This is a genomic window from Neobacillus sp. NPDC097160 (genome assembly GCF_044762155.1).
Lineage (GTDB): Bacteria > Bacillota > Bacilli > Bacillales > Cytobacillaceae > Neobacillus.
Genome location: NZ_JBIWDU010000012.1, coordinates 1 through 57671, shown reverse-complemented (window position 1 = coordinate 57671; position 57671 = coordinate 1). Strand labels below are relative to the sequence as shown.

General features: G+C 38.3%; 50 protein-coding genes, 17 tRNA genes and 1 rRNA gene. 10 read left to right on the top strand and 58 right to left on the bottom strand.

Annotated elements, in window-relative coordinates; translation table 11 throughout:
• Positions 1-118: 118 nt before the first annotated feature.
• From ACIQXV_RS17645 to ACIQXV_RS17635, 3 genes are all read right to left on the bottom strand, one after another.
• On the bottom strand, positions 119-517 hold the full coding sequence (locus tag ACIQXV_RS17645) for a cytidine deaminase (protein ID WP_402960561.1): 399 nt from the start codon (positions 515-517) through the stop codon (positions 119-121).
• An 81-nt stretch (positions 518-598) separates the two neighbouring features.
• Positions 599-1273 (bottom strand): deoxyribose-phosphate aldolase, encoded by a 675-nt coding sequence (gene deoC, locus ACIQXV_RS17640; RefSeq protein ID WP_402960559.1) that lies wholly within the window; start codon positions 1271-1273, stop codon positions 599-601.
• A 162-nt stretch (positions 1274-1435) separates the two neighbouring features.
• A complete protein-coding gene (locus ACIQXV_RS17635) occupies positions 1436-2398 on the bottom strand; it encodes a DNA-binding transcriptional repressor DeoR (RefSeq protein ID WP_402960557.1) in 963 nt (320 codons plus the stop codon).
• Positions 2399-2580: 182 nt separating this feature from the next.
• Between ACIQXV_RS17635 and ACIQXV_RS17630 the strand changes: the two genes are divergently transcribed.
• Positions 2581-4755, top strand: coding sequence for an MMPL family transporter (locus ACIQXV_RS17630; RefSeq protein ID WP_402960555.1), 2175 nt, complete (start codon positions 2581-2583; stop codon positions 4753-4755).
• A 206-nt stretch (positions 4756-4961) separates the two neighbouring features.
• Here the strand turns inward: ACIQXV_RS17630 and ACIQXV_RS17625 are convergent, their stop codons facing one another.
• The 5 genes from ACIQXV_RS17625 to ACIQXV_RS17605 are packed head-to-tail and all read right to left on the bottom strand — an operon-like array spanning position 4962 to position 8304.
• Complete coding sequence (locus tag ACIQXV_RS17625; protein WP_402960553.1) at positions 4962-5510, bottom strand: 2-oxoacid:ferredoxin oxidoreductase subunit gamma family protein; 549 nt, start codon at positions 5508-5510, stop codon at positions 4962-4964.
• Between the two features lie 3 nt (positions 5511-5513).
• A complete protein-coding gene (locus ACIQXV_RS17620; RefSeq protein ID WP_402960551.1) occupies positions 5514-6266 on the bottom strand; it encodes a thiamine pyrophosphate-dependent enzyme in 753 nt (250 codons plus the stop codon).
• Positions 6263-7327, bottom strand: a complete 1065-nt coding sequence (locus ACIQXV_RS17615; protein ID WP_402960549.1) for a 3-methyl-2-oxobutanoate dehydrogenase subunit VorB — start codon at positions 7325-7327, stop codon at positions 6263-6265. The genes ACIQXV_RS17620 and ACIQXV_RS17615 overlap by 4 nt, the downstream gene beginning before the upstream one ends.
• Positions 7328-7346: 19 nt before the next feature.
• The gene (locus tag ACIQXV_RS17610) at positions 7347-7577 is read right to left on the bottom strand and encodes a 4Fe-4S dicluster domain-containing protein (protein ID WP_402960547.1); all 231 of its coding nucleotides are present in this window, start codon (positions 7575-7577) and stop codon (positions 7347-7349) included.
• Positions 7555-8304 (bottom strand): hypothetical protein, encoded by a 750-nt coding sequence (locus tag ACIQXV_RS17605; RefSeq protein ID WP_402960545.1) that lies wholly within the window; start codon positions 8302-8304, stop codon positions 7555-7557. The genes ACIQXV_RS17610 and ACIQXV_RS17605 overlap by 23 nt, the downstream gene beginning before the upstream one ends.
• A gap of 166 nt (positions 8305-8470) precedes the next feature.
• On the opposite strand from ACIQXV_RS17605, the gene ACIQXV_RS17600 reads away from it, so the two are divergent.
• From ACIQXV_RS17600 to ACIQXV_RS17590, 3 genes are all read left to right on the top strand, one after another.
• Positions 8471-9589 (top strand): metallophosphoesterase, encoded by a 1119-nt coding sequence (locus ACIQXV_RS17600; RefSeq protein WP_402960543.1) that lies wholly within the window; start codon positions 8471-8473, stop codon positions 9587-9589.
• 168 nt (positions 9590-9757) lie between these two features.
• The gene (locus tag ACIQXV_RS17595) at positions 9758-11038 is read left to right on the top strand and encodes an ArsB/NhaD family transporter (protein ID WP_402960541.1); all 1281 of its coding nucleotides are present in this window, start codon (positions 9758-9760) and stop codon (positions 11036-11038) included.
• Positions 11039-11048: 10 nt separating this feature from the next.
• The gene (locus ACIQXV_RS17590; RefSeq protein ID WP_402960539.1) at positions 11049-11327 is read left to right on the top strand and encodes a hypothetical protein; all 279 of its coding nucleotides are present in this window, start codon (positions 11049-11051) and stop codon (positions 11325-11327) included.
• Positions 11328-11377: 50 nt separating this feature from the next.
• Here ACIQXV_RS17590 and larC2 read toward each other — a convergent pair whose 3' ends face one another.
• The 7 genes from larC2 to ACIQXV_RS17555 form a co-directional block, all read right to left on the bottom strand.
• A complete protein-coding gene (gene larC2, locus ACIQXV_RS17585; RefSeq protein WP_402960537.1) occupies positions 11378-11845 on the bottom strand; it encodes a nickel pincer cofactor biosynthesis protein LarC2 in 468 nt (155 codons plus the stop codon).
• Positions 11846-11904: 59 nt separating this feature from the next.
• The gene (gene larC / locus ACIQXV_RS17580; protein WP_402960535.1) at positions 11905-12795 is read right to left on the bottom strand and encodes a nickel pincer cofactor biosynthesis protein LarC; all 891 of its coding nucleotides are present in this window, start codon (positions 12793-12795) and stop codon (positions 11905-11907) included.
• A complete protein-coding gene (larB, locus tag ACIQXV_RS17575) occupies positions 12776-13549 on the bottom strand; it encodes a nickel pincer cofactor biosynthesis protein LarB (RefSeq protein ID WP_402960533.1) in 774 nt (257 codons plus the stop codon). The genes larC and larB overlap by 20 nt, the downstream gene beginning before the upstream one ends.
• Before the next feature lie 20 nt (positions 13550-13569).
• Entirely contained in the window at positions 13570-15045 is a 1476-nt protein-coding gene (locus ACIQXV_RS17570) for a gluconokinase (protein ID WP_402960531.1), read from the bottom strand.
• Positions 15046-15189: 144 nt separating this feature from the next.
• A complete protein-coding gene (gene larE / locus ACIQXV_RS17565; protein WP_402960529.1) occupies positions 15190-15993 on the bottom strand; it encodes an ATP-dependent sacrificial sulfur transferase LarE in 804 nt (267 codons plus the stop codon).
• Positions 15994-16121: 128 nt separating this feature from the next.
• A complete protein-coding gene (locus tag ACIQXV_RS17560) occupies positions 16122-16892 on the bottom strand; it encodes an SDR family oxidoreductase (protein ID WP_402960527.1) in 771 nt (256 codons plus the stop codon).
• An 18-nt stretch (positions 16893-16910) separates the two neighbouring features.
• On the bottom strand, positions 16911-18179 hold the full coding sequence (locus ACIQXV_RS17555) for a nickel pincer cofactor-dependent isomerase, group 22 (protein ID WP_402960525.1): 1269 nt from the start codon (positions 18177-18179) through the stop codon (positions 16911-16913).
• Between the two features lie 248 nt (positions 18180-18427).
• On the opposite strand from ACIQXV_RS17555, the gene ACIQXV_RS17550 reads away from it, so the two are divergent.
• Positions 18428-19603 (top strand): ROK family transcriptional regulator, encoded by a 1176-nt coding sequence (locus ACIQXV_RS17550; protein ID WP_402960523.1) that lies wholly within the window; start codon positions 18428-18430, stop codon positions 19601-19603.
• Positions 19604-19676: 73 nt separating this feature from the next.
• Here ACIQXV_RS17550 and ACIQXV_RS17545 read toward each other — a convergent pair whose 3' ends face one another.
• From ACIQXV_RS17545 to uxaC, 13 genes are all read right to left on the bottom strand, one after another.
• Positions 19677-20906, bottom strand: a complete 1230-nt coding sequence (locus tag ACIQXV_RS17545; RefSeq protein WP_402960521.1) for a response regulator transcription factor — start codon at positions 20904-20906, stop codon at positions 19677-19679.
• Complete coding sequence (locus ACIQXV_RS17540; RefSeq protein ID WP_402960519.1) at positions 20899-22713, bottom strand: sensor histidine kinase; 1815 nt, start codon at positions 22711-22713, stop codon at positions 20899-20901. Before ACIQXV_RS17540 ends, ACIQXV_RS17545 begins: the two co-directional genes overlap by 8 nt.
• A 113-nt stretch (positions 22714-22826) precedes the next feature.
• Positions 22827-24188, bottom strand: coding sequence for an ABC transporter substrate-binding protein (locus ACIQXV_RS17535; protein ID WP_402960517.1), 1362 nt, complete (start codon positions 24186-24188; stop codon positions 22827-22829).
• Between the two features lie 51 nt (positions 24189-24239).
• Positions 24240-25073, bottom strand: coding sequence for a carbohydrate ABC transporter permease (locus tag ACIQXV_RS17530; RefSeq protein WP_402960515.1), 834 nt, complete (start codon positions 25071-25073; stop codon positions 24240-24242).
• A gap of 27 nt (positions 25074-25100) precedes the next feature.
• Entirely contained in the window at positions 25101-26048 is a 948-nt protein-coding gene (locus ACIQXV_RS17525; protein WP_402960513.1) for a carbohydrate ABC transporter permease, read from the bottom strand.
• Between the two features lie 37 nt (positions 26049-26085).
• Complete coding sequence (locus tag ACIQXV_RS17520; RefSeq protein WP_402960511.1) at positions 26086-26745, bottom strand: YesL family protein; 660 nt, start codon at positions 26743-26745, stop codon at positions 26086-26088.
• A 265-nt stretch (positions 26746-27010) separates the two neighbouring features.
• On the bottom strand, positions 27011-27871 hold the full coding sequence (locus tag ACIQXV_RS17515) for a sugar phosphate isomerase/epimerase family protein (protein WP_402960509.1): 861 nt from the start codon (positions 27869-27871) through the stop codon (positions 27011-27013).
• 3 nt (positions 27872-27874) lie between these two features.
• Complete coding sequence (locus tag ACIQXV_RS17510) at positions 27875-28879, bottom strand: Gfo/Idh/MocA family protein (RefSeq protein ID WP_402960508.1); 1005 nt, start codon at positions 28877-28879, stop codon at positions 27875-27877.
• A gap of 70 nt (positions 28880-28949) precedes the next feature.
• Positions 28950-30110, bottom strand: coding sequence for a Gfo/Idh/MocA family protein (locus ACIQXV_RS17505; RefSeq protein WP_402960506.1), 1161 nt, complete (start codon positions 30108-30110; stop codon positions 28950-28952).
• Positions 30111-30112: 2 nt separating this feature from the next.
• Positions 30113-31000 (bottom strand): sugar phosphate isomerase/epimerase family protein, encoded by an 888-nt coding sequence (locus ACIQXV_RS17500; protein WP_402960505.1) that lies wholly within the window; start codon positions 30998-31000, stop codon positions 30113-30115.
• A complete protein-coding gene (locus ACIQXV_RS17495) occupies positions 31001-31933 on the bottom strand; it encodes an AraC family transcriptional regulator (RefSeq protein WP_402960503.1) in 933 nt (310 codons plus the stop codon). It abuts the gene before it with no gap.
• 215 nt (positions 31934-32148) lie between these two features.
• Complete coding sequence (gndA, locus tag ACIQXV_RS17490) at positions 32149-33564, bottom strand: NADP-dependent phosphogluconate dehydrogenase (protein WP_402960501.1); 1416 nt, start codon at positions 33562-33564, stop codon at positions 32149-32151.
• A gap of 144 nt (positions 33565-33708) precedes the next feature.
• Positions 33709-35112: a glucuronate isomerase gene (uxaC, locus tag ACIQXV_RS17485; RefSeq protein ID WP_402960796.1), complete on the bottom strand. Its 1404-nt coding sequence runs from the start codon at positions 35110-35112 to the stop codon at positions 33709-33711.
• Positions 35113-35427: 315 nt separating this feature from the next.
• On the opposite strand from uxaC, the gene ACIQXV_RS17480 reads away from it, so the two are divergent.
• Positions 35428-36621 carry an ROK family protein gene (locus ACIQXV_RS17480; protein ID WP_402960499.1) on the top strand — a complete coding sequence of 398 codons (1194 nt, stop codon included), beginning with the start codon at positions 35428-35430 and terminating at the stop codon, positions 36619-36621.
• Positions 36622-36682: 61 nt separating this feature from the next.
• On the opposite strand, the gene ACIQXV_RS17475 is transcribed toward ACIQXV_RS17480, so the two are convergent.
• From ACIQXV_RS17475 to ACIQXV_RS17465, 3 genes are all read right to left on the bottom strand, one after another.
• Positions 36683-38056, bottom strand: coding sequence for a glycoside-pentoside-hexuronide (GPH):cation symporter (locus ACIQXV_RS17475; RefSeq protein WP_402960497.1), 1374 nt, complete (start codon positions 38054-38056; stop codon positions 36683-36685).
• A gap of 321 nt (positions 38057-38377) precedes the next feature.
• Complete coding sequence (locus ACIQXV_RS17470) at positions 38378-39787, bottom strand: MFS transporter (protein WP_402960495.1); 1410 nt, start codon at positions 39785-39787, stop codon at positions 38378-38380.
• Between the two features lie 375 nt (positions 39788-40162).
• Positions 40163-40291 carry a hypothetical protein gene (locus ACIQXV_RS17465; RefSeq protein ID WP_402960493.1) on the bottom strand — a complete coding sequence of 43 codons (129 nt, stop codon included), beginning with the start codon at positions 40289-40291 and terminating at the stop codon, positions 40163-40165.
• A gap of 181 nt (positions 40292-40472) precedes the next feature.
• On the opposite strand from ACIQXV_RS17465, the gene ACIQXV_RS17460 reads away from it, so the two are divergent.
• The 3 genes from ACIQXV_RS17460 (at position 40473) to ACIQXV_RS17450 (ending at position 44331) form a co-directional block, all read left to right on the top strand.
• Positions 40473-41135 carry an FMN-dependent NADH-azoreductase gene (locus ACIQXV_RS17460; protein WP_402960491.1) on the top strand — a complete coding sequence of 221 codons (663 nt, stop codon included), beginning with the start codon at positions 40473-40475 and terminating at the stop codon, positions 41133-41135.
• Between the two features lie 180 nt (positions 41136-41315).
• Entirely contained in the window at positions 41316-42824 is a 1509-nt protein-coding gene (locus ACIQXV_RS17455; RefSeq protein ID WP_402960489.1) for a diguanylate cyclase domain-containing protein, read from the top strand.
• 514 nt (positions 42825-43338) lie between these two features.
• Positions 43339-44331 (top strand): ATP-binding protein, encoded by a 993-nt coding sequence (locus ACIQXV_RS17450; RefSeq protein WP_402960487.1) that lies wholly within the window; start codon positions 43339-43341, stop codon positions 44329-44331.
• A gap of 61 nt (positions 44332-44392) precedes the next feature.
• On the opposite strand, the gene ACIQXV_RS17445 is transcribed toward ACIQXV_RS17450, so the two are convergent.
• The 9 genes from ACIQXV_RS17445 to queG all read right to left on the bottom strand — a co-directional run bounded on the left by ACIQXV_RS17445 (position 44393) and on the right by queG (position 54747).
• A complete protein-coding gene (locus ACIQXV_RS17445) occupies positions 44393-45415 on the bottom strand; it encodes a CAP domain-containing protein (protein ID WP_402960485.1) in 1023 nt (340 codons plus the stop codon).
• A gap of 151 nt (positions 45416-45566) precedes the next feature.
• Complete coding sequence (locus ACIQXV_RS17440; protein WP_402960483.1) at positions 45567-46289, bottom strand: GntR family transcriptional regulator; 723 nt, start codon at positions 46287-46289, stop codon at positions 45567-45569.
• A gap of 71 nt (positions 46290-46360) precedes the next feature.
• Complete coding sequence (gene nagB / locus ACIQXV_RS17435) at positions 46361-47101, bottom strand: glucosamine-6-phosphate deaminase (RefSeq protein ID WP_402960481.1); 741 nt, start codon at positions 47099-47101, stop codon at positions 46361-46363.
• A gap of 2 nt (positions 47102-47103) precedes the next feature.
• Complete coding sequence (nagA, locus tag ACIQXV_RS17430; RefSeq protein WP_402960479.1) at positions 47104-48297, bottom strand: N-acetylglucosamine-6-phosphate deacetylase; 1194 nt, start codon at positions 48295-48297, stop codon at positions 47104-47106.
• A 156-nt stretch (positions 48298-48453) separates the two neighbouring features.
• Entirely contained in the window at positions 48454-49620 is a 1167-nt protein-coding gene (gene yhbH, locus ACIQXV_RS17425) for a sporulation protein YhbH (RefSeq protein WP_402960477.1), read from the bottom strand.
• A gap of 255 nt (positions 49621-49875) precedes the next feature.
• Positions 49876-51771: a PrkA family serine protein kinase gene (locus tag ACIQXV_RS17420; protein ID WP_402960475.1), complete on the bottom strand. Its 1896-nt coding sequence runs from the start codon at positions 51769-51771 to the stop codon at positions 49876-49878.
• A gap of 337 nt (positions 51772-52108) precedes the next feature.
• Positions 52109-52582, bottom strand: coding sequence for a tRNA (uridine(34)/cytosine(34)/5-carboxymethylaminomethyluridine(34)-2'-O)-methyltransferase TrmL (gene trmL, locus ACIQXV_RS17415; RefSeq protein ID WP_402960473.1), 474 nt, complete (start codon positions 52580-52582; stop codon positions 52109-52111).
• Between the two features lie 69 nt (positions 52583-52651).
• Positions 52652-53530 carry an amidase domain-containing protein gene (locus ACIQXV_RS17410; protein ID WP_402960471.1) on the bottom strand — a complete coding sequence of 293 codons (879 nt, stop codon included), beginning with the start codon at positions 53528-53530 and terminating at the stop codon, positions 52652-52654.
• 86 nt (positions 53531-53616) lie between these two features.
• Positions 53617-54747 carry a tRNA epoxyqueuosine(34) reductase QueG gene (queG, locus tag ACIQXV_RS17405; RefSeq protein WP_402960470.1) on the bottom strand — a complete coding sequence of 377 codons (1131 nt, stop codon included), beginning with the start codon at positions 54745-54747 and terminating at the stop codon, positions 53617-53619.
• 106 nt (positions 54748-54853) lie between these two features.
• Here queG and ACIQXV_RS17400 point away from each other — a divergent pair, with 106 nt between their 5' ends.
• Positions 54854-55525 (top strand): B3/B4 domain-containing protein, encoded by a 672-nt coding sequence (locus ACIQXV_RS17400; RefSeq protein ID WP_402960468.1) that lies wholly within the window; start codon positions 54854-54856, stop codon positions 55523-55525.
• 77 nt (positions 55526-55602) lie between these two features.
• Here the strand turns inward: ACIQXV_RS17400 and ACIQXV_RS17395 are convergent.
• The 18 genes from ACIQXV_RS17395 to rrf all read right to left on the bottom strand — a co-directional run bounded on the left by ACIQXV_RS17395 (position 55603) and on the right by rrf (position 57658).
• Positions 55603-55676: transfer RNA gene (locus tag ACIQXV_RS17395), tRNA-Gly, on the bottom strand.
• 231 nt (positions 55677-55907) lie between these two features.
• A tRNA-Leu gene (locus tag ACIQXV_RS17390) sits at positions 55908-55989 on the bottom strand.
• A 23-nt stretch (positions 55990-56012) separates the two neighbouring features.
• Positions 56013-56098, bottom strand: a tRNA-Leu gene (locus ACIQXV_RS17385).
• Between the two features lie 44 nt (positions 56099-56142).
• Positions 56143-56216: transfer RNA gene (locus ACIQXV_RS17380), tRNA-Cys, on the bottom strand.
• Positions 56217-56224: 8 nt separating this feature from the next.
• A tRNA-Gly gene (locus ACIQXV_RS17375) sits at positions 56225-56299 on the bottom strand.
• 4 nt (positions 56300-56303) lie between these two features.
• Positions 56304-56378: transfer RNA gene (locus ACIQXV_RS17370), tRNA-Gln, on the bottom strand.
• Positions 56379-56417: 39 nt separating this feature from the next.
• Positions 56418-56493 (bottom strand) — tRNA-His (locus ACIQXV_RS17365).
• A gap of 11 nt (positions 56494-56504) precedes the next feature.
• Positions 56505-56578: transfer RNA gene (locus ACIQXV_RS17360), tRNA-Trp, on the bottom strand.
• 5 nt (positions 56579-56583) lie between these two features.
• Positions 56584-56668 (bottom strand) — tRNA-Tyr (locus tag ACIQXV_RS17355).
• 29 nt (positions 56669-56697) lie between these two features.
• Positions 56698-56770: transfer RNA gene (locus tag ACIQXV_RS17350), tRNA-Thr, on the bottom strand.
• A gap of 14 nt (positions 56771-56784) precedes the next feature.
• Positions 56785-56860 (bottom strand) — tRNA-Phe (locus ACIQXV_RS17345).
• Between the two features lie 7 nt (positions 56861-56867).
• Positions 56868-56944: transfer RNA gene (locus ACIQXV_RS17340), tRNA-Asp, on the bottom strand.
• Positions 56945-56947: 3 nt separating this feature from the next.
• Positions 56948-57021 (bottom strand) — tRNA-Met (locus tag ACIQXV_RS17335).
• A gap of 160 nt (positions 57022-57181) precedes the next feature.
• Positions 57182-57257 (bottom strand) — tRNA-Val (locus tag ACIQXV_RS17330).
• A gap of 3 nt (positions 57258-57260) precedes the next feature.
• Positions 57261-57335, bottom strand: a tRNA-Glu gene (locus ACIQXV_RS17325).
• Between the two features lie 18 nt (positions 57336-57353).
• Positions 57354-57445, bottom strand: a tRNA-Ser gene (locus ACIQXV_RS17320).
• A 7-nt stretch (positions 57446-57452) separates the two neighbouring features.
• Positions 57453-57527, bottom strand: a tRNA-Asn gene (locus ACIQXV_RS17315).
• 14 nt (positions 57528-57541) lie between these two features.
• Positions 57542-57658: ribosomal RNA gene (gene rrf, locus ACIQXV_RS17310) — 5S ribosomal RNA — on the bottom strand.
• Between the last annotated feature and the right edge of the window lie 13 nt (positions 57659-57671).

Genomic DNA, 57671 nt, shown 5'->3' with positions numbered 1-57671 from the left:
AATGATCTAAGTATATTATGTTCTTATATACTTTCTTCAATTCTAGAGTTGATACCAAATCGGTAAAAACAATAAAAGAGAAGCTAACCATTAGGAGGGCTTCTCTTTTGCATACCTTTTATTTATTTAAATCTTTAGGTGAAAAGGCACCCGGAAGAAGATCTTTTACTTGAATTCGTTGAATATCGCCTTTTAAATTTGTCAATACGACTTCCATTTCAGCATCACAAAGCTCAGAAATCACCTGACGGCAAGCCCCGCAAGGAGAAACGGGTCCATCCGTATCCGCTGTAATTACAAGTGAATCAAATTGAGTTGCACCCTCTGAATAAGCTTTAAACAAAGCCGTCCGTTCGGCACAGTTTGTCATACCATATGAAGCATTCTCAATATTACAGCCATGAAAGACCTGACCGTCTTTTGATAAGAGTGCTGCACCCACCTTAAATTTAGAATAGGGAACATAGGCAAACTCTCTAGCTTTATTCGCTTCTTGGATAAGGATCTTTTCTTCCATTTTATTCACGCTCCGTCAGGGATTATTAATGCTGGATTATTTTCATAACCCAATCAAGGACAACGCTGCACATTTATATTTTTAATAGGTGCTACTAGAAAGTTCACCTTTAGCAATAGAAACGCCAGAACTTGCACCAATACGGGTAGCACCTGCTTCAACCATTGCCAATGCATCTTCACGGCTGCGAACGCCACCGGAAGCCTTCACACCAATATCAGGGCCAACTGTTTGACGCATTAAACGAATATCCTCGACTGTTGCTCCTCCTGTTGAAAAGCCAGTTGATGTTTTAACAAAATCTGCTCCAGCTTTTACGGAAAACTCACATGCTCTTACTTTTTCTTCGTTCGTTAACAAGCAAGTTTCGATGATGACCTTTACTAATGCTTTTCCCTTTGCAGCTTCCACAACAGCACGGATATCTCTCTCCACCAAATCATCCTGCTTATCTTTTAGGGCTGCAATGTTGATCACCATGTCAATCTCATTTGCACCGTTTTCAATCGCATTTTTTGTTTCGAATGCTTTCGTTTCAGGTGTTGATGCACCTAGAGGGAAACCGATAACCGTACAAACTTTCACTTCTTTTGTATCAGCCAGCATTTCAGCTGCCGTTTTAACCCAAGTAGGGTTAATACATACAGATGCAAACAAATATTCTTTCGCTTCCTCAACAATTTTAACGATTTCACCGCGAGTAGCATCTGCTTTTAATAATGTATGATCAATCATTCTTACAACATTTTGAGTCATATTTATATCCTCCCAAATAAATTAAAATTTATATATATTATGATTCGTACTTATTTATCACAATGTAACTATAACAAAGAATATGAACATTTGTAAATACACATTTGAACAAATGTAAAAATATTTAATAAAAAAAACAGCAATTCCTGCTGTTTCAGTGTTTTATTCCCGTTTATCAAGTAAAAATTTGGCTGTAAATTGATCTGTGACAAGCACATTCGCGTATTTACCTTTTAATGCCCCATAGATTCCTTCAATTTTATTTGGACCGCCTGCCACAACAATGGAATATTCCTTCTTTCTCAATTCATCCAGATTAACGCCAAGAGTCCTTTCATTCAAGCTTTCATTACATATTTCACCATTCTTATCAAAGAATCGCGAGCAAATGTCACCAACTGCTTTTCCATAAAGGGATTCCAAGTCACTTTCTGTAAAATAACCTAACTGAAATAATAAAGAGTCTGTTTTAATCGACCCAATCGTAAACAAGGCAATATTTGCCTGACTGCCCAGCTCTAATATTTTTCGAATATGACGATCTGCCTCCATCGCCTGCTTTACGACAACATGGTCAACAATAGCAGGTAATGGGAGATGGTGTGGGGTAGTATTATAGGTCTTTCCAAAAAGGTACAATATTTCAGAAGCATATGTGTTTGTTTCTGCGTGGCTTACGCCGCCTTTTAATTGAACGACTTTCACATTTTTCACAAACTTCTGTTTTAGCTCGATAGCAATATGATAAAGAGTAGTTCCCCATGTTACTCCAATAATATCATCATCCTTAACAATCTCATCAAGATAATTGGCAGCCTTTTCTCCCAGGTAATTTTTAATGATATGGTTTTCATATTGCGGAATGGAAGCGATTATTGCCTTTTTTAGGTTGAACTTTTTTTCTAATTGAACGGCTAAATTTTCAACATCCTCAGTCGGATCCATTATATTAATCTGGACAATGCCATCGCTCTTCGCCTGCTGTAATAATCTCGACACGGTAGGACGGGAAACACCCAGCATCTTGGCAATCTCGTTTTGGTTATAATCCAATAAATAATATAATTTGGCCGCTTCAATGACCTTGCTTAATTTTTCACGATCCACATGTATCACCCATATCATTTGATATTTTCAACTATATTGTAACAAAAATAGTGAGTAGGTTCATAATATCTTTACATTTGTAAAATTTAATTTGAACATTATTCTATTTTAGATATTTAATCTGACACGAAAAAGTCATCGGATTACCTTCATATTCTTATGTATACTATAATAAAGAACTCGTAAACGGAGGAGATCAAATGCAGAAATTAGGGGGATACATATACCGGTATCGGAAATGGGTACTGATGTTTTGGATTTTAGTCATTATCTTGTTTGGTTTTTTCGCATTGAAATTACCCACTGTTTTAAGTGGTAATGGCTTTGAATATAAAGGGGAATACAATGAGACAAGAAATACCCTGGAAGAAAACTTTGGACATGCCAAATCATCAATTATCCTAGTTTTTGAAAGAGATAAAGCAGTCAATGATGATCAGTTTAGGAATTTTATACAAAACACATTTGAAAAATTAGCTGGCTTTGATAGTGCTGAAACCATTACCTCACCCTTTGAAAGAGAAGGAATGATCAAGGATCAATATGCATATGGACTTCTCTCTTTTGACAAAAAAGCAGAAAGCCTGGGGAAGGAAATTGAGCAATTAAAGAAAATTCTTAAAAACAAACCCGGCTTAAAGGTTATGATGACCGGGGAACCCATCATTGTCCAAGACTTGAATGTTGCGAGCCAAGAAGATTTAGCCAAGGCGGAAATGATTGGTCTGCCGATCGCCTTAGTTGTTCTTATCCTAGCATTTGGCGGACTTATCGCCGCATCGCTGCCACTTGTCATCGGAGTGGTTTCCATCTTAACAACCTTGGGTACCGTTTATTTCTTTAGTTATAGTGCCGATTTAACCATCTTTATTTTAAATATCATACCAATGATTGGTCTTGCTTTAAGTATTGATTTTGCTTTGTTATTTATTAATCGGTACAAAGAGGAATTACAAATAAACTCCATTGAAGAAGCCCTTAAAATTACAATTGCCACCGCTGGCCGATCAATTATCTTTTCAGGACTTTGTGTTTTTATCGGGCTATCAGGGCTTTGGTTTATCAAAATTGATATTTTTCAAAATGTTGCCCTTGGCGGAATGACAGTCGTATTGATTTCGGCCATTTGTGCCTTAACGTTCTTACCAGCTTTACTGGCCATTTTAGGGAAAAACATTAACAAACTGAGTATCCTTAAGATATCAGACAAGCAAACAAGCATTTGGCATAAATTTGCTAAGCTCGTCATGAAACGTCCGATTATTATGGCTATAGCTGCACTTGCCATTCTGTTAGTTGGACTCATCCCAGTAAAACAAATGGTCTTAGCGATTCCTGGGGCAGATTCTCTTCCTGCTAAATATCCTTCAAGATTGGCTTTAGAAACATTTCAAGACCAGTTTATTGCTCCAGAAAGGCGCGATGAGAAAAAGGTAACGGTTGTTCTCGAATCAAATGGTACTATAATTGATAAAAACAATTTAGAAAAGGTTAGTAAGGTGATTGATAAACTTGAGCATGACCACCTTGTGTATACGGTTGATTCACCTTTTTCAACGACAGGTATAAAGGATTATGAGCAGCTATATCAATTGCTCAACAATGGCGACAAAACCATGACAGCTCCTATTACCGACTACTTTATCAGAGACAATCAAATGTTGTTGGAAGTTTATTTGAAAACAGGTGAACATTCCGCTAAAGCTAGACAATGGGTTAGTGATTGGTCTAAAAATGATTTAGGTCTAAAAGCTTCATTCGGCGGTCCAATTAAATTCGAGCAAGAAATTTTTGCGGAGATTTTTCAAAAGGCTCCTTATGGATTATTATTAATTGTCCTTTCCACTTTTATTATTTTAATGGCGGCATTTCGTTCCATTCTTATCCCTATAAAAGCCATTTTAATGAATGTGCTAAGCCTTGCCTGTACATTTGGAATTGTCGTTTGGATTTTCCAGGAGGGACACTTAGGAATAACACCTGTTGATATTGCCTTAATTTTACCGGTATTCGTGTTCACCCTTGTTTTTGGACTATCAATGGATTATGAGGTCTTCCTGATTTCAAGGATTCAGGAGTTTTATTTGCAAACTGGTGATAATAGCGAGGCGACTATATCTGGCTTAACTTACACCAGTAAAATTATTACCTCCGCAGCTGCCATTATGATTGTCGTTACAGGTGCATTTGCCTTCACAGGTGTAATGCCGGTTAAGCAGTTGGGCGTGGGAATCGCCATTGCCATTTTCATTGATGCAACAATTGTCAGGATGGTGTTGGTCCCTGCTTTAATGAAGCTGTTAGGGGATTGGAATTGGTGGTTTTTCGGCTATAAAAATAAACCTAAACGGGAGGTAAGTAAGAAGCCAGCCTAAATTTTTAGGTTGGCTTTTTTTCAGTTAAGTATAAATTTCGACTTTGAGAATTGTCCAGCTCCAGCGCTATTTAAATATTTTCGCATCTTGTTCACTTGGGATTTTACTTAATACTACATATAAGCTTAGCGGTTCACTTTAACTATTATGTCACAGTTATTACATATTTATAGTTAAAGCCAGCCGATTAAACGGCTGGCTCTACTTTAGGTTATTGGAACGGCAATTAATGATGCACCCTTCTGCAATGCCTCTTTGTTGATCGCAATTAAATGATGCTTATCAACTGAAAGTACTTTCTTTAATGATTCTATAACAGAATCGATCGAAACCATTTTTGTCTGCTCCAAAAAAGCACCTAATAAAATCATATTTGCCACACGGGAATTTCCTAGGTCATTGGCCATGTCGGTTGCGCTTATTTCTATGATCTTAATGTCCTTGCGCTCAGATGTCCTGACAACCAGTGAAGAATTTAGCATTAAGATTCCGCCAGGACGAACACGAGGCTCAAACTTATCGAATGAGGGATTATTTAATACAATCGCTGTCGATGGTCTTGTGACAAGCGGCGAGCCAACCGGCTCATCACTGACCACAACCGCACAATTGGCCGTACCACCTCGTTGTTCAGGTCCGTAGGAAGGAAGCCATGAAACACCCTTCCCTTCTAGCATACCTGCATAGGCAATCAGCTGCCCCATTGACATGACTCCCTGTCCGCCAAAGCCGGCAATAATAATTTCTTCAAGCATCGGCTATATCACTCCCTCTTTGTTCTTATAAACATCTAGGGGATAGACAGGAACCATGTTGTCCTTTACCCAGTCAAGCGATTCCTTCGCATCAAGTCCCCAGTTTGTCGGACATGTCGATAGAACCTCAATCATGGAGAAACCTAAACCTTTTTTCTGTGTTTCAAATGCCTTCTTAATCGCTTTCTTCGCCTTTTGGATGTGTTGTATATCATGGGTAGAAACTCGTTCAATATAGGCAGCACCATCAAGTGTAGCAATCATTTCACAGACCTTAATCGGTGACCCTTGAATGCTGGCATCGCGCCCGAATGGGGTGGTTGCTGTTACTTGACCAATCAATGTCGTTGGCGCCATTTGTCCCCCTGTCATTCCATAAATGGCATTATTGACGAAAATAACCGTGATGTTCTCTCCTCGTGCTGCTGCGTGAATGACTTCACTAATGCCGATAGAAGCAAGATCCCCGTCACCTTGGTACGTAAAGACAAAGCGATCAGGTAAGACCCGCTTTACTCCTGTTGCGACTGCAGGCGCACGCCCATGTGCAGCTTGTGTCATATCACAATTAAAATACTCATACGATAACACCGAACATCCCACTGATGCAACGCCAATTGTCTCTTCTAAAATATCCATTTCCGCTAATACTTCACCAACAAGGCGATGAATCACACCGTGCATGCAGCCGGGACAATAGTGTGTAGGCTTATCCGTCAGGCCGTTCGTTTTTTCAAAAACGGTTTTCATTGTCATACCGGTACACCTCCAGCAACCGCCAAAATCTTATCGTATATCTCTTCTTGTGTTGGGACAACTCCACCGGTTCGGCCAAAGAAGTCAACTGGAGCATGACCATTTACAGCCAATCTAACATCCTCAATCATTTGCCCTGCACTCATTTCAACAGAAATATAACTCTTTACCTGATCCCGTGTTTCAATAAACGGCTTTTCAGGAAATGGCCAAAGGGAAATCGGTCTAATTAAACCAACCTTAATTCCATTTTCCCTTGCCCTCGTAATGGCATTCATGGTGATTCGGGCGACTGTTCCGAAAGCAACCATAATAAAATCTGCATCAATGATTTGGTATGTTTCATAACGAACTTCTTTTTCTCTTATCATGGCAAATTTCCGCTGCAGATTCCGGTTTCGCATTTCTAAACTTTCCGCATCAAGCTCAAGCGAAGTGATAATTTTTGGACCTCCATCACCGCGGGTGCCTGTTGTCGCCCAGTCCTTCTTAAACTGTTCCGTTTCCGGGTGTTCTCCAAATTCAACCGGTTCCATCATTTGCCCAAGCATGCCATCACCCATTAAAATCACCGGTGTCCGGTAACGGTCAGCAATATTGAAGGCATCCTGTGTCAATGTAACGATTTCCTGTATGCTTGCCGGCGCTAAAACTGTAATGTTGTAATCCCCGTGTCCGCCACCTTTTGTTACCTGGAAATAATCTGATTGGGCAGGCTGAATATTCCCTAACCCTGGTCCTCCGCGAACGATATTACAGATAACAGCCGGAAGCTCTGATCCGACTAAATAAGAAATCCCCTCTTGCTTCAAACTGAATCCTGGGCTTGACGACGAAGTCATCACCCTAACACCAGTCCCCGCAGCCCCGTACACCATATTAATTGCCGCTATTTCACTTTCAGCTTGTAAAAATAATCCGCCAACTTCAGGCAGCCTTCTTGCCATATAGGCAACGAGCTCACTTTGCGGCGTGATTGGGTAGCCAAAAAAGTACTTACAACCGGCATGTACAGCCGCTTCGGCAATAACCTCATTGCCTTTCATTAACACTTTCCCCATGTCTGTATCTCCCTTCCAATCACACTGTTTGCAAAATTTTTGCTGGCCTGTATACAGAAATGACAGCATCCGGACATATTTGGGCACACTTAGCACAGCTAATACAATGCTCTTGGTCTACCACTGCTGCTGGCCGATACCCTTTTCCGTTTAAATAGTCCGCTAGAAAAATAACATTTGTTGGGCAGACTTGAACACAAAGGCCGCAAGACTTACAACGATCTTCATTAAATACGACTCTTTTCTCCATGTGAATTCTCCCTTTCCCAAGGCAATTTCATAAACCGTTCAATAAAAACAACATTATGATTGCTCATAAAGTCTTCTGCTTCCTTTTTCAAATGGACTGAAATGGTGGAATATAAAAAGGGAATTTCAAGCTTTTCAGCTAAACTGCTGCATAGCTCATACCCTTTCTCAATATCATGTATCGTTGTTTCGGAGCCAATATTTGAGTTGTTAATAATGCCGCTTACTTTTAATCGAGAAGCTTTTTCAATCTGTTCAACTGTATAAAGTGCTCCATCTTCTGTACTGACATATGGACGGTTCCCATTTAAAACAAAGAGTAATTCTGGACGTAACTCCTTCCATTCGTGATAGTATTGTCCTAGTGCCATTGCTCCATCTTTATCTCCTCCGGCATCGACAATTAACCGATACCTATGGTCATGTATGACTCGATACATTTCACCGGACACGATGGGGAGATCAGCAGCTGCCAGACGATTCTTCGGGGCAAGTAATTCAATATCATGTTGTTGAAAGATGCCTGCAGCATCCCGGGAGCGAAAGTACGGGTTAACAATGTCTAAATCATTAATGGCGACTTTTTCATGTTTACGTCTTTCGGCTACCACTAAATTTATCGCAATTTCCGTTTTCCCACTGCCAAAGTGACCAGATAAAATGGTAATCTTTTTAATTTCATTCAACGATAATGTCACTTCCTCTTCTAAAAACGTAAGCGTTTTCAAAAAATACTTTTAAAAATTACTCCATGACTATTTCACCCTCTATTATAAAACACCAGATGTCTAAACTGCCTCGAATAAAGTCACACTTCACTGAATTGTAATATATTATCAAGAAAGACCAATACTAAGATTACCTTAATTCAAGAATATGATGGAGGTAATCTTAGTGGGCAAAAAATGGGTTCCTTTATTACTTATCCTACTCACACTATTTTGGGTTTCTAATTCTTCGCTTGCGTCTGCTGCTGAGTCAAACCTGGAAAATCAAAAAATTGTCGATTTACGAATCCTCGAAACAACTGATTTACACGCTTCCTTACTCAATTATGACTATTATCAAACTAAAAAGGACAATCGCGTTGGTCTAGTCAAAGCCGCGACACTAATCCGCGAGGCAAGGAATGAAGTAAAGAATTCTTTATTGTTTGATGATGGTGATCATTTAAAAGGGAATCCTCTCGGCGAATATCTGGCCAGGATTAGAGGCATGCATAAAGGAAAAACTCATCCGGTATACCGGGCATTTAATTATTTGAAATATGACGCAATTGCCATTGGAAATCATGAATTTAACTACGGTGTAGGATTTTTAAAGACAGCCTTGAAAGGTTTAAATATGCCGGTTTTAAATGCCAATGTTTATTCTGTGAAAAAAAACAAACCTTACTTTACTCCCTACGTGATTTTAAAAAGGAATGTGGTTGACCGAAGTGGTGTACAGCACGAGCTGAAAATTGGAGTTATTGGCTTTATGCCGACACAAATCATGAAATGGGACAAGGCGAATCTTGAAGGTAAGGTCATTGCCAAGCCGATAGTTGAAACCGCAAAGGATTTTGTCCCTCTCATGAAAGCCGAAGGAGCAGATCTCATTATCGCCCTTGCCCACACTGGCATTAGCAGTGAACCGTATAACCCCGATACTGAAAATGCGATTTATTATTTGACGAAAATCCCTGAAATTGATGCGATTTTGGCCGGGCATTCTCATAGCGTCTTTCCTGGCCCTGTTTATACTACCTTACCTAATACAAATATGGAAACAGGACAAATCAATGGTAAGCCCGTTGTAATGGCAGGTGCATTTGGCAACCATCTCGGAATAATTGATCTGCAGCTTGCAAAAGCAGAAGGCAAGTGGAAAGTTTTAAGCAGCACATCATTAACAAGGCCAATTGCAGATGAAAACGGCAAATCACTTATAAAAACAGATAAAGGATTATATAAATTGGTTAAACCAGAGCATGAGGAAACAGTAGATTTTATTAAAAAGTTAGGATTATAATTTCGTCGACGAAATTTTCAGATTTATTCTCACTTTACATCCCATGTATAGTTTTATAAAATAAAGTATAAAGTACATATGTTGAATTTAGGTGGAGTCTGTCAAATCGGGCTCCTTTTTGCATTTTTTCAATGGTATGTTTAAAACTTAGGGAGAAGAGGTCGATATATGTCAACACAAGCAATCATTGCAATTGGTGTATTCCTCATTACGTATGCTTTTATCGTCACAGAAAAAATACACCGCACCATTATCGCAATGGCCGGCGGTATCATGATGGTTTTACTGGGAATCATCGGCCAAGAAAAGGCTCTGCACCATATCGATTTTAATACACTTGGATTGCTGACAGGTATGATGATTATAGTCGCAATCACAGCTGAGACGGGTTTGTTTAAATACATAGCTATTTGGGCTGCCAAAAAAGTGAAAGGTGATCCGTTAAAAATTTTGCTTGTCCTTGGTGTGATTACTGCATTAGGTTCGGCATTTTTGGATAACGTTACAACCGTTTTATTAATGGTTCCGGTAACTTTTAGTATTACAAGGCAATTGCGTGTAAACCCGATTCCATTTTTAATTACAGAAATTATCGCATCCAATATCGGCGGAACGTCCACACTAATCGGCGACCCGCCAAATATTATGCTTGGAAGCGCCGTTAAAGAACTTACTTTTATGGCATTTATTAATAATCTTACGGCCATTTCATTTTTTATTCTTTTTGTTAATATTGGAATTTTAGCTTTTATATATCGGAAACAGCTGAAGACATCAGCCGAATTAAAAGCCACCTTAATGGACTTGGATGAAAAGGAAGAAATCACAGATAAAACACTTTTAATCAAGTCGTTAGTTGCACTTACCGTTACAATATTGGGCTTCTTCCTGCACCAGCTGTTACATATTGAATCTGCTACCGTTGCCTTAACTGGGGCATTTCTATTGCTCCTATTGACTGGCGAAGGATATTTGGATAAAGCCTTTTCTAAAGTGGAATGGACAACCATTTTCTTCTTTATTGGTCTATTTGTTCTTGTATCAGGATTGATTGAAACGGGAGTCATTTCGTTACTAGCAGATTACTCCGTACACTTAACCGGGGGTGACGTGGCCTCAACATCAATCTTAATTTTATGGGTCAGTGCGATTGCTTCTGCTTTTATTGACAATATCCCGTTTGTTGCAACAATGATTCCAATGATCAAGGACATGGGGGAACTAGGAGTCAATAATCTGGAACCACTTTGGTGGAGCCTTTCACTAGGGGCATGTTTAGGTGGAAACGGAACATTAATTGGTGCAAGCGCCAATGTCATTGTTGCCGGGCTTGCAGCAAAGGAAGGCCATTCAATTACGTTTGGGAAATTCTTGTTAATTGCCTTTCCATTAATGATTCTCTCAATCATAATTTGTACGGTATATATTTATTTACGATATTTAATCTAGGGGGCAGACGATGAAGGTAGCTTATAAATTCGACGAAAAGCTTCTCGACCTGAACGAAACAGCTAATGGGGAAGATATTGAATTCTCAATTATCTTATTTAATAGTGAATTAAAGAAAAGCTTGAAAAAGGTTCGAGAATATTTTGAGGAAAATAAGGTTTTAACCGATATTCATTATTACATTCACCCTAATAACAACTATCAAGTGATTGTCAGAAAAGATTTTTACAATGAATTTTTAATTCAATTATTTAGACAGCAACTATTAAAAGAAATAGTGTGGATTTAAAGCATTCGAAAAAATGTGCTGCTTAGTGGAATTCTAAGCAGCTCATTTTTTTATTGCCCCATTGCTTTCCAAACTTGAGCATAGACTTGCTTTAAAGGGATATTATACTGTTGGGCAATTTTTTTACATTCATCATACTCGGGAGCGCTTTGCACGATTTCCCCCTCATATATCCCCTCTTTTACAGTAACCGTTCCCCATTCAGTCGTTACCTTATTAAACATTCTTTCTAATCGGTGCACGGTTAAAGGATAATAGCGGACACCCAGTGTCGTGGTTTCCTTAAAAAGAATTTCCTTCATTTTACTACTATTTTTTTGTGAGCAAAGCAATTGGAGTAATACAGCCGGTCTATTTTTTTTCATATAAATAGGGGTATAAAACACATCATTTGCTCCGGCCTCGAATAGTAAATCCATAACATACCCCAGCCATTCACCTGGAGTATCATCAAGATTCACTTCCATTTTGATCATTTGATCATCGAAATGTTCATGGTCAGGAGGATGTAAGACCAATTATCATTCTCCTTTCAATTAATAGAATAAAACGTGCTTCCTTTAAATAGAAAGAATAACTATTCACCAATAATAACTCGGAGTACATTGGGATGATTCTTAAATGTTTTTGTTCCCGCCCCATAACCAATTGATTTAATTCTCATCGAAGGAATCGGACAAAATTCTTCGGCCAGTACTGCAACGATGGCTGCTCCAGTTGGTGTTGTTAGCTCCGCTTTAATATCCGATTGGTCAATCGGCACACCTTTTAATATTTCAAGTGTCGCCGGTGCAGGAACAGGATAAATCCCATGGTCAATGTGAATTCTTCCTGTGCCAACCGGAATGGGTGATGACTTGATGACGTCTATATCTAATTGGTGAATTAAGATGGCTGCGCCAATAATATCAATAATCGAATCAACGGCTCCTACTTCATGAAAATGAACCTTTTCCAATGGAATCCCATGGATAAGCCCTTCTGCCTCACCAATTCGTTTAAAGATTTTTAAGGCTGTTTCCTTTACCGAATCGTCCAAGCCTGCCCCCTCAATTAATTTTACGATATCTTTATAGGCACGATGGTCATGATGGTGATGATGTTCATGGTCGTGGCTATGGCTATTCTCATGGCCATGGCTATGCTCATGATCGTGGCTATGGCTATGCTCATGATCGTGGCTATGCTCATGATGATGGTCATGCCCATGAACGTGATCGTGGCTATGATCATCTTGGTCAGAATGACTATGTACATGTATCGGATTGTTCAGCAGCACAACATCAAACTTTGTACTCGTAATGCCATTCTTGACAATCTTTTTCCAATTTAATTCATATTCATCTTCGATTTGAAGTTTTTTTAATTCTTCTATTAATCGATTTGGATCTGCTCCGGCATCGATAAGTGCCCCGATTACCATATCCCCGCTTATTCCTGAAAAACAATCAAAGTAAAGTGTCTTCATTTTTTCCTGCCCCTTTTTGTGCCAGTTGATGAATTAATACCGCGTTATATCCCCCGCCAAAGCCATTGTCGATATTGACCACACTAATTCCTGATGCACATGAATTTAGCATCGTCAGAAGGGCGGATAGGCCATTAAAGTTGGCTCCATATCCAATGCTTGTTGGGACTGCGATTACGGGATGGGAAACAAGCCCGCCTACCACACTGGGGAGCGCCCCCTCCATTCCCGCAACAACAACCGAAACAGTCGCATTTTGGATTTCTTCGGCATGATTCAACAGGCGGTGAATCCCAGCAACACCCACATCATAAATTCGATGTACCTTGCTCCCCAATACTTCAGCGGTAACAGCTGCTTCTTCCGCCACTGGTAAATCAGACGTTCCTGCGGCAACCACTGCAATGTATCCATGCCGGTTTGTCCTAACTTCCGGTTCATTTTTCCAAAAAAGAATTCTTGCGATTTCGTTATAAATAAATTCAGGATGTTCGTTCCGGATTAATTCAGCCTTCTCCTTTGCAACTCTTGTTACAAGAACTTCGTTATTACGCGCCCTTAAAGCTTGGATTATCGAGATAATTTGTTCCGCTGTTTTCCCTTCCCCATAAACAACCTCTGCAAAGCCCTGTCGTTTTTTTCGATGGTGGTCGACTTTCGCAAAACCTAAATTTTCAAAGGTAGCTAATTGTTCTTTGGCAGCTGAAATACTAAGGGTTCCATTTTGAACCTGCTTCAAAATATCCTCAAGCATTCGATTTCCCCCCCTTATTTTCACTTAAAATACTTTACCATATCCGTCGCTAACATTTCATAGTTTTCATAAATCTTCTTATAAAGCTCACTGTTTTCTTTATTCGGAATAGTGGGTTCCCCCATAGGAATATTCTGTTTAATCTCTTCGAAAGAATCTACTTTTTTAATGGCGATTAATGAAGTCCATGCTGCCCCCCAGGCCGCACTATGATGGCTTTCCGAAACATAAATTTCTGCATCAAAAATATCTGCCATCATTTGCAGCCAAAGCGGCGATCTCGCTAATCCACCGTTTACATAAACTTTTTGCGGCTGACCTGCTAACCGTTCCAAGGCTTTTCCAATTTGAAAGAGGTTAAACGTGACTCCCTCTAGGACGGAACGAATAAAATGCTCCTTTTTATGTGTAATAGTCACCCCATAAAAATTTCCTTTTGCCTGCTGATTCCAAATTGGAGCTCTTTCACCATTTAAATAAGGGAGGAAGAGTAAACCATCTGCACCTGGTGCCACTTGACCGGCATCGGAAAGAAATTCGGTAAAACTTCTTTCATCGTTCAAAAGATCCTTTAACCATTGTAGGGCAATTCCTCCATTATTCGTCGGCCCGCCAATGATAGATGAATCCTCCGTAAAGGAATAACAAAACGTTTCCCGATTTTCACTAACCTTAACACCTTTTGTGACCTGTCTGATGGCACCGCTAGTCCCAACAGATACAGCGACCTCGCCTGGTAGAATCGCACCATTTCCTAAGTTTGCTAATTGGCCGTCTGCCGCACCAATCACTATTGGCATTTCCGGATGAATCCCCATTGCTTCTGCTTTTTCTTGTCTGAATCCTGTTAATACTTTTGTGGGAGGAACAATTTCAGAAAGCTGCTCTTCGGTAATTCCTGTTAGTTCTAATAGATCAAGCTCCCATTTGTGCGTTTCAGGATTGAATAGCCCTGTTGCGGATGCCATTGAATAATCGATTACCCGTTGGCCAAACCAGCATTGGATTAAATACTCCTTAATGGACATGAAATATTTTGCCTTTTTATACGGTTCATACTCGTTTTCCTTCATCCACAATAATTTAATAAACGGTGTCATTGGATGAATCGGTGTTCCCGTTTTGGCGTAAACCTTGTTTCCAATTGTATTTATTATACCCTCAGCTTGCTTATAGCTTCTACCGTCAGCCCAAATAAGTGCAGGTGAGATTGGTGTACCCTCTTCATTGACGCAAAGAAGCGAATGCATCGCAGCGGAAAAGCCAAGTGAAACAATTTCATCCTTTTCAATAGAAGCTTTTTCTATGGCTTCTCGAATTGCTAGGATAGCAGATTGTTCAATTTCATCTGGGTTTTGCTCCACCCAACCCTGCTGCGGGTAATTCGAAATAATTACTTTCTCAACGTCAGCTATTAATTTCCCATGTAAATTAAACACACATGCTTTAACGCTTGTTGTTCCAACATCAAGCCCGATTACAAACTCTCTTGACATATTTCATCTTCCTTTTCAGCTTACAATATGTAATAGTTTTATAATTATCTTTTTCGGCTATTTCTACTCTTAAAACAAAAGGCTTTGGATTATTCCAAAGCCTTTTGTTTTATCAACTACTCCTCTTACTCTTGAAACCGGTAGCTATTTAGATAGAACCTTGTTCATACTGCCGCTCTGATATCCTATTAAATCTAATGTAATATATTTGTATCCGTACTCTTGCAGCTCTTTTACGATCGAATCATGATGTTCCAAAATGGTACTCATATCAGCCGGTTCTACCTCAATCCTAGCAATATCCTGATGTGTCCTAACCCGAACCTGGCGAATATGAAGCGATTTTAAATAATCTTCTGCTCGTTCCACTTTTGTCAGCTTTGCTTTTGTAATAAACTCACCATAGGCAATCCTTGATGAAAGACAGGCTAATGATGGTTTATCCCAAGTTGGCAAATCTAAGTTCCGTGAAAGTTCTCTAATTTCTTGTTTAAACAATTCTGCTTCCTGAAGCGGTCCGCGGATCCCCTTTTCCTTAGCGGCTTGCATACCGGGACGAAATTCATTCATATCATCAGCAATGACGCCATATATGACATTTTGAAAGCCCTTTTCTTCCATGACGGGGATTAAATGTTCAAATAAACTGCTTTTACAAAAATAGCATCGATTTTTATTATTTTCTGCATAGCCGGGAATGGCCAATTCAGATGTTTCAATTACTTGGTGCCTGACACCAATTTTTTCAGCAATCACCTTTGCTTCTTTAAGCTCACTTGAGGGATAGCTTTCAGAGTCTGCTGTTACGGCCAGAACGTGATCTGCACCTAATGTGTCAAGCGCAGCCTTTAGCAAAAACGTACTATCTACTCCTCCTGAGAATGCTACAACAACCGATTCCATTTCACGGAGAATAGACTGTAATTTTTGATATTTCTCAGTTAGCATTGTCCTTTTCTCCCCTCCCCTTACATAAATCAATGCCGCCATTGTTACCATATTTCTTAGGGAGCAGAATTATGTGATTCCTTTTAGAAATAGCTAGCTCCAGCGCCTAGGCGCTTCCGCTTTTCTTTTTAAATTGTCATACTGCCGAATCCGCCATCGACCCGAATCATTGCACCAGTTACAAAGCTTGATGCCTTTTCTGAAGCAAGCCAAACAGTAGCACCTTGTAATTCTTCAGCTTCACCAAAACGTTTCATCGGGGTATGGCTCATGATGGATTCGATTCGTTCTTTGTCTAAAATTTTCCGATTTTGTTCAGCAGGGAAGAATCCAGGAATAATGGCATTCACACGAATTCCATTAGGTGCAAATTCACGTGCTAAAAACTGTGTTACGCTGTTAAGCCCTGCTTTTGAAACGGAATAAGTAAATACTCTTGATAGTGGTGTTGTCGAAGAAACAGACGATATGTTAATGATACTACCTTTTCGATCCTGCTCAATCATTCTTTTCGCAAAAATTTGGCAGGTAAGGACAATACCTTTTAAGTTAATATCCATAATTTTATCATATTCATCCATATCAAGCTCAAAGAAAGGTGTTGCACTATTTGTACCCGGTGCATTCAACAGAATATCCCAGCCACCAGACCATTGTTCAATTTCATTCGCTACTTGAACCAAGGAGTCTTTTGAGCTAACATCTGCGGAAAACGCCTTTGCTTCACCGCCGTTATTTACTATTTCCTTAACAACCTCTTCTGCTTTTTCCAAATTACGGCCAACAATCGCCACTTTGGCACCATGTTCTGCCAATCCTTTTGCCATCGCAGATCCTAATACCCCATTTCCCCCGATTGCAACTGCTGTTTTTCCTGTTAAATCAAATAAATTTGCCATGTCTCTCTCTCCTCGTTGTTAAAATAAATTTCCGTCTTCATCAAATGGGAACTCATAAAGTTCTGAACCCAGCTCCATATTTGGATGATTTGTTATATAGTCAAGCAACGGTTCGGATACTTCAATTTCACTTAACTTTAAAGTATTTTTAATGCGAACCAGTTTGACATTTCTAAAATCTAAGATATTACATGTTTTGACTGCCGCCTGAATCGCCTGTTTATCGTTTGGCAATGTCGTAGCTATTTTTGTTGGAGCTACGACGGTTGAAGTTAAACCGTTAGCATAGGTTCCTTCTAAATCCATTTTGTCTAGAAGCCGCTTAGTTGTAAAATCTGCAGTGCCAACCCCATTGGCATTGCCCTCTGATTGATGTGTTACATCGAGCACCACCATTTTGTTCACATCAGGGCCACCGGATGCATATGGAGTGGGATAACGGCCTGTAATATTTGGATCCATGCCATCACCGCTAATATTTTTGCCAATTTCGTCAATCACCAAGACATCTAATTGATCAAAAAATAGCTTTGGCAATAGTGCTTTCGCTTGTGTCTGTAATCCAGGTTCTTTTTCAACAATCTCTTCTTGCGTTAATGCTTCAACAATTGCCACTTTGTCAAAAGCATTTTCAACAGTAGCCACTCCAAAAAGAAATGGTGTTTTCTCCATAATGATTTTCGCCATGGCTGGCACATTTTCAGCCATATACTTAAAGCCCATTTGATGGCATGCTTCGGCCCCTTTTTGTTTCCCTAGGCCGATACTAATCATCTTCATAATTCCGCTTTCAACAGGACCCCGAAATGCCGTATGTGGTTTCACTCGATTGATTACCACAATGCCATCAGCTTCTGAGGCATATTTATCGACATATACAGGCAAACCGTTTGGCAATTCACTAATCTTAACTACTTCCATGGATGAGCGAATCTCACAACCGGCGCTTTCCTCTGTAACCCCAAGGTGTGCCAACACTTCTCTCTGACCTTCCGCAGTTGCACCCCCATGGCTTCCCATGCTTGGAACGATGAATGGCTTTGCCCCTAAATCTTTTAAGAACTGAACCGTTACGGCAGTCAATTCCACGAGGCGGTCAAGCCCCCTGCTGCCGACAGCAATGGCAATTTCCATTCCAGGCTGTACGGTCTTAGTAATCTGTTCCTGCTGCAATTTTTCCTTTAAAGCAGCAGATAGATCATCAATCATCTTGTCATCAAACTTCACATTGACTTTTGCCATTTTCGGTACAGGAATATCCTTTAATAATTCTTGAAGTATACCCACGGAATAACACACTCCTTTTCATTATGTAAGTGTTCCTCACTGGATTAATTTCCATGTAAAAAGTAAGAAAAGTACCCTTAAATTTTCACATCTGTAATCCCTTTCAAAAAATTAATTGAAATATTTATTATTATTTTCATTTAATTTGTTTACCAAACAAACTAATTACCTGTATAATATCATTATGCATACTTTACGTCAATAAATATGTAGCATTTTTACCGAATTTACGATCAAGGAGGAATTAGATGATAACTGGAGATGCTGCATTCATCAAAAAAATCAACCGATCATTAATCATCAGCAAAATTTTTGAAAATGGGATGATTTCTAGAGCAGATCTAGCAAAAATTACAGGTTTAAATAAAGCAACTATCTCTGTTCAAGCAGCTGATTTGTTAGCGGAGGATTTAATTATCGAAACACAGCAAGATCATAAGAATCTCGGAAGAAGACCGATCATGCTTTCAATAAACCAACAGGCAGGTTTTGTTCTTGGAATTGACCTTGATAAATATTCGATTACCTTTGCAATAGCTAATATTAGCGGCCTTCCTGTTCAGACAGATACAATTCAACTCGATACCTCTGATTATGCTGTCATTCTTGGATTTATAGCCAAGAAAATCAAGGAATACAAACAACAATGTTCGCATGCTCGTTATGGCCTTGCTGGTGTGGTAATTGGAATCCATGGGATTGTAAATAATGATGAGATGATTTATTTTGTTCCGCAGCACGGCTGGCACAACAAAAATTTAAAAGATGATTTACAAACCGAAACCGGTGTGAATATTTATATCGAAAACAATGCTAATTTGTGTTCATTTTCCGAAAGAGTGTACCACCATCATCAAAGTGAGAACTTGTTATCAATAAGTCTGTATTCCGGGATTGGTCTTGGAATAATGGTGAATGGCGATGCACTTAAAGGCTATCATGGCTATGCAGGTGAGATTGGCCATATGATTGTCGTCCCTGATGGAATACCGTGCAGCTGTGGGAATTTTGGTTGCTGGGAACAATATGCATCAGAGTCAAGCTTTATGAAACAATTATCTGAAAAGCTGAATACGCCTGATTTAAAGTATGACGATATTCGAAAATTAATCATGGAGCAAGAAACGATTACGTGTAAACAAATAAAACAATATATTAAGTACCTATCAATAGGACTAAATAATATTATCAATCTTTACAATCCCGAGATTTTAGTACTTAATAGTGAATTGCTTCGAATCTATCCGAATGCTGTAACAGAGATAAAAAATAATCTCACTTCAACCGTTAGCCATTATTGTGAGCTGCTGGTATCCGAACTAGGAAACCGAGCATGCGTAATGGGTGCATGTGCTTTAGCGATTAAACACTTTTTGGAAGTTTCTAATATTTATTTATCTCTTAATGAAGGAAAGGTATCCTAACACGAATAAGAACGAGGACGACCAATTCACAAAAATGAAATGTGAATTGGTTTTTACCTTTTAACTCCATACGTTATAACCATCCCAATTTCCCATTTCTATATTCAATCGGGGCCAAACCCTCTAATGATTTAAAGGTTTTATTAAAATAACTCTGATTCTCATATCCTAACATATCGCTAATTTCAAGAATGGTATAGTTTGTTTGCTCCAATAAATCCTTGGCCCGATTCATTTTCAGCTTCACAACAAATTTAACAAAATTCTCACCGATTTCCTTTTTAAATAATCGGCTAAAATAACTGGAATTAAGGTGCAGGTAATTTGCCACTTCATCTAAAGTTATTTTTCGGTGCAGATTATCTAAAATATACTTACAAGCATTTTCAATTTCTGCGTTAGAACAGCTTTTGGAAACATTACATTCAATCAGTTTCATCATTTGCAGTTTTAAATCCCCTGGATTTTCAGCAGGATTGCCCTTTCTAAATGAAAGTGAAATTCCAAATGTGTCATGAAAAATACTTTGTATCTTTTTAATCAAGCTGTTTATTTTTAGAATTTCCTCGTTTTCCTCCGTGCTTAATGAAACAAATAAAAAGGATTTCTCTTTTTCAAATTGACCATGAACTGCATTTACTGCCTCATTTTCAACTACTTCTCCGATGACATGGTGAACAAAATAATTAACCAAATCGGTTGATTGAAAATAATGTAGTACTGATTGAAATTGATTAATTAAACAAAGGATAACCATATAACGTTGATTTGGCTGCAAGCCTAGTAAATAAGCTTCATCCTGCCAAACATTCTGATTATGGATTGGATGATGAATGGTTTTATTAATAAACCTTTCTAACATTAGACCCTTGTTTTGTTCAATGGTCTGAGCCATTTGCAATTGATTCATTTTATTCTTCTTTTCATTGTTAAGTGTCTCTACAAACTGGCGTAGTAAATGGATTATATCATTTACATCCAACATATCTTTGAGAATATATTCTTGAACATTTAATTTAAGCGCCTGTTGTGCAAATCCGAATTCATTATGGCACGATAGGATTGTAACTAATAACGCGGGGTGTTTTTCCTTTAATTTTTTTGTTAGTTCAATTCCGTTTAATTTTGGCATGCCTATATCCGTTATAAGGATATCAGGCATATTTTCTTCCGCTTCTTTTAATGCACTCATTCCATTTTCATGTGTACTTTGCAAAATCAGTCCAAGCCCATCCCAGTCGATCATTTCTGAAAGGAATTCCAACACTGGATAATCATCATCTACTAACATCACTTTATACATGCCTTTCCTCCTCTGGAATTGGGATTAACATGGATACTTTGGTACCTTTGCCCGGTTCACTTTGGACCTGCATCAAAAAGCTATCACCAAAGGTTAATGTCATTCTTTCATAAACATTTGATAAGCCAATACTTGAAAAACCTCCGCTTCGTTTATCTTTACCGGAGGACTCTGCCATCGAATTACTGAATCCTTCCTGAATTCTTTTAAGTTGCTCCTTCCGCATTCCTGTTCCATTATCTTCAATTTCAATGGTGAAAATAGGATGGGAAAACTTTGCTTTAATCAAAATGTAACCTTCTTGCTCATTTAACCCATGGATGATAGCGTTTTCGATAATTGGTTGTAATATTAATCGTGGTAATTTAATGTTGGATGTTTCGATGGAAACTTCCATTTTCAATTCAATTTCATGTTTTTTCCGCATATTCATTAAACGAATATAATCTTTATTGATTGCTAATTCTTCATGAAAAGGGATCATCCCTTTTTGTTTATCGATAGTAATTCGTAAAAGTTTTGATAAGGAACTGATCATACCGGCACTGTCGTAATCACCTTTCATCATCACTTTCATACGAATCGAATTTAAGACATTAAACAAAAAATGCGGGTTTATTTGCGCTTGTAACATCGCCAACTCTGCTTGGCGTTTTCTCGTCTGGGTGAGAGTATTCTCCTCAATTACTTCATTAACCTTATCTAACATAAGATTAAAAGATGTGGATAGTGTGGCAATTTCATCGTTTCCTTGTGCTTCTGATCGGACTGATAAATCGCCATTTTGAACTTTCTTTGCTAAATTTTTCAAATCCACCAGACGATTTAATACTTTCCGTAAGAGATAGACAAGTAAAATTAAAAACAATACATATGCGATTGCTTGAATGAGGAATACCCGTTTGAAAATTGCGTTAATTTTCGATATCGCATGATCATAAGGATTAAGAGAAATTAATTTCCATCCTGTAATAGAAAGTTCACGAGTGTTAACCAAATACTTTTCACCTTTTATGGTCATCACATCTAATGTATTGCGCCCTAATCTTTCCGTCAATTCTTCAGTAAGTTCCCGATCAAAATAATGATTCTTTGCAATTAATTTATTTCTTTCATTAAGCAGGACCATGCTATGATCGGTATTTTCACTATTCAATATATCTATGATTCTATTTTCCATAACGGTAACTACAGCATAACCGTAGACACCAAGATGACTGTCACGTAAAGGTCTTGCTACCGATAATTGAAATTGATTGTTTCTTCTTTCAGATGCAATCATAGTCGGCTGGGGTGCAATCCAAATGGAGCGGTATCCTTTTAACCTGCTTAATATTTTAAACCATGGTTCCTTTTTTAGGTTAAGTGGATTAAATTCATGAAATGAATAGTTCGTGTAAAATTTCCCGTTTTTAAGCAGGATTGTAACATATGATTTCTGATCTAATAATGTAATTGTATCTAATTTCTGTTGTACCTTTTGATCATTTATGAATTCTTCATATTCTGTTCCACCCTCTATTGACGCTGAATGCCTGCTTGGATATTTAAAGATTGTGTTTAGCTCTGTGTCAAGCTGAATAAAATTCAGCGTGTATAACATATTTTCAAATTCCTTTTTCAAGTATTCATTTGTTAGTTTCAATTCATTTTGTGCACTACTAATAGCCTGTTCTTTCACAGCATCTTTTGTTAAATAATTGTAGATGGTAAATGTACTTATGGCTGGAAGGATTAAACATGTTATCGCAATTAAAAGCACTTTATCACGAAAAGACAGGGACGATACCATTTGTATCACTCGCATTTTCAACCTCCAACCTCCTTGCAATCAAAAAGATCGGGGCTGGAAAAGCGGGTATCGCCCCTGTCCCTATTATATACTCAACTTTATTAGTGAGATAGTTGAGAATTATCTATTTACTTGTTTTTATCGATTATTTCTTGTACAACCTTCTTAGAGTTCGCTACTGTTTCATCAAGGCTTTGCTTACCAAGGATTAACTTTTCAAACTCTGTGGAAAGTGCTAGGTCAATTTCCGATTGATATGGTACAGGTTTTCCAGATTTTGCTGAAATGATTGTTTGAACAGAGTGTATTAAAGACTCCTTATCAACCTTCTCAGGGCTCTGTGCCTCAGCAATTGTATCATTGATTAGTTTAACAACTTGGTCGTCTGTCGTTTTTTTCCAAGACGAAATATTTATGCCTTGAGCAATCTGACCTTCCGTTGTATACCATCTAACAAATTTATATGCTGCCTCTTTATGTTTGGAATTTGCAGAAATACCAACTATATCTCCATCAGCTATTGAATATGCGCCTTTTTCATTTGCTGTATTTTGCGGGAATGGAGCTACAGCAACATTAAAGTCAGCTGGAAAACGCTCTGATCCCCCCAGTTCTGGAATTAAAAAAGTACCCGTAACAATCATGCTAACTTGTTGTGTAAAGAATTGATCACGATAATTCATTTTTTGTGAAATCATTGAAGAATATGGGACCGCTGACTTGTCTTCCCTCTCCATTTTTAAACGCATTGCTAAAGATTCCTTATAAAGTGGGCTATCCATATTCGAAGTCCCATCTGTTTTCAAGAAACCAGCATCTTTTTCCTGGGATTGCATTTTCAAATTGATATAGTTTGACCATGCACCTTGCCACGGACCATGAAAGTAGGTTCCAAACTTTCCGTCTTTAGTCAGTTTTTTAGCATATTCCATGTACTCGTCCCATGTCCAACTTTTCGGAACTTCAAGTCCTGCCGCATCTAACCGGTCTTTATTTAACAAGACAAACCATGAAACATATTTACCTGGAAGACCGTAATATTTACCATTGATCTTTGTATCAATTTTATATTCATCTTCCATTTTATAGCCGTCTTTTTTAATAAATTCGTCTAGTGGTTCCAGCATACCTAAATTTACTCGCTGTGCGTAGTTAGGGGTATTTGTGAACATCACGACATCCATATCTTCCCCTGAGGCAGCAGCTAAGTCGATTTTTTTCAATGCTTCTTGACCATCTTGTTTTTCACTTAGTTGAACAACATCAACTTTGATATTTGGATATTTTTCTTCAAAAGCCTTGATTGTCCTATTCCATGCGTAGCCATCTTCATTACCATGTGTATGCAATTTAATTGTGACCGGTTCTTCCGTTTTTTGATCCTTTTGGCCTTTTTCAGCTGAACTTGAAGATTTTTCAGGCTTGCTGCAGGCAGCCAGAATTCCTAAAACTAAACTGAGGCTTAAAAACAATAATAGAATTTTTTTCATTTCCCTACCCCCTACTTGTTTTTTTTTATTTTTTGCTGCTGTGAAACCAAATTAACCTTTAACACCGCCAAGTGCAATTCCTTCAATAACCTGCTTCTGCCCAATAATGAAGACAATAATAAGAGGAAGAATTGACGATACAGCCGCCGCCATAATCAATGAATAAAATTCGCCATTTAATGATGTGAATTTTTGCATGGCTAATTGTATAGTGTACAATCCATCAGTCCGCAAGAAGATCAATGGATTTTGATAATCATTCCAAGTCCAAATGAAGCGTAGGATCGCATATGTAGCAATTGCCGGGCGGACGATTGGCAAAGCGATCGACCAAAAAATTCTAAAATGACCTGCCCCATCAATTTTTGCTGCATCGATATATTCCGAATGAATTCCCATAAAAAATTGTCTTAACATAAAGGTTCCTAATACACTAAAACTCCCCAAAATAATTAATCCTATATGACTATCAAAGAGCCCCAAATAACGATATAAAATAAACTGAGGTACCAAGATTGACTGTTGGGGTACCATGAAGGTAGCCAAAACGATGATGAAAAGGAATTTACCTGCTGGAAAATTCACTTTTGAAAATCCATAAGCAGCCATCGCAGATACAGTTACGGAAACAACCGTTGTGATGACAGTTATTTTAATTGAATTCCAATAATATAAAGCGAAAGGATATTTACCTAACCACACTTCTTTATAGTTTTCTATCCCATTCCACCTTTTTGGAATCCACTCGATTGGAAATTTAAAGACATCTGCCTCTATCTTAAATGAGGTCGATAGCATCCAAAAAAAGGGCAGCAAGAAGGCGATGCTTACAATAAAGGAAATAATCGTAATAATAATCTTCCGAATGTTTATTTTTTTCTCCATGGATTTTCCCTCCCCCTGTTGAGCTAGTTAATAATTCACCCATTTTTTCTGTCCAACCCACTGCACTAAGGTTATGATAAGCACGAAGAAGAATAGGACAACCGCAATCGCCGAGGCATATCCAATCTTTAAATTAACAAAAGCACTTTCATACAAATGCCATACAAGCATGGTGGTAGAATTAATTGGGCCACCCTTAGTTAAAACAGCAATTAAATCAAACACTTTAAAAGTACCAATTATTCCTGTGATTAAAAGGAAGAAGGTGGTTGGTGATAAAACTGGAAGCATAATATGCTTAAATTTATCCCATGCTCGTGCCCCATCCATATCTGCTGCTTCATAGAGCTCCTTTGGAATCGACTGCAGTCCGGCTAAATAGATGATCATGCTAAATCCAATTGACGCCCAAATTTGAATGACCATAACTGAGATTAGTGCAAAATCAGGATCTGCTATCCAGGTTGGTGGATTTTCGATGCCAAGGGAAAATAACAATTGATTGATCGGCCCCTCAGTGGGATTAAATAGAACCTGCCAAACAACGGCAATGGCGACGATACTTGAAATATAAGGCATAAAAAATGCTACTTTAAAATAACTTTTAGCATACACATGTTTATCAATGACAATGGCAATGATTAAAGCGAATAACATGGATAATGGAACCGTCAGTAGAAAGAGTAAATTGTTCAACACCGATTTTAGAAACACATCATTTTCAAAAAGCGCTTTAAAATTATCCAATCCAACCCACTTGATTGATTTAAATCCAACAATGAAATTCCAATCTGCAAAGCTTAATAGGAACGTTGCCAGGATAGGTAAAAGCGTTAATACACTTACACCGATCAACATAGGGGAAACAAACAAAATACCTGTCCAACTCTCCCGTTTTTCAAAGGCACTTTTCCTTTTCTTGACTTTCACCTCAACCTCTACTTTTTCAAGAACTGTTTTTGCTTCAATATTCATATTCCTCACCTCTCCTAATCTGTTTCAACATTGCTGGTTAGTTATTGATGACCCATCGCGTCCTTTCCTTTTTTTGTAGTTTCACTGATTGAACCTCTATTTTTTGAAATAACCGCAAAGTGAAAAATGTTATAATACATGCTAAACCACTTGCAAAAAAGAGATAACCCGCCATTGGAAGGAACACAAATAAAAATAGTAAGGAAATAATAGAACTAAGCATCATAAAAGTATAAAAGGGATACGTTATTCCGATAAGAAACGCCATTTTCAAGGTAGTAAACACCTTCTTGTTTACCTGAAGATAAACCGGGAATACATAAATCAGCGTTATCCCATATAAACAAGTACTGCCAATGAGAATTCCTTTAGCAATCATTTCCATGGTGCCGGATAGATAGTTGGTAAATAGCCAATCAGTATACAAAATTATTGGTATGATTAGTAGAACGATTCCCAACCGGTTTGCTCGTTTAAATTCCTCTTTATACACCTTCTTAAACGAATTGAAAACCCTTACATTTTCACCAGCAAGATAACCTTTCATAACTGTAAACATGGCAACCGTTGCAGGAAATATCCCTGCCACCACCAGCCCAGCGATAGTAAATAGAATCCAAAGGAGATTAAGATAAAGCAATTTAACAACCCAGTCACAAGCAGTATTTATATTATTTATTAGTCTGGTAGTTTCCATCGTTCCTCCCCTATTGATTTATATTTTCATTTGTTTAATGACTATATTAACAATTGTATGAAAATTATAAAAATAATCATATAGAATATTTTTACCTATTCGAAAATATTTTGACATTTCTAGATGCTCTGAAATAAACTTACTGCAATATCTTGAAAAAGGGATATGAAGAAGAGAAAATGTTTGATACATTAACGGAGAAACTCCAATGTGAGTGCTATATATGAAAAAGGCAGCTGTTTCAACAGCTGCCTTTCTCTTATTCTTAAAACCAATCACCAAATCCTAATTCTTTTAAGTGCTTCGCAGAAATATCAAGGCAATCAAAGGGATCGCGGCCATAGGTGTTATCTTGTTCAACTAAGAAATACTGTGCCCCACTTTCAAGTCCAGCTTCCACAATTGCTTTGATATTAAGGTTACCTTCACCAAGCTCTGCAAATTCAATGGTATTCGTAAAAATATCCATGAATTTAGCCATGTCATTAAAGTCTACTTTACTTAAATCCATTTGTCCGATACGATAATCTTTTAAATGCAATAACGAAATCCGGCCTGCATATTGTTTAACAAACTCGACAGGATTTTCGCCAGCTCTTTGAATCCAGTGAACATCCAATTCAAAGCCAAGTTTAGAAGTATTATTTTTAATAAGATCTAACAGATAGACACCATCATATTTTTGGAATTCGAGATGGTGAGTATGGTAATACAATTCGATACCGTACTCAGCTAATTTATGAGCCATTGCCTCTGCTTTTTCAATAAATTCCATGATTTTATCTTTATGGCCCATAACGGTTAATGGAAGCATTCCGATACGCAGGAAGTTACAATCAAGCGCTTTACAATCACTCACAATTTTATCAAAATCATTTGTTAGAGTCTCACCAGGTGCACCAGGAAGCATTGGCTCTAAAGCAGCTGACATAGCAGCAATTTTAATATCAAAGTCTACACTCGCTCTTCTTAATTCGGAAACATTTTCTGGAGTCATAGGAATTTGCGAAACTTCTACCGCATGATAGCCAAGCTCACTAACTTTTCTCATTGTTTCATAGGCACCGAGTTCTTCCACTTTGCCCTTAAGCATCATCATTTGTACGCCAATTTTACCTTTATTCATAGCTTATCCCTCCATTTTGACTGTTTGTTTTGATTCAGAAGACTTGCGAATAGCATCAATCATTTGAATCGATACAAGTGCATCTTTGGCATGAACATAGTTGTCCGAATTCTCTTCAATACATTGATGGAAACGGTGAATTAACTTCTTATGGCTGGCACCGTAATAAAATTTAGTTCCTGGGACTTTTGCATCCTCAACTAATTCTTCTTTCTTTCCGTCTTCATTTACTCTAGTTAAAGTACTATCTTTAATCGTGAATTTGCCTTTTTCAAAAATAACTTGAAGTTCGACGCTTGAATTCACGGCATTTGCATTCGTAGCAAAGAACAAACCAGTGGCACCGCTTTCAAATTGAATTCGTGCTGATGCAGTGTCTTCTACTTCGATTCCGAAGTCAAGCAGCTGATCCACACTGCCGCGGATTGTCTCAATCTTTCCGCCAAGTAATTGCATTAAATCCATTGTATGAAGAGCTTGATTGATCATCACCCCGCCGCCGGCATATTTCATTTGCCCGCGCCATGGCTTCACTTCATAATAGGATTTAGGTCTATGCCATGATACAAGCCCCTTAATCCCCTCAATTCTGCCAAACTCGCCGCTGCCTGCGATTTCTTGAAGCATTTCAAACGATTCATTGTATCTGTTTTGAAAACAAACGCAAATTTTTGTATTCGGATGTCTTTGCTCCAGTTCCACAAGCTCCAATGCTTCTTCCGTATTTAATCCGAGCGGCTTTTCAAGAAATACATGGACACCTTTTTCAACGACTGCCTTTGTCACCGGATTATGCAAATAATGCGGAAGACAGATATGAACAACATCAAGTTCTTCCGACTCCAACATTTCTTGATAGTCTGTATAAAAGCGCGCTTCCGGGACAATGTTTCTAGCACCTTCGTCTAAATCACAAACTGCAGTCAGTTCCACATTCGGGTTTGCTTTTATGGCTGGCAAATGGATATTTGAAATGTCCCCAAGCCCAATTAATGCTGCTTTTAACATAAGCTTTTCCCCTTTTTGAAACGAACTCAGGCGCCTTTTTATGCGCCCTGAGTTCGTTTCATGTGATTGATTACTTTCTAACCGGATATTTACCTTCTTCGGCAATACGTTTATTTAATTCTTCTAAGAATAAATCCTCATCAAATGGCACTTCAATTTCTTTTCCTAACCAGCTTGACAAGTGCATGGCATTTGCAAGTCTAACCCCATTAATGCCGTCGCTGCCAGGAGCTAATAATGGTGTGCCTTCTACAATTGCAGAAGCAAAGTCTTCTAATACTGCAATGTGCTGTTCGCCCCAAACATTGCCAAAATCAAGTACTTCCTCAGTGAAAATATCACCAGCACCGCCGCCCATAAACAGCTTCATAACATCTGACATATCCATGGAATTGCTCATTTCATTCTCAGATTGTTTCAGGCGCTTGATGGTAACTTTCTTACTATCATCTACCACGATTTTTCCTTTATCGCCATGGATTTCTAAACGGTCTGTCCCTACTACATCGTGTGTCTTAGTTACAAATACACCAGTAGCACCATTTCCATAATCAAATACTGCAGTTACATCGTCTTCAACCACAATATCTCTTTGATAACCATAGTTTAATTTTGCATAAACCTTTTTCGGCATACCGCAAATCCATTGAAGCAAGTCAATTTGGTGTGGCGCTTGGTTTACAAGGACACCGCCGCCTTCTCCGCCCCAAGTTGCTCTCCATTCACTTTGATTGTAGTACCCTTGAGGTCTCCACCAGGTAGTAATAATCCAGTTGGTACTGCGAATGTTGCCAATCTCACCATTATCAATAAGTTCTTTTACTTTTTTATAAAGTGGATTTGTACGCTGGTTAAAGAAGATTGCAAACTTAAGTTCAGGCTTTGATGCTGCAAAGTCGTTTAACTCTTTCACTTGTTTTGTATAAACACCAGCTGGTTTTTCCACTAATGCATGAATGTTTCTTTTTAGTGATTCGATTCCCATTTCAGGATGTAGATAATGCGGAACAGTTGTAACGACTGCATCAACATCACCACTTTCAAGCATATCGATATAATTATCGTAGAAAGGAACACCAGGATACTTTTCTTCTGCCACTTGTTTTTTAGCAGGATCATTATCACAGATCGCACCAATCACCATGTTTTTAACTTTGCCTTCAGCGATGAAATTAGTGTACATACCACCTTCTGCACCTAATCCAATAATCCCTAATCTTACATCTGCCATAATTAAATTCCCTCGCTTTCAATTTTGTTAAGAATTTCTAATAACGCTTCATATTGAAGCTTGTAGCCGCCGGCACCGTCTAGCCCTTTGTTGTCCTTAATAATTTCGGTTGCATCTTCAAGTTCTAAATCCTTTAAAGAATCAAAGAGAACAAGATGTGGCTCAAGAGTTAAAAAGCCTTGATAGCCGCTCTTAATAAACTGAGCTAACAATTCAGGTATTTTACCTTCACCCGTTCCACAGACAACATTTTGACTATTCTGTGTTACAGCATCCTTTATGTGTATATAACCAACCTCATCTTTTAAGAGATCGTAACACTCCTGTGTATCTTCTCCGCACTGTACGAAATTAGCAAAGTCAAAAATTCCTTTGAAGTAAGGAGATCCTACTTCTGTTAAAATCTCATGACAGCGTCTACCGATATCACCAAAGATATCCTTTTCATTTTCATGCAGCAAAATCACATTGTATTTTTCTGCAATAGCTGCAAATTCCTTTAGCTTACTAACTACCTCATCACGATACTGATCTGCATCCTCACCCTTAGGAATATAGAAGCTGAAGATTCGCATATATTTGCAATCGAGCAAGTTGCTTATTTGGCAAAGCGTGTCCAACATCTGCTTTTGCTTAGCAAAGCCTTCTTCATCGTTGATGAATACTTTACCGATAGGTGAGCCGACGGAAGAAACACCAATTCTAGCTTTTTGAAGCCTTGGCTGTACCTTTTCTTTGATTTCATCAACTGTAAAATCACCAATATTTTTTCCATCAATACCACGTAATGATAGATACCGCATGCCGAGGTTTGCAACCACCTCAAGCTGTGTATCAAAATCTGACGAAATTTCATCAGAAAAGCCTGAAATCAAATAATCTTGATTCATTTACACTGAATCCCCCTTCGCTAAAGATCTGCTGGATTTAAGTTTGTTTTTTCGATAATGTGATGGTGTCACACCAACCTTTTCCTTAAAAAAACGGCTGAAATGGGCGACACTTTCAAAGCCTGCTGCACTTGATACCTCAGCCAAGGAAAGATTTGGTTCCACTTCTAACAAAAACTTTACCTGATTAAGCCGGCAGCCCATTACATATTCCATCACAGTAAAACCAGTTACTTCTTTAAAAACATGTGAAATATAATATTTACTTAAATTTAGTTCAGATGAAATTCGATCCAAGCTAATTTTTTCAGCAAAATGGAGATTAATCCATGATGCAATTGCCTCAGCATGGATTTCCTTTTCTGTCTTATTACTTGGAACATGTGCTAATTCTTCTTGACTCATTTTATAAATTTTGACGAGCATTTGAACTAGTTCGAGCTTTACTTCAGCCTCTAACAGATCATTATTCGTATCAGCCTGCTGCATTTCTTCATCCATCTGTGCCAGGAGCCCGACAATTTTCTTTATCTTTCGGTCAATATATTGGCCAGATTCATTGTATCCAGTTCGTAGTAGATAATTATTGAGCTTTTTAAATGGATCCAATAAATTAGGCATCCCTAGAACAGCAGCAATTTCTGCAATCCAAGTTGGTGAAAAATGAAGCATACTTCTTGTATAGGTGCTCTCTATTTTCGGATTTGGTTTATGCAGTGTCATGCCATCCAAAAGGATGATATCACCCGGCTCCAGTTCGTAAATCCGATTACCAATCAAATACTTACAATCGCCTCCACAAAAGAAATAAATTTCATATTCATGATGGGAGTGATACTGAAAGGAATAGGAATGTACACCTTGGACTCTGTAAGCTGCAGTGATCCATTTATTCATCATGCTTTGATTTTTTAGAGCTGTTTCCAAATCCATAGCACCCATACCTTCCTAAGTAAGCGGTATCAATTTACAATTTAATTTTAGACCTTAATACCTTAAAAATCATTCTCTCGAAATGCTTGATTTGAATTTTTATTTGACTGATATTGCTTTTTACAATGAAATCTTAGTCAATAATAAAGAAAAAAGAGACAAAACAAGCCTTTTCATGCCTTGTTATGTCTCTTTTAAGAAAAATATGGGTAAGCTTATTTTTCCATCCAGTTTGTATGGAAGATTCCTTCTTTATCAACACGTTGATACGTATGGGCTCCAAAGTAATCACGCTGTGCTTGCAATAAGTTTGCAGGAAGCGTTTCAGTACGATAGCTGTCATAGTAAGCAATTGCGCTTGCGAATGATGGTACTGGGATTCCGCGCTCAATCGCAACAGCAAGTACTTGACGTAATGCTGATTGGTACCCCTCAACAATTTCTTTAAAGTATGGATCTAATAAAAGATTTGCTAATTCTGCGTCACGATCGTAAGCATCTTTAATTTTTTGTAAGAATTGGGCACGGATGATACAGCCGCCGCGGAAAATCATCGCAATATTTCCGTATTGAAGATTCCAATCATATTCTTCAGATGCAACACGCATTTGGGCAAAACCTTGTGCATATGAAACAATTTTGCTCATATATAATGCTTTACGAACTGCTTCAATTAATTCTTCTTTATTTCCTTCAAATGGTTTTACCGCTGGTCCATTTAGAACTTGACTAGCCTTAACACGTTCTTCTTTCATTGCTGAGATAAACCGGGCAAATACAGATTCTGTGATAATTGGCAGCGGAACACCTAAATCTAAGGCGTTTTGGCTTGTCCATTTACCTGTTCCTTTTTGACCAGCAGTATCTAGAATCAAGTCAACCATTGGTTTACCTGTTTCTTCATCAATTTTTGTAAAAATATCTGCTGTAATTTCAATTAAGTAGCTGTCTAGCTCTCCTTTATTCCATTCAGCAAACACATCATGAAGTTCTTCTGTACTTAAACCAAGTACATTCTTCAAAATAAAGTAAGCTTCGCAAATTAATTGCATATCACCATATTCAATTCCGTTATGAACCATTTTCACATAATGACCTGCACCGTTTGGTCCAATATACGTACAGCATGGATCTCCTTCAACCTTTGCTGAGATTGCCTCTAAAATTGGTTTAACTAAATCATATGCGTCTTTGTTACCGCCAGGCATAATGGAAGGTCCTTTTAATGCCCCTTCTTCACCACCGGAAACACCAGTGCCGATAAAATGGAACCCTGCATTGGCTAGTTCTTTATTACGTCTAATTGTATCTTGGAAGAAGGTATTCCCGCCATCAATAAGGATATCGCCTTCTTCAAGGAATGGTTTTAATGATTCAATCGTTCCATCTGTTGCATTACCAGCTTTAACCATCAATAAGATTTTGCGTGGTTTTTCTAATGAATTAACAAATTCCTCAACTGTACGGGCCCCGACAAAGTTTTTACCTTCTGCTTCATTTTTTAAAAATGCTTCTGTTTTATCATATGAACGGTTAAAAACGGCAACCGAATAGCCGCGGCTTTCAATATTTAAAGCAAGGTTTTTCCCCATTACCGCTAGGCCAACTACACCAATTTGTTGTTTTGACATATTAAATCCCTTTCCTTTCTAAAATCAATATTATCCTATTCTAACCTATTTTTGATATTAACTCATCTAATTAAACACTTATTTTACATATGTAATCAAGGGGGAGAAACCTCAAAGTGGCTCTCCCTGGCATTTAAGAAGCCATTATCTTTCTAAAAAGAATTTGTCGGCATTATGATAGCAAATATTCCGTACCATTTGTTCCATATGCTTCATGTCATTCGGCGCCAAGCCTTGCTCTACCCATCCACCTAGAATGTTACAAAGAATGCGACGGAAATAATCATGACGTGCATAGGAAAGGAAGCTTCGTGAGTCTGTCAGCATACCAATAAAGTGGCTGAGTAAACCAACATTAGCAAAGTCCTTCATTTGTCTTTCCATGCCATCGATATGGTCTAGGAACCACCAGCCAGAGCCTAGTTGGACTTTTCCTGGTATACCTTCTTCATAGAAGTTCCCCATCATCCCTGCTAATACGACATTATCTTTTTGATTTAAATTAAACAATACTGTTCTTGGTAAGGCATTTTCCTGATCAAGTGCATCTAGGAAGCGGGACAAGCCTTCCGCCATATTGGCTTCGCCAACCGAATCAAATCCTGTGTCAGGGCCAATAAGTTCTTTCATTTTGGTGTTGTTGCTTCTCATTGCACCCATATGCAGCTGCATTACCCATTGTTTTTCAGCATACATTTTTCCTAATTCTTTCAAAACAAAAATCCGATACGCAACTAATTCTTCGTTTGTAAGTTGCTCCCCGCTTATACGTTTATTGAAAATGGCTTCAACCTGATCCTTCGTTGTATCCACATACTCCATTTTTTGAATATCATGATCGGAAGCACGGCCGCCGTTTTCATGGAAATATTCAACCCGCTGTTTAAGCGCAGCTAAAAAGCCATCGAATGTATCCACATTTACACCTGAAACCTGAGCTAATTTTTCAATCCAGCTAGTGAAAGTAGGACGATCAATGAAAAGCGCACCATCAGGACGGAATGTTGGAGCGATCATCGTTTTAAATGAATCATCATTTTTTAATAATTGATGGTATTCAAGGGTTGAAATCGGATCATCTGTTGTACCAATAAATTTCACATTAGATTTTTCAATGAACGCTCTTGCGCTAAATTCGGGCTTTTGTAATTTTTCGTTACACTCATCCCAAATCTCGCGGGCTGTTTCCGGACTTAGTAATTTATCAATGCCGAAATACATTTTCAATTCTAATTGTGCCCAATGATAAACAGGATTTCCGATTAAATGTGGCATCGTTTCTGCCCAAGCTTCGAATTTCTCCCAATCAGAAGCATCACCGGTAATGTATTTTTCCGCTACACCATGCATCCGCATTGTCCGCCATTTATAATGGTCTCCCCCAAGCCATATTTGGGTTATATTATCATATGACTTGTTTTCCCATACTTCCTGCGGATTTAAGTGACAATGAAAATCAAAAATTGGCGCCTCGGCTGCGGCATTTTCATATAGTTTGATCGCTGTGTCTGTGTTTAACAAAAAGTGTTCGTCTAAAAAGGACTTCATCATAATTCCTCCCGATTTACTGAAATGATTACTATTATCGTGCTTTTCTGTAAACCCTTTCAAGGCATTAAAAAAAATAAAAATTGCACTATTTTCTTTAATTTGTTTATTAAACAAATTAATTATATACTTACCATATCATGTTTAGGTTGCTTCGTCAATCGACAATTTATGAATTAATTTAAATATGCTAAACTATGCTTGTCATTACCTGTTATAATGGTAGTAGATTGAAAAAAAGGGAAACTCGCTGTTTGGTAAGTCCCTAAGATAGGAAAGTTTCCTTTCCTATCCGCTTAGAAATGGAGGAAAAGAATGGTTACCGGTGATGCGGCTTATATAAAAAAAATTAATCGCTCCTTAATCATCCGAGAAATTGTAAAAGAAGGAATGATTTCAAGGGCTGATTTATCAAAAGTCACTGCTCTAACACGAGCAACGATTTCAGCACAAGTAGCAGACTTACTAGATGAAGGATTAATTATCGAAACACAACTAGAGCATAATCATGTCGGCCGGAAGCCAATCATGCTGTCTTTAAACGGACAAGCTGGCTATGCACTTGGAATTGACCTGGATTATGGTCAACTATCATTTACCCTTTCCAATCTTCTAGGTCAGCCTATTTCTTCTACTACTATTGAAATAGATACTACAGACTACTATAAGATTCTGCATCTCCTACTTGAGCAGATTCAAAAATACAGATCTGATTGTACTGACAGCCGCTACGGGATTGTTGGAATTGTCATTGCTATTCACGGCCTTGTTGCGACAGACGAACATGTTCATTATGTCCCAAGGTTTAATTGGCATGATGTACATTTAAAAAATGATTTAGAAAAAGTACTGGGTATAAATATTTATCTTGAAAACAATGCCAATCTTTCTGCTTTTGCCGAGAGAGTGTTTGTTCACCATGAAACGAATAATCTTTTATGTGCTACCCTCTATTCTGGTATCGGCCTCGGGATGATGATGAACAGCGAATTTTTTCGCGGTCATGATGGGTACGCAGGTGAAGCTGGTCACATGATAATCATGCCAGGTGGAAAGCCATGTAATTGTGGTAACAAAGGATGCTGGGAAAAGTATGCCTCAGAATCAAGCATTTTTGAATATCTTTCTGAACAAAGAAAGATCAAGAATCTAACTTATGAACAAATTCAAAGATGGATTGATGAAGGTGATGAAGAAGTGCACGAATTGATGGAGCAATTTATTTACTACCTATCAATTGGATTAAATAATATGATTAACATGTACAATCCTGACGTACTTATATTGGATAGTGAATTGCTTCGGATTTATCCGAACTCTTTAGAAAGAATTAGTAAAAATCTACATTCTTCCATCAGTCACTATCGTGAATTATTGATATCTTCGATTGGGAAAAAATCCAGTAGCCTTGGAGCATGCGCACTTGCTATTAAACACTTCCTTGAGGTACCGATGCTGAATTTTTCTTACAATGAGCAAAAGGAGAAAAATGTAAGCGCAATCAGCTAATACATTTCTTTAAAAAAAAGAACCCCCTATAGCTGCGAGCTAAAATAGGAGGTTCTTTTTATTATGCACTTTTTAAACTAGTGTCTTTTCTGGTTTTCAATTCTTCAACGATCATATTATAGCGTTCGTCTGATAAATTATAAACTACAATTAAAATAACACATGCAATCAGGTTAAAACCTGCTGGGATAAGGAACATTAAGCTTTTTATTCCTAAAAGCGCTTCAGCAGTCTGCTGTGCATTTGGTACATAGCCAATTAATCCAAGAGCAACACCTGGAATAAATCCGGCAAGTGCTTGCGCCAGCTTTCGGAAGAAACTGTAGGAAGAATACACAACACCCTCCGTACGTTCTCCTGTTTTCCATTCATGGTAATCAATTGTATCTGCTACCATAACCCATGGTAATCCAAGTGCAAAGCTCAATCCAAAACTTCCGATTGAAAGTAGGGTAAGAAAAGTTGGAACACTTGCAGGAAGAACAAAGTTCAAGGCATCTGCAACTATGCCAATAACAAGGCCAATAATGAATGTTTTTTTCTTGCCAAACTTTTTAACAAATGTTGGAATAAAGAATGACCCAATAACAGCTATTCCTACACTAGTAAATGAAAGTAATGTCATAAGACCTGTATTATTTAAATTATATTGTAAATAGAAAAGCTGTACAGCGGTGCGAAGGTTACTTGCTGCCACCATAAATAAACAAACAAAACAAAGGGCAATAAGCGGTCTATTACTTAATAATAATTTAAACAAACGTGACATCGGAATTTTATCCTTACCCGTTTTAGGCTGACCAACAACATTTTCTGTTGTATTGCGATAACAAATATAGTGGAAGATTACACCGACAACAGCCATAACCCCGATTCCAACTGCATAGCCAGCTTTTACATTTTCAAAATGTGAAATGATTGGGATTACGGTCATCCCCGAAATTAACAGGGCAAATTGGCTGCCAATCGCTCTAAATGATCCAAGGGAAGCACGGTCAACCGAATCCTGGGTCATGGAAGCTGCAAGCGATCCGTAAGGGATATTGACAATCGAGTATGCAAGACCGAAAAGCATATAAGTAATAAAAGCAAAGGCTATTTTGCCGCCGCTGGAAAAATTAGGAGCTGTGAACGAAATAATAGTCATAACAGCTAGTGGAATAGATCCGAATAATAGGAATGGACGGAACTTACCACGCTTGCCTATTTTCCGTTTATCAACAAATGCGCCAACACTTGAATCGGCAAACGCATCAAAGATTTTCGAAATTAAAAATACTAAACCGCCCCAATAAGCAGAGATCCCCAATACGTCCGTATAAAACTTAAGCAAATAAATTTGCCCCATATCAAACATGAATCCGTTTCCAACATCACCCAAACCATAGGAGACTTTTTCTTTTACAGTTAATTTCTTTGCGCTATTACTCTCCATGAAACTGCGCTTCCTTCCCTTTTCAAAGTTAGTGAATTTTTCCACTTGTAATCCTTTTCAAAAATAGTTAAACCAATTACTTTTTAATCAAATTATTAAGCGCTTAATTAATTTGTTTAATGAACTAACTAATTAATTTACAGTAATTAGAATACCACCTTCGACATTTTTCGTCAATAAATTTTGTAAGCGGTTATCTTAAAAAGTTATGCAATTTTTGAAAGTTTTTTTATTAAATAAAAAGCCCCGATCTCATATTTTCATGAGTAATCGGGGCTTTTATTATTGAATCTTAACTAGTTCCAATAAAGTGATTTAGTTTTATACCTTTCTTCTTTCAGCTAAATCAGTAGATAGTTGAAGTGTACGTTTCTTATTCAAAGGATATAAGAAAACTAAAATTAAGAAAATCACTGCTAAAATAATGGCTGGTACTAATGTACCTAATGTATGAATCCCTTGTAAAGCCTCTTGGGTTTGCGTTGCACTTTTTGAGTTATATCCAACTGCTGCAATTGCAACACCACCGATTCCCCCTGCAATCGCCTGTCCAACTTTACGTGCAAAGGAATAGATTGAGTAAACGGTTCCATCTTCACGTAAGCCTGTTAAATATTCATGGTAATCGATTACATCGGTAACAAATGCCCAAACAACTAAGTTAAAGAAGGCATATCCAAACATTGCTACAGTTAAGATTCCAATAAATTGATTTTCATGTAAGTTAGGTAAGAAGTATAAAAGCGCATACACAACAGTTGCAAGTAATAGACCACCTGATGCAGTTTCCTTTTTACCAAATTTAGCTACTAACGGCTTTACAATTGGCATTGCGACAAGAACAGTTGCGGTTTGTAATAGTCCAACCATACTTAATGCTTTAGCGTTTCCAAAATAATCTTTAAACAAATATACGTTGACTGCACCAATCATCATAAAACAAACCATAAAAGTAAGCGATGCAATAAGGATCCATAACAATGGTTTATTTTTTCCAAGACCTTTAACTGTTTTAGCGAAATTTACCTTTGGCTTTTCGTTTTCATCCGCCACTATACGTTCAGTCGTCATTTTATAACATGCCATATAACAAGATATTGAAAGGATACCGAAAATAATAGCGCCCATTAGGAAATGGTTGGCATCTGCCTTGTTGTCAACAAACAAGATTAATGGTCCGATTACGTTGATAATTAATCCAGCCAAGGTACCGCCTAACGTTCTGAAAGTTGAAAGAGTAGTACGTTCTACTGGATCATTTGTGATAACTGACGCCATTGATCCGTATGGGATATTAACTGTGCTGTAAAGTGTTCCCCATAAAATATATGTGACAAATGCCCATGCAAGATAAAATCCATTAGACATTCCAGGAATATGAACGAACATTAACACACCTGAGATGACAAGCGGGAAAGACATTCTGAAAATCCATGGTTTAAACTTACCATGTTTTCCAGCCTTTCTCGTATCAATAAAACGCCCCCAAGTAACATCAGCTACAGCATCCCATAAACGAGCTACTAAAAAGAGAATTCCAACAATGGCTGCACTAATATGATAAACATCTGTATAGTAAACCATTAAAAACGAGCTTACAAGAATAAAGAAGAAATCATTACCCCAATCACCAAACATATAACCCAATTTATCCCTCATCCCAAAGGGACGGACAGCATTTCCAATGATATTTGTTGCTGAAGTATCCAATTTTTTAGCAGGTTGACCCATTTCTTACCCCTCCATTTGATTAGCTGTTTTTGGGAGTTATCTCCTACAAAATACGCTAAATTTTCTTTAGATTTTCCTTTTCCCTAAACATGTAACCCTTTTCAATTATGTTTAAAAAATTTTTCCAACTCGAGATTGGTTTTATATACCATTAATTTGTTTATTAAACTTACAAATTAATTTGTAAATTTAGAATATCACCCTTCTTTCTATTCGTCAATAACTTTTTGTAAGCGCTAATATAAAAATTCTTTTGAATCTTTCGGTACAGTTATAAAGAATAAATGAAAAAAAGGATGTACATCGTAAAATTTATCACGACAAACATCCTCTATTTCTTTTAATCTAAAAAAATTCTGCATTTCCGAATAATTATTACTTCTTATTTTGAGCTAAGCCAGTGGTTTTTCCTTCCATTATGACACGATCAATATCAAGATATGGCTTGCCTCGTATTGCCTCATTTGTAACAATTTTTACTGTTTCTTTCTTCTTCTCCTTCATCAATCCATACCTCCAATGTTCACTGTTAAAAATAGTTTGTACAGTTTGTTAATGGTTAACTCACATCATTGTTAAAAGTCACTTAATGTTCAAGAACTTCACGCTTTGTTCAATATTGAGCAAAGGTTTCTTTTCTATAATAAAAGTATTAACGAAAATTAAATAGATGGGTTGTGTTGGAATGGAAAAGCTGCTTTATGTTACTGCGAATCCAAAGGGGTTGGAGAAATCAAAGGGGCTGCAAATTGGGGAAGCCTTTCTTGAAGCTTTTCAGCAAGAACGTCCAGACGTAGAAATAATGAAAATGGATTTGTTTACTCTAGATTTTGCACAAATGGATGCTGATTTGGTTTCGGCAAGAGGAAAATTAGCTGGTTATGGCTATACATTGGATCAGCTGACAGATACAGAACGGGCAAAAATCCTAAAAATGCATGCTCTTGCAGATGAGTTTGTCACGTACGACTATTATGTTTTTGTTTCTCCCATGTGGAACTTAAATTCACCTGCCGTTTTAAAAGCATTCCTTGATAATTTATTTGTATCTGGAAAAACCTTTGCACATACATCTAATGGACCAAAGGGACTGCTATCAAATAAAAAGGCCATCCATATTCAAACAAGAGGCGGGCAATATACCGGCACCCCATTGCAGGAAATGGAATCAGGCGACCGCTATTTAAAAATCGCCCTTCGCTTCTTGGGGATTGAGGTAATGGACACTGTAATCGCGGAAGGCTTCGATTTATTTCCACAAAAGGTACCAGAAATCATTGAAAAGGCGAAAGATAATGCTCGACTGGCAGCTAAAGAATTAGCTAAAGGCATTGCAGTTCAAGTGTAATAATTAACAATCATGAAAGCTTCCTTATGGGGAGCTTTTTTCATTTCACATTCTTTTACTTTCTATCTTTGTCAAAAATATCAAATTCATAGTATAATTGGAATGCTTTAAACTAATATAATAAAATTATTTTTGTACAAAAATAAAATGTCTTTTCATTAATATCCCAGGAGAATATGCATGTTAAAAGATTTTGTCTCAAATGCCACACTATTAATTGCTTCCTTTTCTATTATGGGAGTGTTATTTAAGGATAAACCATTACACTTTTTTTCACCTTTATCAACAAAACTATATTGGGGACTTACTTTTGGGGTTTTAGGAAATATTCTGATGTCGTTTAGTATTCAAGTTAGTCCAACCATTATTGCAGACTTACGACACTTGGCCATTGTTATTGCTGCCGCCTTTGGTGGTTATATCCCTGCACTCATTGCTGCATTTCTTATTGCGATTGGGAGATTAATATTATTTGGCTTTAGTCAAGCATCCTTACTCCCATCTATTGGTGCACTGCTCATTGGAATATTATGCGGCGGTATCTCAAAAATAAGCATTCATCGCACCTTGAAGGCTTTTATCATGAACCTGATCGGATTGTTCATTATATCCATTATCTTCATTATGAGGATTGACGATTTCCAAATCCTCAAAAATGTGTTAACCCTGCATTATCTTATCTCTTTACTTGGTGGTTTAATAGCCTATCATTTTTTTGTGTTTGTTGTTGATTCAAATGAAGCACAAAGTCAATTAAAACAAAGCTTAATTAAAATTAAAGAAACAGAGGAACGTTTCCGGTTAATAGCTGAATATTCCAGTGACATGATTACGATGCACAATGAAAAAACGGAATATATTTACATTTCACCGGCAGTGGAAGAAATTATTCATTTTGAATATCCAGAACTATTAGGGAAAAGAATGGAGTATTTTATTCATTCCGATGATATTGAGCATACCCATGAAATGTTTGCAAAAGCCCTTCGTGATGGTGTTGCTGAATGTACTTATAGGTACCTTTCTAAAACTGGGGAATATGTTTGGATTGAATCTACGCTAAAAAGTGTTCATTTCGAAGAAGATGGCAGTAAAAGGGTTATTATTGTATCAAGAAATATTACTGAACGGAAACTTACTGAACAAAAGTTACAAGAGGCAAATGAGCTTCTAAATCGACTCTCCTATATGGATGGTTTAACTGGGATCTCAAATAGGAGATATTTTGATGAGATACTTGAGAAAGAATGGTCAGAATCACTATTATCTCATTCACCAATATCCTTGATCATGTTCGATATTGACTATTTTAAGAAATACAATGATACATATGGTCATTTAACTGGTGACTTTTGCTTACAGTCGATTGCTCAAGCCATTAAAGACCTGATTCCTGATAGCTCTGGTTATACTTTTTGCCGTTACGGAGGTGAAGAATTTGCCCTTATCTTACCTGCAGCCAAAACAGTGGAAGGAATAAACACGGCTCACATGATTCAGAAAACAGTAAAGTCACTTAAAATTCCCCATATTAGTTCGGAAATCTCTGAATATGTCACATTAAGTATTGGGCTGGCTACCATGGTCCCTTCTTCATCTTCAAAGCCTCAAGACTTAATTAAAGAAGCTGATACTGAATTATATTTATCTAAAATAAAAGGTAGGAATACCATCTCAATTAAACAATAAAAAACAAGGAAGGAGTGAATTTGAGAATCCTTCCTTGTTTTCATTTACATATTTGTAACAAAATTTGCCTTTTTTCTAAATATTTCGCAAATTTTGTTGTAACTTGTGGAAAATACATGTAAAATTTCCCTATTAGCCCTTTTGTGGAAAAGGGGCGGAGCGCCGCAAAAGTGTAAGCTTGCACAATAAATTCTGGCATGGAACGCTAAACAAGTTTTGGATGGTGAAGAAAATGGAAATTACGAAACACCTTTTCTTAAATCTCTCCCTTTTAATTATACTACTATTTTTTTGTTTGATATTTCTTGAAAAAAGTCAGAAATTCACTCTTTCAAAATCTTCATTAATCATTTTGTTAATCGTAACTTTATGGTTATTTACTAAATTCTCCTACAACCCCATTCCATCTGCGAGATATGATTTAAGGATAATTCCTTTGGTTCTTGGCGGCCTTTATGTAGGAATCGGCCCAATCCTTGTTGGAGCTATTATAATCTTAAGAAGTTTCTTCGGATTGGATAATGGTTTTTTTCTAACGCTTATCCTTTATGCTCCTCTCACTATCGTACTCTGGAAATTATATCCTTGGTTTTTAAAACAAGCTCCTGAACGCAGGATTTTTGTTACGGTTTGTATGGGGATGATCCTTGGTGTGCTAACAGTATTTGGAATGAGTTTCACTACTTCACACTCCAGCCTGTTCGATGCTTGGTTTGCTTACCTTGTCATCCCATCGCTCGGAATTGGCATCATTTCATATGGGATTGAATTTGTTAGAAAAAATAATGAAATGCAGCAGCAACTAATTAAAGCAGAGAAATTAAAAGCAGTTGAACAAATGGGAGCTGCCATTTCCCATGAAATTCGCAATCCGCTGACCGCGGCAAGCGGATTTGTCCAGCTCCTGCAGGATGATTACCTTTCAAGGCAAAAAAGAAAAGAATACTTATCCATCGTTAAGGAAGAATTACTTTCCGCTGAAAGGGTCATTCAAGATTATTTGACCTTTGCGAAGCCATCTTTGGAGACGCTTGAAGAGTTAAATGTAAAAAATGAACTACGGCAAATTATCAATATTCTTCAGCCCTTGGCAAATCAAAATTCTGTTGAGATTATTACGGACTTTTCCATTATAGGGTTTATAAAAGGGGACGGACAGAAATTCCGCCAGTGTTTTGTAAATGTCTTCAAAAATGCAATTGAATCAATGCCTGCAGGCGGTTATTTAACGATTTCAACTGAATTTAGCCAAAGCTGTGTAACAATAAAGGTGACGGATACTGGTGTAGGAATGACAAGTGAGCAGCTTGAACGCTTAGGGGAACCTTTCTATTCCACAAAAGGAAAAAAGGGAACGGGTTTGGGAATGATGGTCGTGTATAGTATTATTCGTGCAATGGATGGTTCTATTTGGGTAGAAAGTGAAGTGGGGAAAGGGACAACGTTTCTTTTTGAATTTCAAACCATTACTACAAGTGTCAAAAACCAACAAACCGTCAGAGCTTAAGCAAGCATCTGTCGGTTTGTTTTTTGTTGGTTCTACCGCTTAACCAGCGCTAGCACTTTTCTTATTTACCAATGAACATTTGCGTCCAGTGTTTCCCAGACTCTTCAAATCCTACCCCAATATGGGTGAAATTTGAGCTTAAAATGTTTTTGCGATGACCTTCGCTGTTCATCCAAGCAGTCACAACCTCTTGTGGCGTCCGCTGACCTTGGGCGATATTCTCGCCTGCTGATTTATAGGTCACACCAAAATCTCTCATCATGTCAAATGGAGATCCATAGGTTGGACTTGTATGTGAAAAGTAATGATTTTGCTGCATATCCAGTGACTTTTTCTGAGCAACACCATTCAGCTGGGTATCTGCTTTTAATCCTGGAAGGCCGTTTTTACTCCGCTCAGCATTTGTTAAATTGATTACTTGTTGTACATATTGGCTGACCGTTCCAGTGGCTGGTGCATTATTTTGCGTTTGACCCGCTGGTTTCGGTGCAGGTGCTGGTGCTGGTTTTGTCTGCTGTGGTACTGGTGCCGGTTTTGGTGCTGGTACTGGTTTTGGTGCTGGTACTGGTTTTGGTGCTGGTGTCGGCTGTGTTGGCTGCGGCGCTGGCACTGGTGCACTTGCACCAGGGTTTTGCTGCTGAATAAATGGCTGTCCTTGTTGGATTAACCCCGTCTGAAACCAATTGCTTTGTCTAGGATCGGTGCGGATAAACTGATATTTTGCATCTCGGATTAATACTGCCCTAGTATGTGGATATTGATCACTATTCAAAGTCGTTTGATACGCAGAAATCATATCGTTATTATTTTTTCGAATCTTATGCTTATCATTAAAAAAGTTTACATCTAAATCACTTTGACTGTTGTTACGATTTGTATAATCCTCGGTAAGCAGTCCATTGTGGTCGATGCCGTCATCCCTTCCATTTCGGACATCAAAAAAATGGTTGTTCCTGTTGGTGGTATTCATGCCTACCTGGTTAGTGTTCTTGTCATTTATATGATCATTATTATTGTTATTACAAGCAGAAAGTCCTACTGTTAGGACCGCTGTTAAAAGTAACCCCACTGGTTTTTTTATCAATTGAAATACCCCCCTTTGAAAAAATTCTCTTGCCTTCTTATTTTTCATTTTTTCAAGGAAGTTATTAGTGGAAATATTCGACTGTGTCGGAAATAAAAAGGTTTGTGGGCAAAAAAAACAGATGCACAATGCACCTGTTTTTTCACACTAATCATCTTTTCATTTGAATCATAAATTTATAGCGATCTGCGCGGTAAACAGATTTTACAAATTCTACAGGAGTGCCATCATTCAAAAAGGTATTTTGTTGGATGTGCATCACAGGTGCCCCAATTGCAATATTTAAAAGTTCTGCCTCATTTTGACTGGCGATTGATGACTCAATAATTTGAGAAGCACTTTCGATACGTAAGTTTAATGTACCTTCAATATAACCATAAAGCGATTGATTGACAATTTCTTCTGTTAATCCATTAATAAGAATCGCTGAAAGATAATTCGTTTCTAGTGCCATCGGGACACCATCAGCTAAGCGAATTCGCTTAATTTCATAAACGGGCTTATTTTCAGAAATCTTTAATTGACCGGCAATCTGAATAGTAGCAGGAATAATTTCAAATCTAACAAGATTGCTCTCCGGCTTGAGTCCTCTTGCTTTCATGTCTTCGGTGAAGCTTGTTAATCCCTGGAGCGGCTGTTCAATTTTGCGCTCAGCAACAAAAGTGCCCTTTCCTTGCAGCCGGTATAAATACCCTTCATTTACTAACTGGGTAAAGGCTTGTCTAACTGTCATCCGGCTAATTTGATATTTTTCAGCATATTCCCTTTCAGGTGGAAGTGCATCGCCGGGACTCAAATCATTATTTTCAATTAATCCTTTAATGTGTTCTTCAAGCTGATAATAAAGTGGAATGGGGGAATTTTTGTTTATCATTCCTTACTTACACCCTTCTAATTAAACTAACAATAACAGGCTATAAATTTTTCTTTCATGACCGAAATAAATTATTGAGAGTGGATCATTAAACCTGAAACTGCTGCTTTATCAGCAATAATTGTAACACATGGATGATTTTTCAACACAGAAGCAGGAAAACTTTCTGTTACGTTTCCGTTTAAAAGTTTGCCCATCGCCTGTTTCTTGGTTTCACCAGAAACTAACAGCAGTATTTCTTTGCTTTTCATAATGGTGGAAATCCCCATTGTAACCGCTTTTGTCGGTACTTCTTCAATTCGATTAAAGTACCTTGCATTTGCGTTTATAGTCGAAGGAGCCAATTCGATCACATGTGTTTGAGAGGTAAAGTTAGTCCCTGGTTCATTAAATCCTATGTGGCCATTGCTTCCAATTCCTAAAATTTGCAAATCAATTCCGCCATACTTGGCAAGCAATTCTTCATAACGCTGGCATTCTTCCTCTATATCTTTACTATCACCACGTGGAATATTTGTGTTTTGTCTATTAATATCAATATGATTAAACAACTGCTCATCCATAAAGTAGCGATAGCTATTTTTATTTTCGCCCGAGAGACCAATGTACTCATCCAGATTAAATGTTGTAACATTTTGATAAGAAGTCCCGTTTTTCTGATGATCTTCAATTAATTTTTTGTAAGTTCCAACAGGTGTTCCACCCGTTGCAAGTCCCAGTTTAATCGTGGGATTTTGACGAACCTTTTCAAGGATATATTCAGCCGCTTTCTGACTCATTTCTGTGTAATCTTTTACTTCAATAATTTTCATTATCAGTTTTCCTCCCTTTTATAAGAAAGTGATCCCCGGCAAAATGTCATATAGACTTCCATATTTCCATCGAGGATCACGATGTCTGCATCCTTCCCAACAGCAATGCTTCCCTTTCTGTCAAATACATTCAACTGTTTAGCCGGATTGACAGATGCCATTTGTACCGCTTCCTCAAGTGAACAACCTGTATACGTTAAGATATTTTTTACAGCATGACCTAATTTTAAAATACTCCCGGCAAGAGTTCCGTCAGCAAGAACTGCCTTTCCATCTTTGACAATAACCTCTTGGCCGCCAAGGTCATACATTCCATTTTTCAAGCATTTAGCACGCATGGAGTCAGTGATTAAAATCAATCCATCGCTCTGCTTATTTTTGTAAGCGAGATTTACCATCTCCGGATGAACATGGACACCATCGACAATAATTTCTGCTATTAATTCTTTCCGCAAAAATACTGCGCCAACTACACCCGGTTCACGGTGATGCAGCCCTCTCATTTGATTAAATAGATGGGTCACATGATTTGCTCCTGCTTCAATGGCTTCGCCAACTTGTTCAAACGTAGCATCAGTATGACCGATCGATGCAATGATGCCATTTTTCTTTAGATAGCGAATCATTTCTAATCCACCCGGCTGCTCTGGGGCCAATGTAACAAGTTTTATTGTTCCCTTGGACAGCTCCTGCCACTCTTTGAATAATACGAGGTCAGGGTCGACAATATGTTGAATCGGCTGGGCTCCTGCTTTTTTTGCATTCACAAACGGCCCTTCAAGATGAAGACCAAGTATTTCAGCTTTTCCATGTGCAGGCTGTTGTTGGATATATTCTCCGGCATTTATTAATGCCTTTTCAATTTCTTTGCCTTCTTGAGTCATAGTAGTTGCTAAAAAGCTGGTGGTTCCTTCTTTAGGCAGTGCCGTAACCATTGTATCCAATGCTTCCGTAGTTCCGTCCATTGTGTCTGCGCCATTCACACCATGTATATGCACATCAATAAAACCCGGTACTGCCTGAAAATGGGCCGGTACTTCTACCACCTCAAAGTCTTCTTCCGTGATAAGTTCAGCCACCCCGCCGAGTTCTGCTATTTTTTGATCTATTATTTTTATATACCCATTTTCAATTATCGTATCATTTGAATAAATTTGAATACCCTTAAGTAAAATATGATTATCTTTTGGAATCATTTTCAGATACTCCTTTCAGGTTATAACATTATCTTACACTTAAAAAGTATAGTTGTCTATACCAATCATTAACCAAAAAATGGCAGGCTTGTAACCAATTTTTATTTACATATTAAAGTGGAAAAATCGACAGGCACCTGGTCCTGTCGATTTTGGTTAAGCATATAATTGGGATTCTTCATTTTGAAAAAAGCTTTTCATCGCATGAAATACATCTGCTTTTTGCTTGAGAATATAATAGCGGAAATGTTCATCCTTGATGTTCTTGTAGGCAGACATTAAGGTAGAGTGCCTGTTGTATTGATTTACCTCGCCATAGCCGAACATGTTGGATACTTTCATTAATTCTTCTACAAGCTTCACACAGCGGGCATTATCCGACGTGAGATTATCACCGTCTGAAAAGTGGAATGGATAGATGTTGAACTTTCGCGGATTGTATTTATTGTCAATAATATCCAAAGCCTTGTGGTATGCGGATGAACAAATGGTTCCACCGCTTTCTCCTTTCGAGAAGAAGTCTTCCTCAGTCACCACTTTTGCCTCTGTATGGTGAGCGATAAATTCAATTTCAACTGTTTCGTATTTTGTTCTTAAAAACCGTGTCATCCAGAAGAAAAAGCTGCGGGCCATATATTTTTCCCATATTCCCATACTTCCACTCGTATCCATCATCGCAATAACGACAGCTTTAGAATCCGGTTTTACTACTTCATTCCATGTCTTAAATTTCAAATCCTCTTTGAAAATGGGGTGGAATGCCGGCTTTCCAGTCATGGCATTTCGTTTAAAAGCAGACATCATCGTCCGTTTTTTATCAATATTCCCCATTAACCCTGTTTTTCTGATGTCGTTGAATTCTATATTTTCAACGAGATGTTCTTGCTCGTCTTTTTTCTTTAAATTTGGAAGCTCTAACTGCTTAAATAATGCTTCTTCGAGTTCCATTAATGATACTTCTGCCTCAAAATAATCTTCTCCGGCTTGATCCCCTGCCCCTTGGCCTTTACCGGGACCTTTTTGACCACTGGAACCGTCACGTGCTACTACATCTCCGACTTGACTGTCACCATCACCCTGGCCCACGTGTTTGTTTTTGTCATAATTATAGCGGATTTTATATTCATCCAATGAACGAATCGGAATTTTTACCACATCTCGACCATTCGACATAATTATGCTCTCTTCTGTAATTAGGTCTGGAAGATTGTTGCGAATTGCCTCCTGGACTTTTTCCTGATGCCGTACTTGGTCATCGTGGCCTTTGCGGTGGAGGGACCAATCTTCTCGAGAAATCACAAATTGATGGTTATCGGTTGACATTATAAACCCCTCCCTATTAAATTAATTTATTCAGTCTATACTGCACACTTTTTTAGCAAATACATAAGATAACGCGAGTGAAAAAAATCATTAAAAATATGGATTACTTTATCCTATGCAGAGATAGAGAATAATTTACAAATAATTTCGACAATTGGGTTCTCGCCTATGAAATTGGACGAGTTCTCCAATTAATGAAAAAAAGAGACTGACAGATTCGTTCTGCCAGTCTTCCTATTTTAACTCTAACCTTCATTATCTATTTAGTAAGCTTCCAACATACCGTAATAATTCATTAGCCGAAGTAGAGTTATAGCCATGTTCATCGACTAAACGGGCAACAACATCATTGATCTTCTTCAACTGCTGCTCATCTGGTGTTTTCGATGAAGTCGTAATCTTGACAACATCCTTCAAATCAGCGAACAACTTCTTCTGTATGGCCTCTCTTAGCCGGTCATGGGAATTATAATCAAATCGCTTGCCTTTTCGTGCGAAGGCTGAAATTCGGATTAATACTTCTTCTCTAAAAGCCTTTTTCGCATTTTCAGAAATACCAATCTGCTCCTCAATCGACCGCATCAGCTTTTCATCAGGATTGATTTCTTCTCCTGTTAATTGATCGCGGAGTTTATTCTTATTGCAGTAAGCTTCTACGTTATCAAGATAATTATCCATTAACGTTTTTGCCGATTCTTCATACGAATAAACAAATGCTTTTTGGACTTCCTTCTTGGCAATATTATCATACTCTTTTCGTGCTAAAGAGATATAGTTCATATAGCGATCACGCAGCTCAGTGGTAATCGATGGGTGCTGGTCAAGCCCATCTTTTAATGACCGTAATACATCAAGGGCGTTAATGGATGGTACTTCTTTTCGAATAATCGTTGACGAAATACGGTTAATCACATAACGAGGGTCAATACCGCTCATCCCTTCATCAGGATATTCGCGCTTCAGCTCTTCGACATCAGCCGTATTAAATCCCTCTACATTTTCACCATCATACAGGCGCATTTTCTTCAGTAAGTCAATATCACCTTTTTTCGGTTCCTTTAAGCGTGTTAAAATGGTAAACATTGCTGCTACTTTTAACGTGTGCGGTGCAATGTGAACATCGGATACATCACTTTCGTTAATCATTTTTTCATAAATTCTTTCTTCCTGTGAAGCTTTTAAATTATATGGAATTGGCATGACGATAATTCTTGAATGGAGCGCTTCATTTTTCTTGTTGGAAATAAAGGAACGGTACTCCGTTTCATTGGTGTGGGCTACAATTAGCTCATCAGCTGAGATTAAGGCGAACCGGCCCGCTTTAAAGTTTCCTTCCTGGGTTAACGATAATAAATGCCATAGAAATTTCTCATCACATTTTAACATCTCCTGGAACTCCATCATCCCACGGTTCGCTTTATTGAGCTCACCATCGAAGCGATAGGCACGCGGGTCTGATTCGGAACCAAATTCTGCTATGGTTGAAAAGTCAATACTTCCTGTTAAATCAGCGATATCCTGGGATTTTGGATCGGAGGGACTAAACGTTCCAATTCCTGTTCGTTTATCTTCTGAGAAAAAGATTCTCTCCACTAAAACATCTTCGATTCTACCACCGAACTCCTTCTCAAGCCGCATCATATTAAGCGGCGAGAGATTCCCCTCAATCCGGATGCCATACTCCTCATGGAAATCCTTTCGCAAATGATGCGGTATTAAGTGAAGTGGGTCCTCATGCATTGGACAGCCTTTAATAGCAAAAACAGAACCTCGATCCGTAAGTGAGTAGGCCTCCAGCCCTCTTTTTAACATCGTAACAAGTGTGGACTTCCCACCGCTTACCGGACCCATTAACAGTAAAATACGTTTTCTAACATCTAATCTTTTTGCTGCCGGATGGAAGTATTCCTCAACTAACCGCTCAAGCGATTCCTCTAAGCCAAATAATTGATTACTAAAAAATTCGTACTTCTTCGTCCCTTTTTCTTCTGTGATTCCAGAATCCTTAAGCATATTATAAACTCGTGAATGTGCAGATTGTGCCACCCATGGCTTCTCTTTTAACAACTGTAAATAATCAGCAAATGATCCTTCCCAACGTAGCTTTTCTTCTTCTTCGCGAAACATCTCGATTTTTTTTAAAATATCCATATGGCCCTCCCCCTGTAGCTTAATCAGAGACGATTAATATACTCTATGCACTTAGTCCTTTGAACATGCGTGACCTTATTGGGTTACTGTCTATCTTTTTTATTTTTGGAAAAGGGATATTGCACTTTTCATTTTCTAAAGATAGGCTATAATAAAACTATATGTATAAAATGAAAATTGGATGAATTAAGGGGGCACTACATATCATGAATACGTTCATCGTTGTTTTAGTTATGATCACATTTTTAGCGGCAATCTTCACTGCAGGTTACAACGACAAACCAGGTACTAATAAATAATGAAAAAGGCTGCCGATAGTGGCAGCCTTTTTCATTATTTATTTTAAATGCGCAAAATTTTGCTGGCGTAATGCTTCATAAATGAGGATTGCCGCAGTATTGGATAAATTTAAGGAACGAATATTTTCAGTCATAGGAATTCTGAGGGCAGTTTCTTTATTTTTTTCGATGACCTCTTTTGGAAGACCAGTTGTTTCACGTCCAAAAATAAAATAATAATCTTTGCTTGGATTCCTATAATCAAAGCTGCTATATTGTTTTTCCCCAAATTTTGTAATATAGAAAAATTCTCCGCCAGCATTCTTGTCATAGAATTCTTCTAAGGAATCATAGTACCGAATATTTACAAATTCCCAATAATCCAATCCCGCCCTTTTCAACATTTTATCGTCTGTAGAAAAACCTAACGGGCGGATTAAATGTAAAGAAGTATCTGTTCCTGCACAAGTGCGAGCAATATTCCCTGTATTAGAAGGTATTTGTGGTTGATATAAGACTACATGAATGGACACGTATTTCACCTCGAATAAAAACTCTAAAGGCAATTATACCACTTTGATTGATTCATTCAAGGGAAATCCTTATTCATCAAAGATAGAATAAAACTTATATCTAATATTAGGTGTATATGCGGAGGAATCCTCATAGGCCCAGTACCTCATTCGGCTGTTGTAGGTATTGGCATTCACTAAAGGCATCCCATTCGCATCCCTGCCTGTGACCATCGTATTATGATTGAACCGGCCGTCCCCTTCGAAGTCATAGCAAATAACGTCCCCCAAAATCAGCTGGTCTGGACTGCTGACTTCCTTAGCCCTTAGACCGCTTTTGGAAATGCCTAAATAGTTTTTAAGTGAATGCGCTACTACCCAGCTATAGCTCCAATTCGTATGTTGGTACCACCAGCCATTTCCGCGGTTCGGATGTCCCCTCATAGGTGCTTCCCCCGCCCTAAGACACTGAGAAATATAGTTCGTACAATTATTTTCAAATTTTTTAAAGGCAGGATTATTCGTATTCCACCAGCGTTCTGCGTATTGAACAGCCTTTAAGCGATTGTATTCATAGCTAATCCGTTCATCATGTTCCGGCAATACCGGTTCTATGACCTCCTGAGATACTGATTGATTCTGAATTGGCTTAACTATTTCTTCATCCATCACTAATGCACCTTTATAAAACTTTGCAATTCGTTCTTCAACTTCTTCTTCCAAATATAGGAGACCCTTTTGTTTTATTAAATACTGATAATGGGCAGCATATTTTAACGTTTGAAATTGCTCTTCTTCAGCTTCCTCAACAATCTTCCCTGAAGCGTTAATTTTAACAATTTCTGCAGACCGTTTTGCTAACGCCTCTTGCTTCCTTTCAGCCTTCGGAAAAAATAGTTTGTTGCTTCTTTTTTCAGAAACAAACAATCCCATCCTTTTTTCAAATAGGTCTTGAAGTAATTCACGCATTTTGGCTTCACCCCTTTCTTTTTATACATATGAGAGAAAGGTGAATTTAATTAAAAAAGAGCAAAACCTATGTGATTTGCTCTTTCTTATTTATAAAAATTCAAGGCCTTTTCTATTTCCCCCTGAACTTCGGAATTTGTTTCCACTTCTTTTGCTTTTACTAACGCTGCAAATGCAGGATCACCGCCAATTTTTCCAAGCGCCCAGGCTGCCGTTCCCCTCGATACAGGACTTGCTTCTTTTACTAATACATCGATTAATTCTGGAACTGCCGTTTCATCTTTAAAATGGGCAAGAGCGATTATTGCGTTTCGCTGAATGGGTTTCTTTCCTCTCCATGATCCTGCTGCATTACCAAACTTATTTTTAAATTCGCGGTTGCTTAATGTTAAAATCGGCTTTAATAATGGTTTAGCCACCTCGGGATCCGGTTCCATTTCTTCGTGAAAATGAAAGTTCTTCCCCTTGTTATGCGGGCAAGCGGTTTGACAGGAATCACAGCCATAGACACGGTTCCCAATCTTTTCTCGAAATTCATCAGGGATGAGCCCTTTTGTCTGTGTTAGAAAAGAAATACAGCGCTGCGCATTAATCTGACCCCCTTGGATCAAAGCTCCTGTAGGACAAGCCTCTAAACACTTTGTGCAGGACCCACATTGATCTTCTATTGGTGTATCCGGTTCAAAAGGGATACTCGTAACCATTTCACCTATATAAACGTAGGAGCCAAACTCCGGGGTAATAATGGCGCAGTTCTTTCCGCTCCAACCAATACCCGCTCTTTCAGCAACTGCTCGGTCTGAAAGCTCCCCTGTATCCACCATTGATTTCAATCTGGCATCCGGTACCATCGTTTTGATGAATCCTTCTATCTTTTTCAGCCTGTCTCGAAGAATATGATGGTAATCGAGACCCCATGATGCCCTGCTGAAGATCCCTCTTCTCATGCCCTTCTTACTTTCCACCCGTTCGTTCATTTTTGATGGATAGGCTATGGCAATCGAAATAATCGAATGGGGCTCTTCAAGCAGCAAAGAAGGGGTAACTCGCTTCTCGATATCTGGCTCCTCGAAACCTGATTGATAGCCAAGTTCTTGCTGTCTGATTAATCGGCTTTTCAATTCATCGAATGGGTCCGCTGTGGTGAACCCAATTTTATCAATTCCGATTTCTTTACTATAGGTAATTAGTTCCTTTTTTAATTTGTGATAATCCATATGAACCCCTCCTTACAAAACAAGTTCATCTATTTAAGTTGTTACATTATTTGTAGCACATCTATTTATGATAAACTATTTTCAATGAATTTTGGAGGTGGAATCGTTGGAAAATCAAGTCTCATCGGAAATATTGGAGCAAATCCCCGGTTTTAAGCTGGGAGTTATTGAATACAGGGATATCACGGTAGGGGATTCACCACAAATGCTAAAGGGCCGACTCCAGCTTTTCCAAGAGTCTATTTATTTTGATTTAGAAAATAAACAAGTAACGGACCTTCCCGGAATAAAAGAATGGCGAAACATTTTTAAAAAGACCGGTAAAGACCCAAACCGCTACCGGCATTCTGCAGAAAGCTTATTTAGAAGGGTACAAAAGCAAAACTATCTTTCTTCCGTTCAAAGTGCCATCGATATCAATAATTTTTTCTCACTGCAATATCAAGTGCCGATTGGAATTTATGACCTAGATCTGGTACAAGGACCAGTTGAAATCCGGATTGGAAAAGAAGGCGAAGAATACATCGGATTAAATGGAAGGAAAAACTCCTTAGATCGGCTAATCGTGGCTGCTGATAAGGAAGGGCCGTTTGGAAGTCCTTTTGTCGATTCCGAAAGAACACCCGTAACTTATGCTACGAAAAATGCTTTACAAATCATATATTTGCGACCCTCAACGCGTATAGAAGATGCTAAAAAGTTAACTGAATCCTTAATGAACATGTTTACGCAAATACATGGTGGGGAAGCTTCATATCGAATTTTTGGGTGCCAATGAGGCATCTTTTTTTTAAAATGAAAAAACGCAATGCATCGTTCTCCTATGTAACGATACACTGCGTTAGTTAATATGTATGGAGCGGGTGATGGGAATCGAACCCACTACATCAGCTTGGAAGGCTGAGGTTTTACCAGTAAACTACACCCGCATGATTTAATAAATATGAATATTTTATGAACGAACTTGACCTTTACAATATTACACACTATTTTTTTATGCGTCAAGAGATTTTTGCGAAATTTGTCGATTTTTCCTCCCTTTAATAAAATGAACGCTTAATTGTAGGTTTTTCTTGTGCGATTTGTCCTTCATATGAATAAAAACACAAAAAAAGTTTTTCACATATAATATGAAAAACTTTTTTATCAAACAAATTTGATACCGGTGGTCGGGGTCGAACCGACACTGGTCACCCAACACGATTTTGAGTCGTGCGCGTCTGCCAATTCCGCCACACCGGCGTATTAAAATGTTTTTAAAGCAATGCCGAGGACCGGAATCGAACCGGTACGGTAGTCACCTACCGCAGGATTTTAAGTCCTGTGCGTCTGCCAGTTCCGCCACCCCGGCGAAATCTTATTACCTGTTCATATCCATACTCAACAATTGTTTTATGGAGGCGGCAACCGGATTCGAACCGGTGGTAAAGGTTTTGCAGACCTCTGCCTTACCACTTGGCTATGCCGCCGTATATAATGGAGCGGAAGACGGGATTCGAACCCGCGACCCCCACCTTGGCAAGGTGGTGTTCTACCACTGAACTACTTCCGCAAATTGGCTGGGCTAGCTGGATTTGAACCAACGCATGTCGCAGTCAAAGTGCGATGCCTTACCGCTTGGCTATAGCCCAATGATAATATGATTTTTATAAATATTCAATAAAATATTATGGGGCGACTGATGGGAATCGAACCCACGAATGCCTGAACCACAATCAGGTGCGTTAACCACTTCGCCACAATCGCCACAATTTAATTGGCAGGGGTAGTAGGAATTGAACCCACACCAAAGGTTTTGGAGACCTTCGTTCTACCTTTAAACTATACCCCTATAAATGGTGGAGGGGGACGGATTCGAACCGCCGAACCCGGAGGGAGCGGATTTACAGTCCGCCGCGTTTAGCCACTTCGCTACCCCTCCACATATAATGATTACTTTGTCAGCAACAATGCCGACGAGAGGAATCGAACCCCCAACCTACTGATTACGATTCAGTTGCTCTACCAATTGAGCTACATCGGCACAGTAAATTTAAATGGTGGCTCAGGACGGAATCGAACCGCCGACACAAGGATTTTCAGTCCTTTGCTCTACCGACTGAGCTACTGAGCCACTTTAATGGCGGTCTGGACGGGACTCGAACCCGCGACCTCCTGCGTGACAGGCAGGCATTCTAACCAACTGAACTACCAGACCAAATTGCGGGGACAGGATTTGAACCTGCGACCTTCGGGTTATGAGCCCGACGAGCTACCGGACTGCTCCACCCCGCGATAATAAAAATATTAGGTTTTAACCATGCCCAATGTATTCATGGACTGTATCAATCTCAGTAAGCATATTCAAGTAGCAGCTCGATTGATACAACTCGCAGTTTATTCATTGAAGCAACGCTCGTTGCTCCACCCCGCGATAATAATATTAAGAGCAATATGGTGGAGGATGACGGGATCGAACCGCCGACCCTCTGCTTGTAAGGCAGATGCTCTCCCAGCTGAGCTAATCCTCCAAATGGTGACCCCTACGGGATTCGAACCCGTGTTACCGCCGTGAAAGGGCGGTGTCTTAACCGCTTGACCAAGGGGCCATATTGTAAAGTAATTTATGGCGGAGAGCAAGGGATTTGAACCCTTGAGACAGGGTTACCCGCCTACACGATTTCCAATCGTGCTCCTTCGGCCACTCGGACAGCTCTCCATAAAAATGGCTCCGCAGGTAGGACTCGAACCTACGACCGATCGGTTAACAGCCGATAGCTCTACCACTGAGCTACTGCGGAATAATTTTACAACAGCCTGGCAACGTCCTACTCTCACAGGGGCGCATGCCCCAACTACCATCGGCGCTGAGAAGCTTAACTTCCGTGTTCGGTATGGGAACGGGTGTGACCTTCTCGCCATTGTTACCAGACTATTTATTCGAC

What these genes read in the sequence shown, in the direction of transcription:
- ACIQXV_RS17645 (WP_402960561.1), bottom strand. Translation starts at nt 517, where the DNA reads ATGGAAGAAAAGATCCTTATCCAAGAAGCGAATAAAGCTAGAGAGTTT.
- deoC (WP_402960559.1), bottom strand. Translation starts at nt 1,273, where the DNA reads ATGACTCAAAATGTTGTAAGAATGATTGATCATACATTATTAAAAGCA.
- ACIQXV_RS17635 (WP_402960557.1), bottom strand. Translation starts at nt 2,398, where the DNA reads ATGATATGGGTGATACATGTGGATCGTGAAAAATTAAGCAAGGTCATT.
- ACIQXV_RS17630 (WP_402960555.1), top strand. Translation starts at nt 2,581, where the DNA reads ATGCAGAAATTAGGGGGATACATATACCGGTATCGGAAATGGGTACTG.
- ACIQXV_RS17625 (WP_402960553.1), bottom strand. Translation starts at nt 5,510, where the DNA reads ATGCTTGAAGAAATTATTATTGCCGGCTTTGGCGGACAGGGAGTCATG.
- ACIQXV_RS17620 (WP_402960551.1), bottom strand. Translation starts at nt 6,266, where the DNA reads ATGACAATGAAAACCGTTTTTGAAAAAACGAACGGCCTGACGGATAAG.
- ACIQXV_RS17615 (WP_402960549.1), bottom strand. Translation starts at nt 7,327, where the DNA reads ATGGGGAAAGTGTTAATGAAAGGCAATGAGGTTATTGCCGAAGCGGCT.
- ACIQXV_RS17610 (WP_402960547.1), bottom strand. Translation starts at nt 7,577, where the DNA reads ATGGAGAAAAGAGTCGTATTTAATGAAGATCGTTGTAAGTCTTGCGGC.
- ACIQXV_RS17595 (WP_402960541.1), top strand. Translation starts at nt 9,758, where the DNA reads ATGTCAACACAAGCAATCATTGCAATTGGTGTATTCCTCATTACGTAT.
- ACIQXV_RS17590 (WP_402960539.1), top strand. Translation starts at nt 11,049, where the DNA reads ATGAAGGTAGCTTATAAATTCGACGAAAAGCTTCTCGACCTGAACGAA.
- larC (WP_402960535.1), bottom strand. Translation starts at nt 12,795, where the DNA reads ATGAAGACACTTTACTTTGATTGTTTTTCAGGAATAAGCGGGGATATG.
- larB (WP_402960533.1), bottom strand. Translation starts at nt 13,549, where the DNA reads ATGCTTGAGGATATTTTGAAGCAGGTTCAAAATGGAACCCTTAGTATT.
- ACIQXV_RS17570 (WP_402960531.1), bottom strand. Translation starts at nt 15,045, where the DNA reads ATGTCAAGAGAGTTTGTAATCGGGCTTGATGTTGGAACAACAAGCGTT.
- larE (WP_402960529.1), bottom strand. Translation starts at nt 15,993, where the DNA reads ATGCTAACTGAGAAATATCAAAAATTACAGTCTATTCTCCGTGAAATG.
- ACIQXV_RS17560 (WP_402960527.1), bottom strand. Translation starts at nt 16,892, where the DNA reads ATGGCAAATTTATTTGATTTAACAGGAAAAACAGCAGTTGCAATCGGG.
- ACIQXV_RS17550 (WP_402960523.1), top strand. Translation starts at nt 18,428, where the DNA reads ATGATAACTGGAGATGCTGCATTCATCAAAAAAATCAACCGATCATTA.
- ACIQXV_RS17545 (WP_402960521.1), bottom strand. Translation starts at nt 20,906, where the DNA reads ATGTATAAAGTGATGTTAGTAGATGATGATTATCCAGTGTTGGAATTC.
- ACIQXV_RS17540 (WP_402960519.1), bottom strand. Translation starts at nt 22,713, where the DNA reads ATGCGAGTGATACAAATGGTATCGTCCCTGTCTTTTCGTGATAAAGTG.
- ACIQXV_RS17535 (WP_402960517.1), bottom strand. Translation starts at nt 24,188, where the DNA reads ATGAAAAAAATTCTATTATTGTTTTTAAGCCTCAGTTTAGTTTTAGGA.
- ACIQXV_RS17530 (WP_402960515.1), bottom strand. Translation starts at nt 25,073, where the DNA reads ATGGAGAAAAAAATAAACATTCGGAAGATTATTATTACGATTATTTCC.
- ACIQXV_RS17525 (WP_402960513.1), bottom strand. Translation starts at nt 26,048, where the DNA reads ATGAATATTGAAGCAAAAACAGTTCTTGAAAAAGTAGAGGTTGAGGTG.
- ACIQXV_RS17520 (WP_402960511.1), bottom strand. Translation starts at nt 26,745, where the DNA reads ATGGAAACTACCAGACTAATAAATAATATAAATACTGCTTGTGACTGG.
- ACIQXV_RS17515 (WP_402960509.1), bottom strand. Translation starts at nt 27,871, where the DNA reads ATGAATAAAGGTAAAATTGGCGTACAAATGATGATGCTTAAGGGCAAA.
- ACIQXV_RS17510 (WP_402960508.1), bottom strand. Translation starts at nt 28,879, where the DNA reads ATGTTAAAAGCAGCATTAATTGGGCTTGGGGACATTTCAAATATCCAT.
- ACIQXV_RS17505 (WP_402960506.1), bottom strand. Translation starts at nt 30,110, where the DNA reads ATGGCAGATGTAAGATTAGGGATTATTGGATTAGGTGCAGAAGGTGGT.
- ACIQXV_RS17500 (WP_402960505.1), bottom strand. Translation starts at nt 31,000, where the DNA reads ATGAATCAAGATTATTTGATTTCAGGCTTTTCTGATGAAATTTCGTCA.
- ACIQXV_RS17495 (WP_402960503.1), bottom strand. Translation starts at nt 31,933, where the DNA reads ATGGATTTGGAAACAGCTCTAAAAAATCAAAGCATGATGAATAAATGG.
- gndA (WP_402960501.1), bottom strand. Translation starts at nt 33,564, where the DNA reads ATGTCAAAACAACAAATTGGTGTAGTTGGCCTAGCGGTAATGGGGAAA.
- uxaC (WP_402960796.1), bottom strand. Translation starts at nt 35,112, where the DNA reads ATGAAGTCCTTTTTAGACGAACACTTTTTGTTAAACACAGACACAGCG.
- ACIQXV_RS17480 (WP_402960499.1), top strand. Translation starts at nt 35,428, where the DNA reads ATGGTTACCGGTGATGCGGCTTATATAAAAAAAATTAATCGCTCCTTA.
- ACIQXV_RS17475 (WP_402960497.1), bottom strand. Translation starts at nt 38,056, where the DNA reads ATGGAGAGTAATAGCGCAAAGAAATTAACTGTAAAAGAAAAAGTCTCC.
- ACIQXV_RS17470 (WP_402960495.1), bottom strand. Translation starts at nt 39,787, where the DNA reads ATGGGTCAACCTGCTAAAAAATTGGATACTTCAGCAACAAATATCATT.
- ACIQXV_RS17465 (WP_402960493.1), bottom strand. Translation starts at nt 40,291, where the DNA reads ATGAAGGAGAAGAAGAAAGAAACAGTAAAAATTGTTACAAATGAGGCA.
- ACIQXV_RS17460 (WP_402960491.1), top strand. Translation starts at nt 40,473, where the DNA reads ATGGAAAAGCTGCTTTATGTTACTGCGAATCCAAAGGGGTTGGAGAAA.
- ACIQXV_RS17455 (WP_402960489.1), top strand. Translation starts at nt 41,316, where the DNA reads ATGTTAAAAGATTTTGTCTCAAATGCCACACTATTAATTGCTTCCTTT.
- ACIQXV_RS17440 (WP_402960483.1), bottom strand. Translation starts at nt 46,289, where the DNA reads ATGATAAACAAAAATTCCCCCATTCCACTTTATTATCAGCTTGAAGAA.
- nagB (WP_402960481.1), bottom strand. Translation starts at nt 47,101, where the DNA reads ATGAAAATTATTGAAGTAAAAGATTACACAGAAATGAGTCAGAAAGCG.
- nagA (WP_402960479.1), bottom strand. Translation starts at nt 48,297, where the DNA reads ATGATTCCAAAAGATAATCATATTTTACTTAAGGGTATTCAAATTTAT.
- yhbH (WP_402960477.1), bottom strand. Translation starts at nt 49,620, where the DNA reads ATGTCAACCGATAACCATCAATTTGTGATTTCTCGAGAAGATTGGTCC.
- ACIQXV_RS17420 (WP_402960475.1), bottom strand. Translation starts at nt 51,771, where the DNA reads ATGGATATTTTAAAAAAAATCGAGATGTTTCGCGAAGAAGAAGAAAAG.
- ACIQXV_RS17410 (WP_402960471.1), bottom strand. Translation starts at nt 53,530, where the DNA reads ATGCGTGAATTACTTCAAGACCTATTTGAAAAAAGGATGGGATTGTTT.
- queG (WP_402960470.1), bottom strand. Translation starts at nt 54,747, where the DNA reads ATGGATTATCACAAATTAAAAAAGGAACTAATTACCTATAGTAAAGAA.